Here is a 56185-nt window from a genome sequence, read left to right as displayed (position 1 = left end):
TTTGCAGAAAAAAGAAAAAGAAGCTTATGAACTGATGATTCGTAAGCTTCTTTTTTGTTTTATACGATTATCTTATTTATAAACGCTGGACGGGATTTTAAACGTATGAATGCCGTTAGAATAAGGGCCGTACTCATACTCACCAAATATAATGGCAATGCCGCTACTTGTGTAGTAAAACTGATCTTCTTTTAAGTTTACAGACTTAAATTCATTAACCCAGAACTGAGCACCTTTTTTATTGCGAGCAATCATTTCATTACGAATATAGTTATTAACTTTATTCAACTTAGTGTTGTTGTTAATAATATCTTTTAAGCTAATTTGTCGAGCTTTCAACAAATCGTAATTATAAGTATCAATCCAAGCGTTGCCGTGAGCGCCGCCAGCGTACGCATCATTCGTAATAGCAACACTTAAAATATTATCTTGGTTGTAAGGTACAGAGTATGTCATATTACGAGAATAAGGACCTGGTGCCCAGCCGTTTTTGCGGTCTTCCTTTTCTTGTTCTTTTAGCTCGTTGTGTTCTTTTTGTGCTTCTTTCGCGATGTTTAAAAACTTTCGATTATAGCTAGCCTCAAATGGTTTATTGATAAGGCCGGATACCTGCGGATAGCTAATGTTGCTTGCTAAAGATTTCTTCGTAACCGTTACTCCTAGTGCTTGAATTTTGTCACTAGGTGCTTTTTCATACTTAATACTTGATGACTTCTGAGCATAGGTACCCTTTGATACCCCATACAGACCACCAAATTTGCTGAACTCAGAATACACGCGGAATACTTGCCCTTTTGTCACTTTTCTAGCCGCTACTAACTTGTTGTTTTTAATGTTGTAAAGATTCGTGTTCTTTAAAACGGTAACGCGTCCTATTTGCCCTTTAACCAGTTCCTGATTCCCCCACACGACTTTTGCTTCTGCAACTGTTTGCGGAGCAAGCGGTGAGAATAACAAAGCCAAACCTAAAACAACTGCGCTAACTCTTTTGAACCTTTTCATAAAAGCCCCCTAAAGTGATTTTTTGAGGTTTTAAAGCTAATCAATACTTTATTTTCAAAAAAACCCATTCACTAGTATAGCATATTTTTACAGTTTTTTACTTTTGTTAATTTGTGTTTACTAAATTATTTTTCGACTTGATTCCTCTTATTAAATGATTAAATAAAATAGCGGGCGCACTTTATGTCTTCAGTAGAAATAAGAAAAAACACAGTATTTTACCCTAGACTAAAAAAGTTTCCTGTGGTAAACTTTCGGTATCATGACAAGTAAAAACTGAAAATTTTAAATAAATGATGCTGACATGTTCATTTTTTTGCACCAGGAGAATACCCTATTAAAAATCAACGAGCATATTTTTTTTACCTTAAAAGTTGGTCTGATGAAAAAAACATAACCTTAGGTAAAAAATGAGAAGGGACGAAAAATAGATGGCTAGTGTAAATAATTATCCATTGTCTACATTTACGACAGGTGAAACGGTACAGCTAGAGCGAATCGAAATCGAAGGTGCGTTAAAGCGACGCTTGTTAGATTTAGGATTTATTCCAGGAGCAATTATCAAAGTGCTTCAAAAAAGCCCGTTAGGAGATCCTGTTGCTTATCAAGTCAGTCATACAACGATTGGTCTCAGAAAAGAAGAAAGTTCAAAAATTTATGTAAAAAAAGTAGGTGACGACGGTGAGTGAGTATCGTATTGCACTAGCAGGAAATCCGAACACTGGAAAAAGTACGTTATTTAATAGCTTGACCGGTCTTAAGCAGCATACGGGAAACTGGACGGGAAAAACCGTAGCTAAAGCAGAAGGGACATTTGAATATCACCAGCAGCTCTATACAATCGTTGATTTACCTGGAACGTATTCACTTTATTCAAACTCAGCGGACGAAGAAGTAGCGCGTGACTATATTTTATTTGAAAGACCTGACGTTACGGTTGTTGTGGTGGATGCAACGGCGATGGAGCGAAATCTTAATTTAGCGCTGCAGGTAATGGAAATGACGGAAAACGTCGTGATTTGCGTGAACTTAATGGATGAAGCAAAGAAAAAAGGAATTGTAATTAACGAAAAAAAGCTCGCTGAATCGTTAGGCGTACCGGTTGTGACTATATCAGCTCGCAATAAAAAAGGAATTACGAATTTGCTGGATGCGATTGAGCAAGTCGTGCGAGGGCAAGTAAATCTTAATCCTTACCAGGTGCAGTACACAAAAGAAATTGAAGCATCACTAAAGGAGCTAGAACCTCAAGTCGCTTCTATTGTGGGAAATCAATTTCCTCTACGCTGGATTGCTTTACGGGTTCTTGATGGAGACACGTCATTTTTAGAAACCATTCAGCAGCGTCAGCAGCAAGATATCAGTCACACAGAAAGGAGGAACAGCGCATATGGGAAATCCGTTAACTCCTGAAAACTCATTAGCCATGGAACAGCTAACGCGCTATGCCCAGCAGGCAAAAGAAAAAGATCATCGTTCTAATATGGTCGCAAGCATTTACAAGTCATCGCAGCAAATATGTAAAAAATCAGTTGTGTACGAAGACCGCTCAAAGCTTCAGCGCACAGAAAAGCTAGATAAAGTCTTTACCTCGCCAATTTGGGGCTTTCCAATTATGCTTGGCATTTTATCGGTCATCTTTTATATCACCATAGCCGGCGCAAACGTTCCTTCTGGATTAATCGCACAAGGTTTTGGCTGGGCGGAAGGGTACTTAACAGCTTTCTTTCAAGCGATGCATGCACCAGAATGGCTGCACGGAATTCTTGTACTAGGACTGTTTCGAGGTACGGGATGGGTTATTAGCGTGATGCTGCCTCCAATGGCCATCTTTTTCCCGGTGTTTGCGCTTTTAGAAAACTACGGCTACTTGCCTCGCGTCGCGTTTAATATGGATCGTCTGTTCAAACGAGCAGGCGCACACGGCAAGCAGTCACTAACCATGGCGATGGGGTTTGGATGTAACGCCGCAGCGATTATGTCGACTCGTATTATTGAATCGCCGCGTGAACGTATGATGGCGATTTTAACAAATAACTTTGTTCCGTGTAACGGCAGATGGCCTACGCTGATTTTGTTAGCTTCTTTATTTATGGCGACCGGTTTTACAGGAAGTGCTAAAACTTTCGTAACGGCTCTTGTTGTAGTGGGAACGGTGTTATTTGGAATTGTGGTGACGCTGTTCGTATCGTGGGCACTGTCTAAAACGGCACTGCGCGGAGTACCAACACACTATACGCTAGAGCTCCCGCCTTACCGCAAGCCGAAATTTGTTGATACGATTGTGCGCGCGACGCTGGATAAATCGCTGTTTGTGTTAAAACGCGCGATTATTGTTGCAGCACCCGCAGCGGTGTTAACGTGGGTATTGGCTAATATCTATATCGGTGACACAAGTATTTTAATGCACTTCGTTCAGTTTCTTGATCCGTTTGCCAAGACGCTGGGGCTAGACGGGTATATACTAGCTGCTTTTATTATTGGCTTGCCGGCTAATGAAATTGTTGTACCGGTTCTACTGATGGCGTATTTATCAACGGGTTCATTAATTGAAATTGAAGATGCAACAAGACTCAAACAAATTTTCCTTGATCACCACTGGACGTGGCTAACGGCTCTTAATATGATGCTGTTTTCGCTCCTGCATTTTCCATGCGGAACGACGCTTGTGAATATTTATAAAGAAACCAAAAATGTCAAGTGGACGTTTCTTGCCTTTGCGATTCCAACAGTGATTGCGATTGGGGTTACGTTTGCGGTTGCTCAAGTGGTAAAAGCATTTAACCTTATTTAAATATGAAATAAAAGTGCAGGGCTTTGAAAAGAGCCCTGCTTTTTTTATGAGTTGTTAATTAACTAGATATTCAGTTTTATAATGTAAGATTAATTGATATTTTTTAGGATAAATGGTAATTTGTATGATGTGTATTTGTTTTATGATACGCACACATGTAACTTCTGGGGGAGAACAACTATGGCGAAAAACAAGGCAGCAGAAACCATCTGCTGGCTGGCAATCCTTGCTCTCCTTGCTCTCCTTATTCTCAGTATCGTAAATGTCGTTTATAAAGGTACAAAACAAACGCTTCTATTTACGAGAGATGAGCTGAAGTCTGGAGAAGTAAGCAAAAGCTGGGAATCATTTCGAAAAGAACAGCAGCTGTCACAGAACAATGCAAAAATAGAAAGTTTTCGTTTAACGCTCGATAGGAATCAAAACATATCTTCTATGCGGTTTACATTAATAGATCCTTCTGATCATAACTCCTATAAAATGCTGGATTACAGCTCTTGTTTTTTATGTGAAGACAAAGGAGAGGATCGGTTGACGGTTACAAGTGACAAAGTTGATGGAAAGCCTGCTCAATATGACCGATTAATGACCGCAGATGAGTTTTTTTCGAAGGTAGAGGTTCTTAATAACCAGCATTTCTTTACAACTAGTCGCTATGCGTACACGCACCTTTATTCTTCCGGTGAGTACGAGAATACGAGTTATGACGGCCCTTACTTTATTTTAGAGGGAACGGAGTTAAAACAGCTACAAACCTCTCATGTTTCGGACGAAGATTATCGTAATTACGGCAGCATACAAGTGATTGGCAGCAACAGTTCAGGAGGCTATCAGACAAGCGAGGGTACGACCAAAAGCGTCATCGTCAGGTAAAAAGAAGCTGCAGTTTACACTAAGAGAGATTAGTAGAAAAAAGCGCGGATAACGTGCTAAAAGGGGACTGACTGTGGGGATATTTTCTAATAAAATAGATTCAAAAAAAGCTAATAAGTATCAAACAAGGCTATACTCTTGTTTCACCATTCTCATCGTAGTGAATGTGATTAACAGCTGGTTTCTCGATTGGCTTTGGCTTTATATCACCACAAGCAGCGTTCTTGTTATACTCGTGATATTCCTGCTCAAAACACCTAAACGTGATTTAGATGAAGAGTGGAAGCAGCTAGAAATAGAGAAAGACGAGGCTTTTGAAAACAGAGTCAATTTGATGATGATGAATGGCCGAAGTGATGTGCAGGCTATTAAATACATACGAAAAGAAAAAAATCTTGGTCTGCTTCATGCGAAGCAGTATCTTGACCGTATTAAAGAATCAAAAAGAGACCTCTGACAAGCAGAGGTCTCTTTTTGATAGGAATTTTACTTTTTCTCGCCAACCATTACTTTTTTCTTCTGACTTTTGCTCATTTCCTTTTGAACAGCCGACCACGGCAATGACTAAAACGAGCAGCAGCATGCTAAGCTTTTGCATAAATGTCTCCATAAAACTTTATCACTAAAGTCACAAAATAAAATCATCTCAATGAGTGATTTGTACGATTGTGACGGCAAGGAAATTGAACATTTTGTTACAAAAAACAGTTTACTATCACAATACGACGAGAGGTGCTTTACAGCATTGTCCTATGAGCTTAGGATTAAACATAATAAGCTAGGAAAAGGAGAGAAGGATATGCTCATACTTTATGATGAGCTGTACGGCAAATTTGAAATGGACGGCGTTCTTTTAGAACTCATTCAAAGTGATCCTGTACAGCGTTTAAAAGGAATTTACCAAGGCGGAGCGAGTCGGTTTGTAAATGAAAACTGGAATACTACTCGATATGATCATTCCGTTGGTGCGATGATGCTTGTAAATAGACTCGGAGGCTCTTTGGAAGAGCAAATAGCGGCTTTATTACATGACGTTTCACATACGGCATTTTCTCATGTGATTGACTATGTTTTGGAACAAAAAGAAGAAAATTATCATGAAATGATTTACGAACAAATTGTGACCGGGTCGTCTATTCCTCCTATTTTAAAGAGCTCCGGTTTAAACTGGCGAGATATCTTGCTTGATGAAAGCCAGTGGACGCTGCTCGAACAGAACGCTCCGCACTTATGCGCTGACCGCGTGGATTATACGCTGCGGGATTTGTACGTATGCGGGGAGATTACTTTACAAGAAGTGCATGCGTTTTTGGATCAACTTGTCGTATTCAATGGGCAAATGGCGTGCAGTAATTTAGCAGCGGCAGAGTGGTTTGTGGATGCTTACTACAAAGAAGTGATTGGCTTTTTTATGAATCCGCTTAATATGTTTGGGAATTATCAGCTGACGGAAATTATCAAGTTCGCTTTGCAAAAAGATATTTTATCTATAGAAGATTTTTTAAAGCAGGATGACGATGTGGTTGGGTTGCTGGAAAACGCTGGAGATAGCAGCGTTGAAGGGATGTTATCCGCTCTTTTTAACAGCAAAGTAGAAACAGGCACTGCGTCTTGTCATGACGTTCACCAAACGACAAAAATGCGCTGGGTTGATCCTCTTGTTATTGGCTCAGATGGGGCGAATCCTGTATCTCAGTTATCACTTACCGCTAAAAGAGTAATAGAAGAAGCAAAACAAAAGATAGAACAAGGAGTATATCTCAACATTCAGGCTCCGTTATAAAGGGAATCAGTACATAAAGAAAGGGATGCATAATAACGTGCATCCCTTTCTCTCATAAAAAATTTTATAGACCTCTAAGGAAGTCTTCTTTTAACGAACTTCATCACGCTTCGCATTTAACTCTTTAATCGTTTCACCTTCAACTAACACAGGCTGATAGTAGGTTTCGTTTGGCAAGTCTTTTTTGCCCTGCAGCTTTTTAATAATCCAATCCGCCGCGTCGTGTCCCATTTGTTCCTGCGGATGGGTTAACGTTGTTAAATTAATCGTTGCATTTTTAGCGATGTATGAATTGTCTTGACCAATAATTGACAACTTGTCCGGAATGGAAATGCCGAGCTGTCTGCATACATTTACGACTTCTAATCCCACTTCATCGTTATAGCAGACAAGAGCGGTCATTTCGTCTTGATTTTCAGTAAGAAACGTCTTCAAATTAGCGTACAAATCAAGCTTTGTTTCCGTGTTAAAAGACAAAATATGCTCAGGCTGAAAGCGGAGTTTTGCATCACCGAGCGCTTTTATGTAGCCTTTCATTCGGTACTTCCCCTGCAGGTCATCCATTTTTGCGATAAGCCCAATTTGCGTATGTCCTTTTGAAATTAATTCGTTTGTGGCAAGGTAGCTTGACTGAACGTCGTCTAGACAAAAAAACGGAACGTCCAATTCTTCGTAGTAGGCGTTAATCATTGTAAACGGAACGTCTTGTTCTTTGAATGATAAATAATACGAGATGTTTGGATTGTACAAATTGCTTTTTGTAGGCTCAACAATTAGACCGTCTACTCCGTAGGAAAGCATCATTTCCAACGCTTTTTTTTCTTGTTCCACATCGTTATTCGTGCTCGCCAGCAGCAGCGAATAATTATCTTTATTTAATCTGCTTTCAATTCCGCGAATAATAGAAGGGAAAATATAGTCGGAAATATACGTGGTAATTACACCGATTGTTTTGTTGGCAGAAGCCCCGCTAGATTTGGATTGATACTGATTGCTTACATAGGTGCCAGATCCTTTTTCGCTTCTTAAAAATCCTTCATTCGACAGCTCTAAAATGGCTTTTCGAACCGTATGTCTGCTGACACCATACGTTTCTTGCATGACCGATTCAGTCGGGATTTGTTCGCCCATGCTGTAATCGCCTGAAAGAATTTTGCTTTTTATATCCTCAATAATCACCTGATATTTTGGCTTCATGTTTTCACTTCTTTCGTAGTTGTATACATTCAACTTTTTTTATGCGTAAAATTTGTATGGACATATTTTATCATGAACGTGAATAAATGAAAAGATTTCCTTGGTTTTTAATCGAAAGGGAAATGATTTAAGGGCTGGATACCGACTTTTTAAAAGTTTAAGAAGGGAAGAGTAGGGTGTTTTGAATATTTGTGTGCATATATAATTTTTATATTGACAAATGTACGTACAAATAAATATACTTAGGTTGTTAACAAATTCAAACAGCGTTACATAAAACGGAAAGCGCTTCCTTACTGCTATAGGTATATTTATAGCTATCAGAAAGGAGAATAAACGTGAAAACAACTCAAGAAAGCATCAAACAAGCAATTGCTAAAGGGAAAACGTCCCTTGGAATTGAACTTGGATCTACTCGTATTAAAGCGGTGCTGATTAATGAAAACTTTGAAACGATCGCATCGGGCAGTTATGAATGGGAAAATCTCTTAGAAGACGGTTTTTGGACGTACAACTTACTCGATATTATTACAGGTCTGCAAAGTGCTTACCGTGAAATGAAGCAAGAAGTGGAACGAAGCTACGGAATCACCATTCGAACAGTTGGCTCCATCGGCGTTTCAGCTATGATGCACGGATATATGGCGTTTGATAAAACGGGTGAGCTGCTTGTTCCGTTTCGAACGTGGCGTAATGCAACAACAAGCGCAGCAGCAAAAGAATTAACTGAACATTTCCAATTTAATATCCCTGAACGATGGAGCATTGCGCATCTCTATCAGGCAATCATCAATCAAGAAAAACATCTGCCGCGCATTGATTACATGACAACGCTAGCCGGCTATATTCACTGGCTGCTGACGGGCAGTAAGGCGCTTGGCATTGGAGACGCTTCGGGGATGTTTCCAATTGATGAACGCACGCAAAATTACAGTGAAGATATGATGAAGCAGTTTGATGAGCTTATTTCTTACAAAGGATATCTGTGGCAACTATCAGATATTCTGCCTACAGTTTATACTTCAGGTGAGCAAGCAGGTACGTTAACAGCCATTGGGGCTAGTATTTTAGATCAGTCTAAAAATTTGCAGCCGGGCATTCCATTTTGTCCTCCAGAAGGAGATGCGGGAACGGGAATGGTGGCGACAAACAGCGTAAGAAAACGCACGGGAAATGTTTCAGTAGGAACGTCCGTTTTTGCAATGATTGTACTAGATAAAAAGCTTTCAAACGTTTATCCGGAAATTGATTTGGTTACCACGCCAAACGGCAGTCCAGTTGGAATGGTTCATGCGAATAACTGCTCAAGCGACTTAAACGCCTGGCTCGGATTGTTTCGCGAATTTTCGGAGGCGATGGGGCAAAAAGTAGAGTCGGATAAATTATTCGAAGTGATGTTAAATAAAGCGTTAGAAGCTGATCCTGATGGAGGGGGCTTGCTTAGCTACGGCTATTTCTCAGGTGAAAATATTACCGGAGTAGAAAGTGGCCGTCCGCTATTTGTCCGTTCAGCAAAAAGCAATTTTAATCTAGCAAACTTTATGCGTACACATCTTTTTACAGCTTTTGGCGCTTTAAAAATAGGAATGGATCTTTTAGTCAAAGAAGAAAACGTAAAGATTCACAGTATTTTAGCGCACGGAGGATTATTTAAAACGCCGGTAGTTGGTCAAAAAATGATGGCAGCGGCAATTAATACCCCGGTTTCCGTCATGGCCACAGCAGGAGAAGGAGGCGCGTGGGGAATGGCTATTCTTTCTTCTTATATGCTCAATAAAAGTGAGAATGAAAGTTTAGAAGATTTCTTGGATAATAGAGTCTTTAAAGAAGTGACCGCACAAGAAATTTATCCTGACGAACTGGACGTAAAAGGGTTTGAAGCATTTATTAAAAGATATAAAAAAGGGCTAGTGATTGAAAAAGCAGCTGCAGAGCACCACAGCGAAGAACGGGAGGAGTTAGTGTGCTAGATAAATTAAAAGAAGAAGTATTTCAAGCAAACGTCGATTTGCCAAAACACGGACTGGTCAAGTATACGTGGGGAAATGTAAGTGCCATTGATCGAGACAGCGGTTTGTTTGTAATTAAACCAAGCGGCGTGACGTATGAAAAAATGACGGCTAAAGACATGGTAGTCGTTGATCTAGATGGTCACGTGGTAGAAGGTGAGCTTAATCCGTCATCTGATACGCTGACACATGCCGTACTCTATAAACATTACCCGCAAATTGGCGGTATTGCCCATACGCATTCAACGTGGGCGACCATTTGGGCTCAAGCAGGACTTGATGTCCAGGCAATGGGAACGACACATGCCGATACCTTTTATGGTTCCGTACCATGCGCGCGCTTTTTGACAGAAAAAGAAGTGAATGACGGATATGAAGTGGAAACGGGCAAGGTGATTATCGAAACGTTTGAAGAGCGCGGCTTAGATGTATTAGCGGTTCCTGGCATTTTACTTCAAGGGCACGGGCCGTTTACGTGGGGAAAAGATGCCAAAACGGCGGTAATGAACAGCGTCGTATTAGACGAAGTATCCAAAATGAACTTCTTTACACAAAAATTAAACGGGCTGGCTGAAGAGCTGCCGCAGCGTATATTAGACAAACATTATTTACGAAAACACGGAAAAAACGCGTATTACGGGCAAGGACAATAAAAGACTTACATACAGAAAAGGGGATTATCATGTTAAAAACAGCTCAAAAAGAATTTTGGTTTATTGTTGGTTCACAGCATCTTTACGGAAAAGAAGCGCTAGCAGAAGTAAAAGCACACGCGCAAACAATGACTGATGCTTTAAATGAAAGCGGTGTCTTGCCTTATCCGATTGTTCTGCAAGATTTAGCTGTGAATGCTGACACGATTACAAAGGTGATGAAAGAAGTGAATTACCGAGATGAAGTTGCCGGCGTAATCACGTGGATGCATACGTTCTCGCCTGCAAAAATGTGGATTCGCGGTACCAAGCTACTGCAAAAACCGCTGCTTCATTTAGCAACACAATTTAACGAAAGCATTCCTTGGGAAACCATTGATATGGACTTTATGAACTTGAATCAGTCCGCTCACGGTGATCGTGAATACGGCTTTATCAACGCGCGTTTGAACAAGCAAAATAAGATCGTAGTAGGCTACTGGGAGCGCCCCGAAGTACAGCAGCAAATTGCACAGTGGATGGACGTAGCCGTTGCTTATAACGAAAGCTTCAACATTAAAGTTGCGCGTTTCGGTGACAATATGCGCAACGTCGGCGTAACGGAAGGAGATAAAATTGAAGCGCAAATTCAATTTGGCTGGACGGTTGACTACTTTGGAATCGGCGACCTTGTTCAATATGTAAATGCCGTTACGGAAGAAGAAATCAATGATTTATTTAATGAATATGCCGACGCGTATGAGTTTGTTTACGGCGATTATTCTGCAGAAGATTGGGAATCTAGCGTAAAAGTACAGGCAAGCTATGAAATTGCGATTAAACGTTTTCTAGACGAAGGCGGCTACAGCGCCTTTACCACTAACTTTGAAGATCTATACGGTATGAAACAGCTTCCTGGTCTAGCCGTACAGCGCTTGATGGCACAGGGCTACGGATTTGCCGGCGAAGGAGACTGGAAAACAGCGGCGCTTGACCGTTTGCTTAAAGTAATGAGTCATAATCAGTCAACTGGCTTTATGGAAGACTACACGTATGAATTAGCACCCGGACGTGAGTCTGTGCTTCAATCACACATGCTTGAAGTAGACCCGACGCTAGCGGTAAACAAGCCAAAACTAATCGTTTCTTCGCTAGGTATCGGTAACCGCGAAGACCCGGCTCGCTTAGTGTTTGACGGTAAACAAGGAGAAGGCGTAGTGGTTTCCATGGCTGACTTAGGTACGCATTACAAGCTGTTAATTAACGAAGTATCGGCATTTGAGCCGGAAGTTCCAGCTCCAAATCTTCCGGTAGCGCGCGTGCTTTGGAACATTAAGCCGAACTTCCAAGACGGCGTTAAAGCGTGGATTGAAAACGGAGGAGGCCATCATACGGTTCTTTCACTAAATTTAACGACGGATCAAATCGTGAGCTATGCAAAGCTTGTGGATCTAGAGTACGTCATTATTAAGTAAGCATTCACATTTCCGAGGGAGCGCTGCTTCCTTGGAAGTGAAAATATAGCCTCAGTAAAAGAACGCTGTTTTTAAGAATAAATGAAAGCGTTTTAAATAAGTGTGGTAGGAAGCAAAATTAAGACAATACAAAGGGGATCTATAATCATGAGTAAAGTATCAAGTAAGTTTATCTTCTTTTTCGGCTCATTTGCCGGTATTTTATTCGGTTATGATATTGGGATTATTGCTGGTGCAGAAGGTCATATCCGTGAAGCGTTTCATTTGAGTCCGCTGTGGCTGGGAATTGTGGTTTCATCGCTAATGGGCGGAGCAATTATCGGTTCCATTTTAAGCGGATTGTTAGGGGATAAGTTTGGACGAAGAAAGTTAATTTTAATTTCGTCGATCATCTTTCTTTTAGGCTCCATCGGTTCAGCGATTGCACCAGAGGAAATTACGTTAACGATTGCGCGCGTCTTTTTAGGTACAGCAGTAGGAACGGCTTCTTCGTTAGTTCCTGCCTATATGTCAGAAATCGCACCTGCTCATATTCGCGGGAAGCTTTCAGGTTTAAATCAGCTAATGATTGTAATTGGATTATTATTAAGCTATATCGTAGCCTTTATTTTTGAGCCGGTTCCAAACAGCTGGCGATTAATGCTCGGCAGCGCCGGTATTTTTGCAATTGTATTATGCATCGGTATGATCAAGCTTCCAGAGTCGCCTCGCTACTTAATTAAAAATGGAATGCCAGATAAAGCGCGTGAAGTGCTGCGTACGCTTCGCCGGTCAACAGCTGAAGTGGAAGCTGAAGTGTCTGAAATTGAAAGCGTAGCTGTTCATGAACAATCAGGAATTAAACAGCTGTTTCATAAAAAGTTTCGTCTAGCTTTAATTATCGGTGTCGGAATGGCAACTTTTCAGCAGGTTCAAGGCTCAAACTCAATTGTTTATTATGCAACAAGCATTGCTCGTCAAGTTGGTTTAGCGCCGCAGGTAGCTGCTGGTTTTACGGTTATTGTTGGGGTAATCTTCGTCGTGACAACACTTATTTTTCTGCAGTTTGTCGATAGATTCAACCGCCGTACCATTCTTACGATTGGCGGCGCGGGTATGGCTCTTTCATTTTTCACACCGGCTATTCTAGGAGCGTTAGGCGTTAATGAAGTCGTTGTTAACTGGGTTACGTTAATTGCTCTTTGCTGCTTTATCCTTTGCTATGCGTTTTCTTGGGCGCCGCTTACGTGGATCATTGTAGGAGAAATTTTCCCGCTTTCTGTACGCGGAATCGGTGCTGGGATTTCATCTGCTTTTAACTGGACGGGATCGCTGGCAGTAGGGCTTGTGTTCCCAATTTTAGCTGATCAGTTTAGTTTGGGCGTTATCTTTTCAACGTTCGGGATCATTTGTATTCTCGGATTATTCTTCATACGTTTTGTAGTTGTTGAAACAAAAGGACGCAGCCTAGAGCAAATTGAAACGGACATGGCAGCTCGGTCTGCAAGGAAGTCTTTAAGTCCGGTTGAGCGTAATAAGTACGTTTGATTATGGTGAACGCTCAACTTGTAAGAACCCTTTGCTATCTCAGCAAGGGGTTCTTTTTTAGATTAGTAGGATTCTAGCTTTTATGTTGTCCTATCAGTGCTTAACAAAATAAAAGGATAGATAGGCTATGGAAACTAATTTAAATGTGCGTTCTGCTTACAAGAAGGTAGTGACCTTCATCAACAATTTCTCATATAAATAAGTAAGCTTGTTTACTTTTAACTAAATTTATTTATTAATAGGGGGATTAACTAGTTGATGAATTTGACGCTTCATGAACGTTCTGAAAAGTTATTAAAGCAAAGAATTAAACAATTAAACCCGAGAGATCCATTTAACTTTGTTTTTATGGGCGACAGCAGAGGTGACGGACCAAACGATAATTGTTACACGATGAGCGGTGAATTTGAGCTTGTGTTAAAAAAGGCGGTAGAATTGAACCCGCTGTTTATTATTCATGGGGGAGACACCGTCTATACAGGGAAAAAAGAGTATTTGGAGCATTTTGTTAAAGTTGTTGAAAAAATCGCACCAAACATTCCTATGTTTGTATGCGTAGGGAATCATGATGAATTAAACCTTGAGGAAAGCAACCTAGAAAACTTCAGAGCTACTATCGGAAAAGTACACTGGGTCATCGATATTCCTGTCTTCAACTTCCGATGCATCGCACTAAATAATATTATCAGTCCCAAGAATAAAATATATGGATTTACAGATAGAGAGCTGAATTATTTAGAGCAGCAGCTGGAGGATGCTCCTCGTAATACCGTTTTAGCTATGCATGCCCAGCCAAATATTGGCCGGTGGACAAACCTTGAAGGGTTTCCTGTAACGACTACTCAAAGTCAAGAATTTTTTGATTTAATTCAAGAACACCGCGTGAAAAAAGTGTTAGTCAGCCACGTGCATGCGTATGACGAGCAGTTTATTAGAAAAAACAGAAACGGGTCGTTTACGCTTGGAAGAGGCACTGATTTTGTATTGTCAGGAGGCGCCGGTGCCCCCCTTGATTTTGAGCCGCCTTTAATTTTAAACAATTATAATTTTACGGAGTTTTTTGTAAGCAGGTACGACATTTTAGGACCTCTTCTTTGGAAGGATTTTGGACGACCTCGAAGAAATTGTTTGTAAAAACAAGAAAGTAGAAAGCTAGGTTCAAAAAAAGAGGCTGGAACAAAAGGGTTTTAGACGAAGTGAAACGAATCATCGATCAAGATGTGTGATTAGTGGTTCGTTTTTTGGTTAGGGTAAACGTAGGTTTCATGTGTATAGGTCTTTCTAGCAGGTGATTGGAGGACAAGACGAAGACTCCCGCAAAAATCGAAATCTCGTACGGAAATCAACTGCGTTGTCACAAGGGATTCAGCTCATGTATCCCATTTGCCTTTAGATTGAATTCATTTCGTTATGTCTCAACCTCTTTTGGAAAAATGTGCATAACTCTTAACGAAACCTTGTAGCAGAAGGCTAAGTCAAACGTTATAATAGATAATGAATGATGATATATTCTCTATATTTGTCATATATTTGTATTACATATGTAATTAAAGAAAAACATTCACTTGATATACTGTTTAATGACTTAACTTTATCTTAACATTTACAGTGAAATGCCTGCTTATAGAGGCTTAGAACATACACAGCAAATGGAGGAGCAATCATGGCAAACGAAAAGATGCAAGAAGGACTTGATCGTTTTATCAAGGAAGATTTAAATGACCTTTTAGGTAGACTGTTCCCCTTAATGGACCGGGAGTGTGCCGAAGAAAAAAGAAAGCTTATCGAAACAGCGGTAGAGTATATCTATTCGTCAGGATATCACCAGGGAGCAAAAGATTTAATTGAAACACATCGAAAAGATGATTACAAATTGTTAAGGCAAAAATTAGCGTCAGCACCTCCTGAAAACTGATTTTTTAAAAATTTTTTTGACAACATAAATCTAAGGTGTTAAAATGACTCTACATTCAAAATATTATAAACAATTAAAACTCTTATTGAGAGAGGCGGAGGGACTGGCCCTGTGAAGCCCGGCAACCATTTAACATTCTTGTTGAAAAGGTGCTACATCCTGCAAAGCGTACAGCTTTGAAAGATAAGAGAGGATTTCATAGATACTATGCCTCTCTATTCGTGATAGAGAGGCTTTTTATTTTATGTGAATATGTTTTGAATGAACAATTTTATAAAAATGCATCAGGTGCTGTGTAACGAATGTACGCAGCTTAAAAGGGAAGACCGGTGAAAAGCCGGCGCGGTCCCGCCACTGTAATGGGGAGCAACTTATTAACCACTGTTTCATGTTGAAATGGGAAGGGATAAGAAGCGATGAACCTAAGTCAGGAGACCTGCCTGTTGTATGCACTTAAGCTCTACGGGATATAGAGAGGAGTGAGGAATACGTGTTGAGAAAAACAGGCTATCTCAACTTTAGTTAAGTATGCGTATCATCTCTCTTTTCATTTCGAAAAGAGAGATTTTTTAGTTTACCGATAAAAAATATACAGGGAGTGGAAAAAATGAGCAGTGTAAAAAGTTCAAACTTAGGTTATCCAAGAATTGGTGAAAAACGAGAATGGAAAAAAGCGCTTGAGCAGTTTTGGGCAGGAAAACTAGAGAAAGATATCTTTCTGCAGGAAATTGAATCTCTTCGTCTAGGGCATCTGAAAAAACAGCGTGATGCAGAAATTGAATTGATTCCAGTCGGCGATTTCAGTTTATACGATCACGTGCTAGATACAGCGACTATGTTTGGTCTAGTGCCAAAGCGCTTTGATTATGACGGAGGACCGGTATCGCTTGAAACGTATTTTGACATCGCCCGAGGAACAAAAGGTGCGGTAGCCTCTACGATGACAAAATGGTTTAACACAAATTATCACTACATCGTACCAGAGCTTGAGGAATGTACGCCGTCTCTTGTAGAAAATCGCCCGCTTCAGTTTTACAAAGAAGCAAAACAGAAGCTGAATATTGAAGGCAAGCCCGTGATTTTAGGTCCAGTAACATTTGTGAAACTGTCAAAAGGATATAAAAAAAATGAGTTTAAAGAAATAGTTGAACAATTTGTTCCTCTGTATGCGACTATTTTAGCTGAGCTTCAGGCAGAAGGAGTAGAGTGGGTACAGATAGATGAGCCGATTTTATCTACAACGCTATCAAAAGAAGACCTGGCACTTTACACAGAAGTCTATCAAACTTTGAAGGAAGCGGCACCGAATGTAAAAATCATTTTGCAAACGTATTTTGACAGCGTTGATCACTACAAAGAAGTTGTGTCTCTTCCTGTTGAAGGAATCGGTTTAGACTTTGTGCATGACCGAGGCGAAAATCTCACGGCTCTTAATAAATATGGTTTTCCGAGTGATAAAGTGCTGGCAGCAGGAGTGATTGACGGACGAAACATTTGGCGTGAAAATTTGGACGAGCAGCTTTTAACGATCAGTGAAATTGAAGAAGCCGTATCAAAAGATCGTTTGATCCTGCAGCCTTCATCAAGTCTACTACATGTTCCTGTCACGGTGAAAAATGAAGAGACGATTGATCCAGTATTGAAAAATGCGCTCTCTTTTGCAGATGAAAAGCTGAAGGAAATTACGCTGTTAACAAAAGCGGCGCAGCAAGGAAAAGAAGCAATAGAAGAAGGAATAAGCGTAAGCAAGCAGGCAATTCAAGCATTAAATGGATCATCTTTTCGAAATCATCAAGACGTGCAAAAAGAGCTGAAGCAGCTGCACAGCTATAAAGCAGAGCGACAAGCGCCGTTTGACGTGCGTCAGCGCGTTCAGCAAGAAGCGTTTCAACTGCCGCTTCTTCCAACGACAACGATTGGAAGCTTTCCGCAAACAAAAGAAGTGCGAAAAGAGCGTCTAAAATGGCGTAAAGGCGAGTTAAGCGATGAAGCATATGAAGCGTACATTAACGAGGAAATAAAAAAATGGATTGAAATTCAAGAAGACATCGGCTTAGATGTCCTTGTGCACGGAGAGTTTGAGCGTACGGATATGGTCGAATACTTCGGTGAGAAATTAGGAGGCTTTCAGTTTACGAAGTTTGGCTGGGTGCAATCTTACGGTTCTCGCTGCGTGAAGCCGCCGCTTATTTACGGAGATGTATCGTATGAGCAGGCGATGACGATCAAAGAAACGGTCTACGCACAGTCTCTAACCAATAAGCCGGTTAAAGGAATGCTGACGGGTCCGATTACGATTTTAAACTGGTCGTTTGTGCGTGATGATATCCCGCGCTACGACGTGGCAAATCAAATTGCGCTTGCTCTTAGAAAAGAAGTAGAAGCACTTGAAAGTCAGGGCATTTCAATGATTCAAGTAGATGAACCGGCGCTGCGTGAAGGATTGCCGTTAAAACGAGAAAACTGGAACAGTTACTTAAATGCTGCGGTGTATGCATTTAAACTAGCGACGGTATCGGTGCAAAACGAGACGCAAATTCACACGCATATGTGCTATTCGGAATTCGAAGAAATTATTGATGCGATTAAAGCGCTGGATGCCGACGTGATTTCTATTGAAACATCTAAAAGCCACGGCGAATTAATTTATGCGTTTGAAAAACATACGTATAATCAAGGAATTGGACTTGGCGTATATGATATCCACAGCCCGCGTGTACCGAAGCTTGAAGAGCTTCAGCGAAACATTGACCGTGCTCTAAAGGTGCTTGATCCTGCATTATTTTGGATTAATCCCGACTGCGGCCTTAAAACAAGAGGAATCAGCGAGACGGTTGAAGCTTTAAAAGTGATGGTTGAGTCTGCAAAACAAACCAGAAAAAATTTATTACAAAACGTTTAATAATAAGAAATTAAAGGACAAGCAGTGTAACCGCTACACTGCTTGGTCTTATGGGATTTTAAAAGGCCAAAAATATCCATTGACACTTCCCGTACATTTTTGTATCTTTTTAAAGGTGTTTTTAAAATCAGGGAGGTACAACATGAGTAACAACAGCACGCAGCACGTTAAAATTGTAACAGCGGATCCATCAGCGCTAGGTCTATTCGGACTTGCCATGGTAACACTTGTTGCATCGTTTCAAAAGCTTGGGGTAACCGATGGTGTTTCATTGGTATTGCCATGGGCGATTTTTTTAGGCGGAATAGGACAGTTAATCGCGTCTATGCAAGATTTCAAACATAATAATACCTTCGGCGCAACTGCTTTTGGTGCCTTCGGATTATTTTGGCTAGGTGTAGCTATGACATGGCTTATTCAGCTTGGAGCATTTGGGGAAGCGCTCGCAAAAGAAGCGGATCCGAAGCAGCTCGCATTTGCTTTTGTCGGCTACTTGATTTTCAGCGTTTTTATGACAGTTGGAGCAATGGGCACTCATAAAGTATTATTTATTATTTTTGTGTTAATTGATTTCTTATTCATTGGATTATCGCTAAGTACATTTGGTGTGGCATATGAATACACGCACTTACTAGCAGCAGTGTCAGAGCTATTGATTGCTCTGTTTTCATTCTATGGATCTGCAGCGGCTGTATTAAATACTCACTACGGTCGAGTTGTGCTTCCGGTGGGCAAGCCGTTTGGAGCATTTATCAAATAATCAAGATGTTAATTAAAAAGCGAACTAGGGTTGAATTCTGTATGATGCAGAGGTCAATCCTTTTTTGTTTGGGCATTTTTATATATAGTAGAAAGAGATAGTTATATGTAATAGAAGCTTTTAGAGAAAAAAGAGAAATACATAATGAGAGGAAACGTTTCAATGATTATAAGACAAGTGGATGAAAAAGATTTAAACCAATTAATTACGTTAGAAAACAAAGGCTTTACACCTGAAGAAGCTGCCTCAGAACATGCATTTATCACGCGGATCAACACCATTCCTGATACGTTTATCATCGCCCAAGAAAATGAAGAAATAATCGGATATGTGAACGGTCCCGTCATTTCAGCTCCGTTTATTACGGATGATTTGTTTGAAAAAACGATTTCGAACCCTGAGACAGGCGGTTATCAAAGCATTTTAGGAATTGTCGTAAATCCCAAGCATCATCACAAAGGAATTGCCAGTATGTTGCTAAGAGAGTTTGAAAAACAAGCGCGGAACAAACAGCGTTTAACGGTTACTTTAACATGTAAAGAAGAATTGATTCCGTTTTACGAAAAAAACGGATATATCAATCAAGGCGTTGCCGAATCTCAGCATGCAGGCGTGCAGTGGTTTAATATGAGTAAGAAGCTTTAACAAACAACGAAATAAAAAAGCACAAGCTTCCTTTAAGGAGTTTGTGCTTTTTTATATTAATTTCTGTGTAGTTATTATAAATATGTAAAAGTAAAGGTGGTATTGACATGAATAAGTACGGCTTTTTTATTGAGAGGGTGAACAGGTGTTTAATCTATTTCGTTGCTTCTAGCGGTTGATTGAAGGGCAAGGCGAAGACTCCTGCGGGAAAAGCGGCACAGGTGAGACCCCGCAGGAGCGAAAGCGACGAGGAGGCTCAGCGGCCGCCCGCGGAAAGCGAAGCCTTGCACGGAAATCAACGGCGGTGTAACAAGGGATTTATACTCAATCATTTTTCTCATTTTTTCGTCTTTAGACTGGATCAATCTCGTTATGTTTCAATCTCTTTTTTAGGTAGGTAAGAGACATTGACTTGTCAAACATATTTGACAGTAACAAGAAAAATAATATAAGATATGGATGTAAAAAGTTTTTTACATTTTAGAGATGAGTGATGAATGGTGGAAAATCGAATTAAAGAACTGCGTAAAAGCAAACGGATGTCTCAAGACGAACTGGCAAAAGTATGCGGCGTATCGAGACAAACGATTAATGCAATTGAAAACAATAAGTATGATCCAAGCTTAACGCTAGCTTTTCAACTTGCTACAGAGCTTGGAGCAACAGTAGATGAGCTGTTTTTATTTCATAAATCATGATGAGTTAGTTAAAAAGAGAAGGTAATGTGAAGTAGTGATCTTACTAGTAGAAGTTTTAACATTGCTGTAAGCTAAAAGCACCTAAGTAAACAGTAGATCAATATTACTTCTATCACTTTATAAAAAAGAGATTTACAGAGCAACGGTGGTGAAAGGAATGAAAAATCGAGCTGCCGGAGTAGCTCTTACAAGTACGGGCATGTTACTGTTGATGGTAACGTTAGTACTTCCTGTTCCGGGATTAACGTATAGTTTACTTGTAGGAAGCAGCATTGTACTAAAAGGCTGCGGAACAGGAGGAATAAAAAGGTGTATCACGTGAATGCAGCGTGATGTAGAAAAGGAGGTTCCTTTTGAAAAAAAGAACGATTATTATAGCTGCACTTTTATTTATTGTCGTATTTTATTTTACATATACCGGGAAAGCCTATCAGTTAAAAGACGTCATAAAAGTAGATGAAGCAAACGTTACGCGTATTGAAATAGATACGGACGAAGGAAAGCGTGTAGTAGACGATAAAAAGAATACGAAAGAGATCGTACACTCTTTGTCACAGATAGAAGTAAAAAAAAGCAAGGAGCTCGACCCAAAGTTTGACCGAGCTTACTGGGTAAAAATCGTTGAAAACGGAAAAGATGCGTACGGTTTAACGATTTACGATGATGATTACATAAAAGCGTTTAGCTTTAAAGATAAAAAACAGGCGACATATACGATTGTTAAAGATCAAAAAATAGATGTTAAAAAGCTGTTTTCAACTAAATAAACGTGTAAACCTACTAAAAAAGACAGCCTGCGCTGTCTTTTTTTATAAAAATAATAGATTGAAAATTTAGATTATTTTAAGCGGAATTAATCCTTGCCTATATAATTAATAAATGATTGAATTAGGTCAATATCAGGGTTAACTAATAGTGCTGGAAGAAGGCCAAATGTTAATAATACAAGGACGTTTGCTCCAATAAAGATGCGAAGTGCTTTTTTGATTTTCATGATATTTCCTCCCTTTTTTATATTTTCGTATAAAAAGAGAAAAAAATCAATAGAAATGTGACGAAATTGTGAACTTTTTGTCTGATAGTCCCTGATAGATGATAAAAATTCCCTCTCTATACTAGATAAAGAGGGGATATAGCACGTCATAAAATATGTAGAAACATTAAAAGTACATGCGCAGATTCCCAATAAATCGGTAAAGAAAATAGCATGAAAAACCGATTAAGATACATCCTGCGGCAATAGAAACCCATTTAATATAAAACTGATTCAGTACTTTTCTAGTTCCAGAGACAATCGTCATTAAGCCTAGGTCATGAATTAAAATCCCTGTTAATATTCCGGCAGCAATCAGCAGGAAATGAAAAGAATGAGAGGATTGAAGCGAATTGGTCAGCACCGTTCCAAACACGCTGAGCCAAAAAATGAGATTGCTAGGAGAAATCGCAACAAAGATCCCGTTCACATAAGAAGAGGCAAACGACTTTTTTACGTGTTCTCCAGGAGCTGTTATATCATGGTCGGCATGTTTAATGCTGTCATAGCCAATATAAAGTAAGAAAAGCGCTCCTATAAGCCACATGATAAGCTGTATAAAAGGAGCCGATAAAACAGAAGCCAGTCCAGAGTAAAGAAGCACAATTAATAATAAATCAACCGTCATCCCTCCAAGTCCGACAACCCATCCGTGAAGAAACCCGTTTTTTAAACCTTGTTTTGTCATTTCAATTGTCACCGTACCAACGGGAAGGGCAATCGAAAGACCGAGCAGCACATTTGTTAAAAATAACGTCACCAAAAACAAAACCTCTTTCAATCTTGTATCTGCTATCGTTTTCCGTTTAAGTGGTCTTTCATTATATAAAAATATGTAATAAAATTCAATATTATGTATAAAAAAACATATGATGAATATAAGAGGAGGAAAAAGTAAATGAAATTAATTTGTGAATCGTTGGAAAAAGAGGACTACACGCAAGAACTTCCAGAAGTGAACTTTACACATCCTTTGATTCAGCAAAAGGTTCGCGAACTCAAAAACGGCTTGCCTCATTCTTCCCTAGCGTACATAAAAAAAGCATATGAGTTTGTGAGAGATGAAGTATCTCATTCCTGGGATATTCAAAGCAAAATCATCACGAAAACCGCTTCAGAGGCTTTAAAAGAAAAGGAAGGAATTTGTTACAGCAAGTGTAATCTATTAGCCGCTTTGCTGCGTGCAGAAGGGATTCCAGCAGGCTTTTGTTATCAAAGGCTGATACTTGGAGATACGATAGACACAGGCTACTGTATTCATGCCTTAAATGCAGTTTACATTAAATGTGAAGAGAGATGGATTCGATTAGATGCGAGAGGAAATAAAGAAGGAGTGCAGGCCGACTTTTCGCTAAAAAAAGAAAAACTGGCTTTTCCAGCGAATTCTATACGGGGTGAAATTGACTACCCAGTTATTTATACAAAACCTCATAAAAAAACAATGGACGTGTTGTCGCAGTACGAAGACTGCTTAGATATGTATTTACACTACTTGCCTACCGAGCTATAAAAAGAGGTTGTGACAAAAGTATGTTAGTTGAAGCAAAATTAGAACGATGAATTGAGATTCTTGGTAGAGAATCCAACTCGTTGGAATTTTTTATTGGAAGGTTTCATGTATATGGCTGCTTCTATCTGATGATTGGAGGGCAAGACGAAGACTCCTGCGGGGAAAGCGGAACAGGTGAGACCCCGCAGAAGCGGAAGCTACGAGGAGGCTCACCTGCCGCCCGCGGAAAGCGAAGTCTTGCACGGAATCAAAAGCGGTGTAACAAGCGGTTCAGCTCATCTCTCCAATTTGTTCGTATTTAGGCAAAATGGACTTAGATGCCTCAACCTCTTCATCATTTTAAACGCTTTCCTGCACGGTGGCTGACGGTCTTTTAAACGCAGCAACAAACCACACAATATTCGTGATCAGCAAGCCTAAACAAGAAATCATTATTCCTATAATTGAAGATAAGCTTCCTGAAAAATCTTCTAATCCGAATAAAAACAGAGCCGGCATCAGTAATAGAGTACTAGCAGCGATTAAAAGGCCAATGCTGCAAAAAGCGGCCATCACAAATTTTAAGAAATGCATTCCCAACATATAAAAAGCTAAGGGCAATAGGTATAAAAATAGAACCATGCCAAGAGATAACCACAGCCCAGTTGAGCCGAACGTATTAACGTTGGGACCTGAATCTGCTAGAGGAGAAAGCGAACCAAGAACCAAAATGAAGCAGAAAAATAGGGCGGAAAGCAAAGTGGTGACTATCACACTATTTTTTGCTGTAGAATTACGCACTGTTTTTAACCTCCTTTCCAAAAAACAAGTATATGGATTAATTTTACAATAAAAAAGTTTATAAATCACCAATTTTTTACAAAAATAGTTTAGTAGGTTTGATAATAATGAAGAGAAGCCGGGTTAAGATAATACACGTGTACATATTTTTTGTGTGGACCTGGATAGTGGGTTTCATGCCAGTATTGTTTGAATAGGATGCGAATGAGGGGCTTCGCCGTAATGTCCGTAGTAGAGGCCGCTGCCTGAATAAGGAGAATACATAAAATCACCTGCCTGTTTAAATGAATGTTTTACACGGTATGTTTTTGTATTGAATAACGTTCTTGTAGAATGTAAAAAGGGCACAAATAGGTCGTTTGCTGTATAAATGCCTCATTTCAGTAAAAAAGACCTCTAAAAGCAAGAGGTCATAACCTAGGCATCTGTATGGTCTTCACTTGGATGTCTTTGAAAATCCAAAAAACGAGTTCCTTGAAACGTCAGCATTCCTTCATCGCCTTCTGCTAGCATGCCGTATTCGCGGCCTGAAACAGTAAATTCAGAGCGGTCGGTGCTTTCAAACTGAAAGGTTACGTAGTAAGTTGTAGACGTGTGAGAGTGATGATGTTCGTGAGCGTGACCCCCATGGCGATGAACGTTTGTACGTTTGCCCGTAATTTTTGCTTTTACGGAAAGACGGGGAGACTGCTCATTTTTACTCCATGTGCCGATCCCTTTAAAAATAGAAAATAGAAAAATACCAATAACAATAACAAAAAATAGCATCACAAATGCAGGCATTCCGTTAAATAACGCGTCGTCTGGAAAAAAAGCGCCTCCGCTTACGTCATCGGGCACATCACCTTCAAAAACAATGTCATCTCCGGACGGATCATCTTCAAATATCATTTCATCTTCAAACATTCGTATTCCCCCTTACTATAAATACGCTTACTGAATGGAAAAAGTTTCATCTTTATAGTAGGCTTATGATAGGATAGCTAGTTACTATTCATACATATGAGTGAACAAGGAAAAGGAGAGATACACATGGGGAAATACAAAGTTGTTATGTCTGGAAAAACGTGGCCAAACGCTTATGAGAAGCTAGCGGAGTACTGCGATATTCAAATGTGGGAAGGAGAAGGAAAGATTCCACAAGAAACGCTGCGCGACTGGCTTCGTGATGCCGACGGCTTTTTTAATATCGGCCACATCACAGTGGACGAAGAGCTGTTAGAAGCAGCGCCGAATCTGCGCGTTATTTCTCAATCGGGCGTCGGGTATGACAGTGTAGATGTCGAAGCATGCACCAAAAAAGGGGTGCCGTTTAGCAATACGCCAGGCGTGCTAGTAGAAGCAACGGCAGACTTAACGTTTGGTCTCTTGCTGTCAGCAGCTCGCCGCATTCATGAAGGCTATGAAAAAGTGAAACAAGGAAACTGGGAAACGGTATTTGGCGTTGATTTATTTGGAAAAACGCTTGGTATTGTTGGAATGGGCGATATCGGAAGCGCCGTTGCCAGACGAGCAAAGGCATCGGGTATGAACATCGTTTACCACAACCGAAGCCGCAAGCATGAAGCCGAAAAAGAACTTGATGCCGTATACCTTTCATTTGAAGAGCTGCTTCAAACAGCTGACTGTATCGTATGCTTAGTGCCGCTTTCAAATGAAAGCAAAGGCATGTTCGGAGAAGCTGAATTTAAAGCCATGAAAAACAGCGCGTATTTTGTGAACGCAGCGCGCGGAGGATTAGTGGATACTGAAGCACTGTACGAAGCGCTGAAAAATGAAGAAATTGCGTATGCCGCACTGGACGTAACAGACCCAGAGCCGCTTCCCGCAGATCATAAACTGCTGCAGCTTTCAAACGTACTGGTGACGCCGCATATCGGAAGTGCTACGTACGAAACGCGCAATCGCATGGCAGATTTAGCCGTCCAGAACCTGCTTTTAGGTCTTGAAAAAAAGCCTTTAGTGACGTGTGTGAATGAAGACGTGAATTACAAGTAAGGAGAGATTTTTTGTTAAAAGCATTACAGCTTATTCTTTCAATTATTACTGTTGGACTGGCTCTTTATATTATGCTCACTCACAGCTACCAGTTCCTTTCATTTTTAAATATACTGCTCGGTTTTACCATGCTAGTTTTAGGAGCAATCGAGTGGCAAAAAAGAAAGAAAACCAGCGCATGGCTATTGTTTCTAGTTGCGCTGTTTAGCTGGTTTGTTGGTATTTATGGCATGATGATTTAAAAACGCTTGGCAAATGCCAAGCGTTTTTTTTTAATGTGCTTCCAGCTGTGCTTCTAACACTTTTTCAATAACGGAAGCTACTCCGTTTTCATCGTTTGTTAATGTAACGTCATCAGCTAGTGCTTTAATTTCCGCGTGCGCATTTGCCATAGCGATTCCTTTTCCAGCCGTTTGCAGCATGGATACGTCGTTAAAGCTGTCTCCAATAGCAATAGTATCAGGAAGAGAACCCCCAAGCTCTTTTACCACGTATGTTAATGCGTTTCCTTTTGACGCGTCTTTGTGTTCAAGTTCGAAGTTATGATCAGCCGAAGAGACAAGCGTCATATCATGCTGCTTGCTAAAGTGATCCCAGCCTTTTTTTCGTTTTTCATCATCAAATGAAAAAGCTAGTACGTTATAAAGCTCAGCGTTTGTATTTAAAATATCTTCATACGATGCAACAAAGGCAAACCCCGTTTGGCTGTATTGCTTAGCCGCTGCGTGATGAAGTCTTTCTTCATCCACGTTTTTATTGGCGCTTTTTACTCGGTCAATTTCAATAGCCAGCAGCTCACGGCCTGAGTTTGGCGTATAAATCGCATGTTCAGCAAACACTTCATAGTAAAATTCGTTTGCATCCAGCCACTGAAGCGCTTCTTTTACGTGATGTGCATCAATCGGAACAGAATGTCTGAGCTGTCCGTTTGGGTCATGAATAGTCGCTCCGTTTGCGGCAATCACCCAAAGGTTTGAAAGCTCAGCTTTGTTTAAAATTTCCTGCACGTCGAAATAAGCGCGCCCCGTAGCAACCACGACTTCAACTCCGTGCTTTTGCGCTTTTTTAATTGCTTCTGCATTAATTGTGCTAATTTCACTGCTGCTATTTAAAAGAGTTCCATCTAAATCTGTAAAAATCATCTTCATAAACTTATCTCTCCCTTTGACTATTATTACTTGTTTTTACGTGTTTTATCTTGTTTATCCTACAATAAACGAAAAAACACTGATAATCAAGCGTTTTTACATTGTTTTTAGAAAAGAAACAAGTATAATAAAGTAAAAAGCAGAAAGAAAACAGGTGAACAAGCAATGTTAAAACAAGAAAGACGCAAACAAATTATGAATTTGCTTGAAAAAGAAGGGCGAATTGTGGCTACCACGCTTAGCCAAACGCTGAATGTTTCAGAAGATACAATCCGCAGAGATCTGCGGGAAATGGACGCGCTTGGTCTGCTGCAGCGCGTACACGGAGGAGCGCTTCCGCGTTCTACGTCTGCGGTTGATTACAAAGAGCGAAAACGTGAATTGATGGATGTTAAGCATTCACTTGCCGTTGCGGCGCTTCCGTTAATTAAAGACGGGCAGGTGCTCTTGATGGACGGAAGTACAACAAATATTCAGCTCGTCAAAGCTTTTCCAAAGAATTTGAAGGTTACCGTCATTACAAACAGTCCGTTAATTACTGTTGCACTAGCGGAGCATGACTTTGTAGAAGTTGTTTCTCTTGGAGGAACGTTTCGAAAAGAATCGATGGTCACGGTAGGACAAAGCGTGGTTGATACGCTTAAACAAATTCGAGCGGATCTTTGTTTTTTAGGCGTATACGCAATCGATCCTAAAATCGGCATGAGCATTCCTTTGCTTGAAGAAATGCACATTAAAAGCCAAATGATTAAAAGTGCGAGTGAAGTAGCGGCTATTGTAACAGCTAAAAAACTCAATACATCGTCAACGTACACCTTCAGTTCAGCAAACTCATTAGATTGGCTCATTACAGAAGAACATGTGAACGAAACCGTGTTAAATGCTTACCGCGAAATCGGCATTGAAGTAATCACAAATAAATAGTAGTTTTAGTAAGGAAGTATATGGTAATGTAGAGTAAAAAGGAGCTTGAGCGATGAGCGAACAAATAGATGTTACGCAGGAATTAGCGAAGCTTCAGCAAAGAGTCGAACACCTAGAAGAAAGAGTGGAAAAAGCAGAGTCTAAGCAAGGTCCTTTGCGGTTATTATGGGAAGCCATGCGATCAATTTTAATTGGACTATTCATTGTAGGGCCTGTAGCAGCAATCATTTTTGGCGTTTTAGCGGCACTAGCGGGAAAATGAAAAAGGTGGAGACATAACTAAATCAATATAATCTCAAGGTGAACAAATTGGATAAATGATCTAGTATGTTTGCTTTTTACACCGCTGTTGATTTCCGTGCAAGACTTTGCTTGCCGCGGGGGCTGGTGAGCCTCCTCGTTGCTTTTGCTCCTGCGGGATCTCACTTAGCCCGCTTTTCCCGCAGGAGTCTTCGTCTTGCCCTCCAATCAACAGCTAGAAGCCGCTACATATATGAACGTTCACTATACTAATAAAAATCCGAACAAATTTGATTTTCAATCAAGAATCAAACTCGTTCGGATTTTCCTTTGACTAAAATACTTTTATCCCAGCCTCGTTTTATTATTTTTTTTCTGAATCAGAGTGAAACTTCGTGCTGACAAAAATGATAATGGCTAACAAAATCACAATGGGCAGCCAAATAATTTCAAATTTATAAGCAGGCTCTGCAAGCGCGGCGATAACAGCGCCAAAGCAGTAAAGCACAAGAGACAGCGCGCGAAGAATAGCATCGGTGTTAAACGTTTTGCGGTAGCGAGAACTGCGAAAACGTGCCGTTACGTCTTCAAAAAAGTTAGCAAGCGTCCCTGTCAATACAGTTGTGGAAATGCCGGCTACGCCAAGCTTTCGAGCAGCCGTTGTTTGAAGTCCCATCGCTGAGCTTAATAAGAAAATAAACAAGTAAGTTAAGTGTAAAGAAGGAGAAAACGAAGATAAAAGTGCAAAAACAAGCAAAAGTAATCCTTCTATTCCAAGTGCGATCGTTACGGCTTTAGGCCAAAACGTTTTTTCTTTATTTCCAACTAAAATTGCAGCTCCTACAACTCCTATAATGAAGCCTCCTAAAGCTGTCAGAGAGTGAAAAACAGTTGTTTCAAGCGAGTTTCCGATTGCTAACCCGAGCAGCACGATATTTCCGGTCATGTTTGCGGTAAAGATATGGCCAAGGCTTAAGTAGCCAATCACATCGACGATACCCGCTGTGACACAAAGAACCAGCAAAATAATGTTTCGATAAGTAGAATTCGTCACGGTAAGTCATCCTTTCTTTTTATACCAACTAAACAGTTTACCGTGAAGAAAAAAATCTGTCCAGAGAGTTGTCTTACAAATTTTTAAGCGTGTCCCATCCAAAAGCCACCTCAGATAGGGATGTCCCCTCGATAACAACCTCAGCACGATCGATTCTTTTTCCGCCAAGCCCTTCGTAAAACTGACAGGCGCCGTTTTGTTCAAAAGCCCATGTGAGCATCGTATGTATATGTTGGTTTGCCAACTCTTGCGCTATTTTATGCATAAGCGCTTTTCCGATTCCTTTTCGCTGATGCTCTGCGAGTAAATACATGGCATACAGTTCTCCTTTATAGAAAGGATGCTTGCTGGTTCTTTCTTTGCCATAAGAAGCAAAGCCTACGATTTGACCGTTTTCTTCTGCAACAAAAATAGAATTTGACTCCAGCTGCTTTTTCCACACGGGCTTTCGCTTTTCAGTGCTCAAAGAATCTAAAAAAGAATCCGGAACAAGTCCTTTATAAGTTGATTTCCAGCTTACTACGTGTACATTCGCGATGCCTGCTTCATCGCCAATTCTGCCTGGACGTATCATATGCTCACCTCATTTTTTCTATATTTTAACATAATTTCAAAACGGGCATCCCCGTTTTTTCATTTTCTTTGTATATATATAGTAGCTATTTTACATAACAAAGGAGATGATATAATGAGTAAATTATTATTAAAAGATCAGCCGTTAATTGTACTGCCGGCGCTGGCAGTCAAAGTAGGAGTGAATGGAGCCCTGTTTCTTCAGCAGCTTCACTACTGGCTTGAAAAAAGCGTAAACGTACAGGACGGATATACGTGGGTATACAACACCAATCAGCAGTGGCTGCAGCAGTTTCCATTTTGGTCGCTTTCAACGATTCAACGCATCATTTCAAAGCTTGAAAAAGAAGGCCTGATTGTAAAAGGAAAGTACAACCGCTCTAAATTTAACAACACGGTCTGGTACCGGATTGATTATCAGAAACTAGAAGAGCTTATGCCAAGCGATGAATTTGAAGAGCTCGAAGATGTCAATTTGACAGAAGGGGAGAGTCAAATTGAAGCAGCGGGTTCACTCACTGTGACGGCTTCATTAACAGAGACTACAGCAGAAAATACAAATCAAATAAAAAGAGAAGAAGACGCGCATGACGCTTACGTACAAACGTTAGAAGCCGCTTTTATTGCTAGAAGAAACCGAGGAGTGTATCCTTCAGCTAGTGACTTGAAGCATATGTACGAAGTCGCCAAAAGCGAAATACCTATAAAAGAGGCGCTCTCTGGACTGCATGAAGCATTTGATCACTACACACCTAAATACAGCGGCGATACCATTCGGGCATTTGCCTATATCAAACAGCATCTTTTTCATAAGCATTATGTAACGTTACAGCGCGCGCTAGCGAGTCAACAGGCTGCAAAGCCGCTTTCCTACGCTACTAAAAAGCGCGTCATTCGCAAGGAATTGACGCCGGATTGGCTAAGAGAAAATGAAGAGCTAGAACCTTCAGCTCCTGCCTTTAAAAACGATGCCCACTTCGAAGAAGAAAAGAAAAAGCTTGCTGAAAGTCTTCGTGAGCTGGAGCAGGAATTAAAAAATAATTGAAAATACCCCCGGACTTTTATAAGATAAAAGATAGTAAACCTTTTGAATACGAAAGGTTTACTAGGTAAAAGAAAAGCGGCTCTTAAAGAAGGTGCGCCATAAACGTGATAAAATTTTTGTTTTTGCTGTTTATGCCTACAATCTTTGTTTTTTTCGGTTTGTGGCTTATCCAAAATGTGTTGGTAACATTTGTTTGCTTTTACGGCTGGATGTTTATGATTTTATATGCGAATAATAAAATTAACTTTAAGGTAGCGCTTACAAAAAAATCTCTGTATGTGGGAACTCTGAGTGGAGTTCTATGTGCCGCTGTGATAATTGGAAGCAGCCTGTTTTTTTCTGGTAAAATCTTTCATGTAGAAGATATGCAAGCGGTTTTGCAAATATGGGGATTTAGCGGGTGGAAAGTTAGCATTTTAGCCGTCATTTTGATTTTTATTAACCCTTATTTAGAAGAAATGTATTGGCGAGTATATATACAGAATAAAGTGAAGAAGCATCTGTCCTTACCCGCTTCAACCATTGTTACATCAAGCTTTTATACGCTTTATCATCTGTTTATTATTCTGCCCGTTTTTGCGTTTCCTTTTAATTGGATCTCGGCTGCAGGCGTTTTTTTAGCAGGTATAACGTGGGCGTGTATAAAGGAGCGATATGGTGCCGAAGCGGCAATTATTAGTCATGCGTTAGCGGACGCGGCGATTATGATTGTATACGGATTATATGTAAGATAGTGGTATTATGTCAAAAAACCATGAATCGTTATTCATTTATAACTTGTTTTCATGGTATAATAACAATAATAGTAAAATTTTATCAACACATTTGAATTGAAATAATGTATACTTGTAATACAAAGATTGAAGCGTTTACATAAATCGGAATACACATAGTTAATCTGGGTCCGATGAAAACTAAAAAAAAAGAGAGAGATAATTACTTGGAGGAGGAATAGAAGTATGTTTGTACCTATTGAGCGTAAAAAAGTATCTAGTCAAGTGCTTGATCAATTAAAAAAGATGATTAAAGAGAAAACGTTCCCGCCAGAGTCTCGTTTGCCGTCGGAACATGAGTTATCCAAAATGTTTGGAGTGAGCCGCGCACCAATTCGTGAAGCGCTAAGCGTTCTTTCTGCCAGCGGATTAATTGAATCACGACAAGGCGGAGGAAGCTACGTAAAACGTGTAAACTTAGTGGGTATGCTTGATCCAATGACGTTTGAAATGGTTGAAGCAGATCAGGTTCTTGAACTAATTGAAATGCGTATTATCATCGAGTCGCAGGCAGCAAGCTTAGCCGCGCTGCGCCGTACGGATGAAGAACTGATTGAAATTAAAGAATCGTTAGAAGCATTTAAAAAGACGGTTCACAACAGTGAAGAAATTGGACATGAAGCGGACTATCGCTTTCACCATGATATCGTGAAAGCAGCTCATAATTCATTCCTTCTTCATGCTGTAGAAGATTTAGGTCATTTGTATCGAAAAGCGCTTGCTTATTCGTTAAATAAAAGCCAAAAAGAAAATCGCAAGCAGACGGATGCCGACCATGAGCGTATTTTTGAAGCGATTAAAAATGGTGAGCCAGAAGAAGCAGCAGAAGCGGTTCGTGATCACTTAGAGCACGTTCGCCAAAAAGTAATGGTATCTCAATAATAAAAAAACGATAGCCCTTGTGGCTATCGTTTTTTATTGCTTACTTATATGGGTTTAGAACTGCTCTCCAACTTACACACCCACCGGTAATACTGCACCACCATCCAAAACAGCAGCGGATTTAGCAGAAGCGAATACCACCATGTCCACCATCCGTAGTGAAAATAACCCCAGGGAGCAGGGAGAAGGGCCACTACTTCATAAAGTAAAACAGCAACCGACCAAAGTAAAATATAGGCGGCTTTTTTTGTGAGCTTTCCGGCAAAAGGATAGTAGGTAAGAAAAAGCATGTTCACAGGCGGAATGAGAACAGTATAGGCAAAAATACCTTGCCAGTCTGTCTCTTGTGTAAAATACCAGTAGCCGTGAAATTTGAAATTAATGAAGACGTCAAAGATATGCTGAGCAGCAATGGTGAACATCCAAATGTGAACAATTTGATTTGCTGTGAAGCGCTTGTTTGTTTTAAAAGCAAGAATGTTAAATATTAAAATAGAAAGAATTAATCCAATCATATTGGTTCTCCTTTTTGCTTCTTACCTATATTGTATAATTTTAGGAGATTAAATCCAATAGAGAAATGGACATACTACGAACTTTCTGCAGTATTTTTCACAGTGACGGACTGTATTTTTTTCGATTTCTTAAAAATGCGATCACGAGTAAAAGAGCAGGAATAACAATTTGAAACGGAAGATGTAAAGTGAACGGAATGATTTTTAACCCTTCATATACGTGTTCGAAATAGTTTTGAGCAAGAGACAATGAATAAAACAAAACGACTAAGCCGATTGGAAATACAAGCGGTGACGGGTTTTTAAGCTTGAACACGTGGGAAAGGCCCAGCACAGTGGCATAGAAAAACAGACCGATTTTAAAGAAGCCGCCCGTGATTAAAGCCACCATAAAAAACACATCAAGCCGTTCTAAAAAACCTGCGAATTGAATGCTTTGAACCGTGCTTAAAAGCGGAAAAGCAGACCTCGATGTTAAGGTAACGCCCAGCACACCTATATTCACGATCATTGTAATCATAAGGTTAATACCGTTTAACGTAACTGCGCTGAAGACAATCAGAGCGGTCTTTTTCACATTTTTTGTGTATGGAAAGATCATTGCAAATACAATCACTTCACCAAAAGGAAAATAGAGCGTTTGGCTGTACGCAACGCGCAGAACCGGAGCGATGCCTTTTTCAAGAATCGGCCGCAGGTTTGTAAAATCAATAAGGCCGGAAACAAAGATAAGAATAAAGCCGGCAACGGCGAGAACATAGATGAAAATAAAGAGCAGTTCTGCTGAACGTGCCATCACTTCAATTCCTTGACGAACGGTATAAATAATCCCAAGCATAAGCAAAGCGTTCACCATAAAAAGCGGCGTATCAGGATAGACGAAGGTGAGAAGCATTGCTCCGAAATCACGCAGCACCCGCGCGGCTCCGTTAGCAAAATATAAGACATAAAGAAAAGCAAGTATGCGTCCTGGCACTTTTCCAATAATTTTTTCAATATACTCCGTCAGCGCTAAATGCGGATAATAGCGGTGCAAGCGATAATACATAAAAATAAGTGCATAGCTGCTGATCATACCAACTAAAATAGCAATCCAAGCATCTTGCTTAGCGTCCATCGCTAAGCCGACTAAAAAGGCGCTGCCAATCTCAAAGAGCGTAATTAACACAAACAGCTGCCATCCGCTAATTCGAGCATTTTCCACTGCTTATCCGCCTCCTTTTCTACAGCTAGTATGCGCTTTTTAACGTGCAGCATATGCATCATGTAAGTAAAGAGTTGGAAAAGAAATAGGGATATTTTGTTAAAAAATAAGTGCGCTAGCCGAAGATATAAGAGAAAAGTACGTAAAAGGAGAGAGCGCGTTGGATTTATTTGAAGTTATACTAAGTATCCATATTGGACTCGGCATGATTTGTTTGCTTTCAGGAATGGTGTCTATGCTAGCGGCTAAAAAAAAAGGCGGGCATACCAAATGGGGAGAAGTGTATCACGGTGCTTATGCAGCACTAGCTGCCACAGCTATCATCTTAGCGATTTGGAAATGGAGTGAAATTGCTTATTTATTTTATATTGCGGTGTTTTCATATGGATTAGCGATTTATGGCTATGCAGCACGCAAGCAAAAATGGAAGAGCTGGCTTCAGCATCATATTCGCGGTATGCTGGGGTCTTATATCGGAGCTGTTACCGCACTGCTTGTGAATATTGGAGACAGTGTTCCGCTGTTAAACAAGCTTCCGGCACTTTCTTATTGGTTTTTGCCGACGATTATTGGCAGTCCGCTTATTTACATAGTCGCAAGACGCTATAGAAAAAATGCTTCTGTTTCTAAAAAAATATCATACTAAGCAAAAAAGCCTTTTACCGAAAAGGCTTTTTTCTGTTGCGAACATTTGTGCTATGATAGAGGAGCAAGGAGGATGCAGCATGAAAGAAAATCATCAGTTTACCATACATACGAATAAAGAAAAGCTTGATATAGATGTCATCTACTCGTACCTTCATCATGAATCATACTGGGCAAAAGGAATTCCGCTTCACCTTGTTCAAACGTCCATTGAACACTCCGTTTGTTTTGGCGTGTATGATGAGTGTGATAAACAAGTAGGATTTGGACGGATTATTTCTGATTTTGCGACGTTTGCTTATTTGGCGGATGTATTTATTCTTCCGCACGCACGAGGCAACGGGCTTGGAAAAGCGCTGGTACAAGAAATGATTCGCTATCAGCCGATTCAACACGTGCGAAAAATTTTATTGGCAACAAAAGATGCTCACGGTTTGTACAGTCAGTACGGATTTAAAGAAGTTAAAAATAAGCAGCTGTTCATGCAAATTTTTAAAAAAGGGATGTACGAGCGGGCACTTTATTCAAAAGAAAATAAAATACTGCCTGGAAAAGAGGGATAAGTATGGCTGAAGAATTACGTAAAAGCGTATTTAATGAAGAGTTGATTACGCACTTAAGCGACGCTTTTTCACGTGAAATGAGTTCATTTGATAAACAAGCATTTCATGAGCTGGTTTTTCAACAAGACTGGGAAGACTTAGGACTGAAAGAGCGCATGAGAAGAATTACGCTTTCCATGCATGAAGTGCTGCCGGGGGATTATAAAGAAGCGCTTTATATCCTCTATAAAGTGGCTCCAACGGTAGGAGGACTTCAAGGCACGATTTTTCCAGATTACGTTGAACTGTACGGATTGAACGATTGGGAAGCTTCAATAAAAGCACTCGCGTTTTTTACGCCGTTTTCCACATCAGAATTTGGAGTGCGTCCATTTTTAATTCAAGATAAAGATCGAATGCTCCAGCAAATGATTGAGTGGGCGGGAGATGAAAACCATCATATTCGCAGATTAGCAAGCGAAGGGAGCCGGCCTAGACTTCCGTGGGGACAATCAGTACCTGAGTTAAAGCAAGATCCAAAACAAACGCTGCCGATTTTAGAGCAGTTAAAACGAGATGAATCGCTTTATGTCCGCAAAAGCGTAGCCAATCATTTAAATGATATTTCTTACATAGAAAAAGACTGGATGCTTGATGTGATGAAAAAATGGCACGGTGAAGACGTTAAAACCGACTGGATTGTTAAACATGCGTGCCGTTCACTGCTGAAAAAAGGAGACCCTGAAGCTCTGTCTCTTTTTGGCTATGGAGATGACCCAGGAGTGAGTGTCACAGAGCTTAGCTTACAGCCGCATACTATTACAATCGGTGATAGCATTGACTTTTCATTTGAACTATCCGTGAAAAAAAACATGCCCCTTCGCATAGAGTATGGAATTCATTACGTAAAAGCAAAAGGAAACCGCAGTCAAAAAGTGTTTATGCTAAAAAATGTTCAAGCAAAAGCAGGCCAAACGCTGACAGTCACAAAAAAGCATGCGTTTAAAGATTTAAGTACAAGAAAACATTACAGCGGTACGCATACGCTTTCTGTTATTGTAAACGGAGTGGTAAAAGCAGAAGCGGACTTTGTGATAGAGTAGCTCTTTCCTCAAGGAGAGAGCTTTTTATGTTTTTATAGAGCTGGTGAGGAAACTTAAGTCAATAGGTTGGTTGCTGCCTCTGTACTTATTTACAAAATCGACTGATAAACATCCATTTAAATTCCTTTTATGGTATATTAATCCTTGAGGAGTGGTGAAGTGAAGAAATTTATGGTGGGCACATTGAGTGCTTTTTTGGCAATGTCATTGGTAGCGTGCTCAAACTCTGCTAGTAAAGAAGAGAGCGGCTATAGCATTCAAAAAGTGAAAGTCAAGATAACGGATGCTGCTGATTTAATTGGAAAAGTTGGTATACAAGATAGCAAAGGAAAAATGGTGGACGTAAAACCAAAAGCGCTGTATTACGAGTTTAAAATGAAGCAGCAAGGCAAGCGTAAATTCTATCAAAATGATAAAGACGAAATAGAAGCTAAAATTATACCGAATGAAGATTTAAAGAAAGCATCTATCAATACAGTAGGTGTTAATGTATTTGATGAAGGGCATGAGCAGTTCGGTACAGGTATGGGAATTGAAGAGTTTAACTATATGAAAAAAGGAAAAGTCGATGTGCACTACGATCTGGGCGCGACTGTTAAAAACAAAGAAATGCCTATGGCTCCGTCCGATCAGGAATTAAAAAAACTCCAAAAGGTGGCGAGGCATGGAACACTCGTCATTACGAGAAATAACAAAGAAATTGGCCGATATGATTTAGAAACGCTAGAATCCGTAAAGAAATGAACATAGGAGAGATAGCTGCATGGACTATGAAACAGCTAGACTAGCGCAATACAAGCTCAAGGGAATCCTGATTTTTATAGCAGTTCATACATAAAAAAGAGGCTGGAACAAACGTATGTTAGCTGAAATGAAAAATGAACCATTGATCAAAGGGGAAGGATCCTGCGGGAAAAGCGGTTTAGATCATTTACCTTGATTGGTCGTCTTCATATTGAGTTGGTTTTGCTATGTCCTAATCTCTTTGTTATAAAATCGCACTCGTCTCCTACATTAAAATAGTCAAAAAGGTTCAGCTCCCTTATCTTGAAGTTATTTCCTTAAACGGTATAATTAATTATGTAACATTTCAAATATTTAAAATATTTAAAATGTCTAACCAAGGGGATGGGGAGGAGTAAATGAATGAAAAAAACTGTAAAACGAACGGCCGTGCCGGCTCTTTTGTCGATTGGATTATTGCTGTCGCCGCTTGCGGTACAAGCTGAGATGCCTTATTACGGAAAAGACTATAGCCAGCCGGAAAAAATTAAAGCGCTTTATCCGGAAATAAAGGTGAATGAAGCCACGCCGGCGTTTCTGAAAGGACAAGACGCCTTTACGACTCAAGAAGAAATGATGAGCTATGTTCAAAAGCTTGCTCATAAAAGTCCGTACGTAAAGCTGAAGATTATCGGAAAGTCACAGCAAGGGCGTGACATTCCAGCTCTGTATTTTTCAAAGGAAAAGAAATTTGCGGATGGAAAAACATCGAAAAAGCCAACGATTTGGCTTCAAAGTCAAATTCATGGTAATGAACCGGCAAGCGGTGAATCCGTACTCGCCGTTGCGACGCGTTTGACAGAAGACTTTGGAAAAGATGTGCTAAATAAAGTCAACATCGTTATTGTGCCGCGCATTAATCCAGACGGATCTTATGCATTCAAGCGTCAGCTAGCAAATAATTTAGATGGAAACCGTGACTACATAAAGCTTGAAAGCCCTGAAGTACAGAGCGTACGAGCTGAATTTAACCGTTTTTCACCGGAAGTCGTCATTGACGCTCATGAATATACGCCTTACAGCAGCGGATTTAAAAATATCGGTAAAGAAGGCGTGTGGAAGTATCACGACATTTTACTGCAGTCCGGTCGAAACTTAAATATTCCGCAGCGCATTCGAGACGTGTCTGATGAGCTGTTTGTGAACAGTACGCTTACAGCCATTGAAAAGCAAGGATATTCTGGAGAAGTATACTATACGTCTCAAGTGAATAAACAAGGGCAGCTTGAAGTAGAAGAAGGCTCAGTTGAACCGCGAATCGGCCGAAACTCATTAGGTTTGTATCCATCGTTTTCATTTTTAGTCGAAAGCAGGGGAATCGGTATTGGCCGAGAAGATTTTCCGCGGCGAGTGAGTGCCCAAATTGCTACGCAAGAAAAGCTGATTACGCAAACAGCCGCTCATGCCAAACAAATTAAAGCGCTGATTGCAAAAGAAAAAGCGGCGCTTGTCAAAAAAGGAAAAAATGCAAATGATCATGATCTAATTGTTGTGAACAGTGAAAATAAAAAAATACCAAACTCTACGTTAGAAATGGTTGATGTGGAAAGCGCGTCTGTTAAAGAAATTCCTGTGACGTATTATAGTGCCAAAGCGGCAACGCCGACGCTTGTACGTGAACGTCCGACTGCTTATCTTTTAAAGCCAGGACATGAAGAGTTAGCAGCAAAACTGCAGGGACAAGGAGTAAAAGGTTTCAAGTTAACGAAAGAAACGGCTCTTTCAGTAGAAGCGTATAGTGTTAGCAGCCGGATTGAAAATGAAGCCTACGAAAACAAACCAAATGTAGACGTGCAAACAATCGTGAAACCAAAAACGGTCACGTTCCCAAAAGGAAGCTACGTCTTTTTAACATCTCAGCCGCAAAACAATTTATTGTCTCTATCACTTGAGCCAGAATCAGTGGACAGCTTCACCACGTTTGGGTATTTGCCTTCAGAGGTAGGACAAGAGCTTGATGTTTACCGGTTTACGCGTTCCATTGAAAAATCGCCTTTGCAAAAAGAATCCCGTAAATAATGAAAAAGCGTGGAGCTTGGCTTCACGCTTTTTATATTGAGATTTTTAAGAAGAAACCCACTCTCCGCCGTTTACATGCAGCGTTTGCCCCGTGACAAACGGTGAGTCGTCGCTTGCGAGGTACACGTAGGTTGGAGCAAGTTCAAACGTCTGCCCTTGGCGCTTCCTCGGATTGTCCACTTGCGTTACTTGATCAGCTGAAAAGCTTGCTGGAATGAGCGGTGTCCAAATGCGTCCCGGCGCTACGGCGTTTACGCGAATGCTGTCTTTAATCACGCTATTGGAAAGCGCACGAGTAAAGCCAACAATGGTTCCTTTAGTTGCCGTATAGTCAATTAACTGTTCATAGCCTTTATACGTCAAAATTGAAGCGGTATTAATAATGGAGCTGCCGCTTTTAGGACCTCGTCCTCCTTTTTATGTAAACCCTCGCTATGAAAAGTATCTGCCTGTTTTATAGTACAAAGAGCCCTTCTGCGTGAAGGGCTTTTAAATTGGCATTCTCTTTTATTTTCCTCGTGATTGCTCACGTGATTCATGACGGTTTTTTCTTCTTCTAGAGAGGAAATAAATAAAAAAGCCGATTAATACAAGAAACGTGATAAGCAAAATACTAGTAGGAAAGTAAAGAGAGCCTATCTGAATTCCCAAATAATTTAACATCGTTATAACTTCCTTTCTTGATAGACAATGGTTTATTTTACTAAATACCCTTATAAGCTGATGAAAAACGTTTCCGCTATTTTAGTAGGGAATGGATTGACTCTGTGTGCCAATAACCACGATATGTCCTTGTTTCATTTCTTCTTTATACCGGTTTGCTTCTTGATTGGATAAGCCGAGCGAAGCCATCTTTGAAAGAAGCTCATCTTCTCTTGAAAGAAGTTTATTTACCGCCGTTTCAAACATACCTTGCTCTGCCATTCTGTACTTTTTTGTATGTGTTGCCTCCGTTAAATTCTGAGCCCATTCTTTATCGTAGGCCAGCAGATAAATATCTTTGCTTGTAAATCCTTTCTTTAAAAAAGAACGGATGACGCAGGCTGCCTCCTCTTGGTTTTCTGCTACTTGAATGTGTTTCATACACGAACCAAACCTCCTGATAAAAGATATTTCTGAAATACATCTTCTACTCATTCTGTAGCCTTTGTTTCCAACTTTAAACTTGTTTTCTATGAATTTTCTCAGATAGTAAAAGAGAATAGAAACATCATAAATTTTAAAAAAAAGATGTTTGAACTTCAAAACAGAAGGCTAAACCTAGACTATACTAAAAAGTTCCATCAAAAATAGGAGGAGATTAAAATGAATTTACAAGATCAACAAACACAAGGCCAGCCCCAACAAACGCAAGACCGCCAGCCGGGTATCGAAAGTGAGATGAATCCTCTCCCTATTTATGAGGATGACAATTACATTGGTACAGGAAAATTAAAAGGAAAGGTAGCGCTAGTTACCGGGGGAGACAGCGGAATTGGACGAGCTGTATCCATTGCTTATGCGAAAGAAGGAGCGGACGTAGCCATCGTTTACTTAAACGAACATAGCGACGCCGAGGAAACAAAAGCCCGCATTGAAGAAGAAGGTGTAAGATGCTTGCTGATTGCAGGAGACGTAGGAGACGAATCGTTCTGTAACGAAGCGGTAGAAAAAACAGTAAGTGAGCTTGGAAAGCTTGATATCCTTGTGAACAATGCAGGAGAGCAGCATCCAAAAGAAAGCATTAAAGAAATTACAAGTGAACAGCTTGAACGAACGTTCAAAACGAACTTTTATTCATACTTTTATTTTACGAAAAAAGCGCTTGATTATTTAGGAAAAGGCAGTGCGATTATTAATACAACGTCAATTAATCCTTACCGCGGAAATCCTCAGCTGATTGATTATACGGCGACAAAAGGTGCAATCAATGGCTTTACGCGCAGTATGGCGCAAGCGCTTGTCAAAGATGGCATTCGCGTTAACGCTGTAGCGCCGGGCCCGATCTGGACACCGCTTATCCCGTCTACTTTCTCAGGTGATAAAGTAGGAGAATTCGGTACAGACACGCCGATGGGCAGACCTGGGCATCCTGTGGAGCACGTGGGCTGCTATGTGCTGCTAGCTTCAAATGATTCATCTTATATGACGGGTCAAACGCTTCATGTCAACGGCGGAGATTTCATGAACACATAATTGCTTCACCTATAGTAGAGGAGGAGAAAAAGATGGGAGAACGTCAGAAAAGATCTATTTCAAATACACCAAAAAAAAGAGATGAAACGGAACAGCGTGTAACAGATCAAGACGAAACGTTATTTGAACGTTTCAAAGAAGAAGAAACGGTCGATCCTATGCCGTTGGAAGATATAAGACTTGAACAAAAAGAAGAGAAAAATAAAACGAAAACGAAAGATGAATCAGGTTCTGAAAACATTCATCATAGAAAATAAAAAACAGCCTTTCGGGGCTGTTTTTTGTTTGTATCCCTATATTAATGAGTGCTAGAAGCAATTACAATTTTTGAATCATCTTCTAATGCCTGAGCAAGGTTCGATTTAATTCGTATATGCTCAAAATTTAAACCAAGCTGCATCGCAGTAGTGGCTAATTCAGGACGAATGCCCGATAAAATCGATTTAACGCCGATTAAATCAAGCGCATTTATCAGCTGAAACAGCTCGTGGGCGACCATTGTATCGATCATCACAACTCCTGACAAATCAATATACAAATGAGCGATTTGTTTTTCTGCACACTGTTTTAACGTGCTTTCTAGGATCATTTTGGCTCTTGCCGTATCAATATCGCCGACTAACGGTAAAAGAGCAACGTCTTTTTTAATCACAATAACAGGTGAACTTAATTCATGAATCATTTCCTGCTGAGAGCGGAGGCGGTTTGAGGCATATTCCTGCGCTTCTGTGATGAATTTCAAAATAATAATATCAAATACCCTTATTACTTTTTCATTCCATACATCGAGGTGCTGCTGAGTAATGTCATCATGAAGTTCTGCAAACCGGCGAATATACTCGCAGTATTGTTTGCGGACGTTCATAAATTCTTTAATAATACTTTGAATGGGGGTTCTGAGATGCTGTTGGTCTTTGGCAACTTTATTTAGCCACGTGTTAAAAGATTCAAAAAAGCTTTTTTCATCTTCTATAAAGACGTTGCTAATATATAAATGAAATTCATAGTTTTGTGCTTTTAAGCGTTGAATGACGTCAGGGTCATTAGAGGTATATACGCCTTCAGAAGATTTTTTGTCCAAAGATTCATACCATTCTTCCGTCATAGTTGGTGCACTTTCTAGCAGATAAGAACGTAAAGCGATATCTTTCTTCACTGTTATTCTCCTCTCAAACTGATAAAGCATGGCGCAGGTGCGCAACGTATTTATTATAGCACCTTTTTTATAAAGATGGATATGAAATGTATGTTTATTTTGTGTGTTAGGTTTTAGATGATTGTATATAGGGAAAAATTCTAATAAAAGGGGAAAGAGGGAAAGTATGAATACCGTGACGAACGATCAGTGGAAATGGTATCAGTTTGATTTAGAAGAAGCAGACGGAATAGCTGATATAATCAAAGAATATCAGTATCCAAGAGATGAATGGTTTTGTCAGCAGCTTCAAAAGAAAAATTCTAATCATATTCAAGTAGATGTAATAGGAGAAAGTGAGCTCATTTATGGTTCACTGATTTATCATAAGGAGTCGTTTGATCAAAAAAATTACGATTCGTTTCATTTTTATATTACCGAGGAGTTTATTATAACGGCAGGAATCGATTTGAAAATCCTCGAGAACACCAATCATGAACGAATGATTGAACGCATGAAGCAGTCTGCTAACACGGCGGAAAGTTTTTTTATTCTTTTAGGTGAAATTATGAAAAAACATTTAAATGGGTTTGATCAGTTTGAAAGTCATTTCAGAGAGCTTCTGTGGGAAGTGCGCCATAATAATAACATCGACGTGTTAGATGAAATTCACAAAGCGCGGTATGACCTGCTTATATGGACAAATTTAATCAGTTCTGTTCGAGAAGTCACCATGGGAATAGAAGAAGCGTTTCATAAAAAAATTAACCAAACGGTCGAATATCAGCGAATGTGTAAAAAAATTGAAATTGGCTTAACGTTGATTGAACAATATCAAAAAGAATTTGATGCGTTAATTAAATTAGAAGAAGTTGTGTCTACTCATCGAGGAAATGAGATTATGAAAGCTTTAACGCTGCTGACAGCAATCAGTACGCCTTTAACGGCTTTTGGAGCTCTTTGGGGAATGAACTTTAAAGGGATGCCGGAGCTTGATTTGAAGTTTGGCTATATCTATGCACTCATTTTAATTGTCCTTTCGACCGTTGCCATTTATCTCTATTTACGAATGAAAGGGTGGACGGGCGATCTGTTAAAAGGAAGAAAAAAGAATTCATTTTTTAAATAAGCTTTAATAAAAGCAGCCGCTTAATAAGCGGCTGCTTTGTTGTCTGTTATCCTCGCCTCCACGTCGTAGGCTCACCTGAACGAAGGCATCTTGGAAATAGATCGTTTTCTTTTAGCTTTACTTGATTGCCGTTTTCGTCGGTATAGCGACCGGTTTGCGGAACCAATTCTCCGGTTGAAAAGGCGTCATCTACAGGCTTCCACGTCGTTGATTCACGTGTGTGCGGGCAAGGTGTAAAAAGATCATCTTTTTGAAAGAGTTTAATTTCACCTTCTGCACAAACGTAAGCGCCCGATTCTGGTACAGCTTCACTCGTTCGATAAATGTTCTGTACGGTCTTCACACGCATCCAACCTTTCTTTTTGATTAGTTGTATTTTAGTGTTCCGGTCGTGGCATCCATGTACGTACGGTCTTCTATAATATCTGAGTCGTCTAGCTTTCTAAAAGGAGCGCAGTAGCATACAACACCCGTCTCGATTTCAATTTCTTGAAATCCGTACGCACGGCAAAGGTATTCACCAACAGCGCTTGGAGATGGATGCGTATCCAACTCATCTAATGCTTCATTAAACATTTCTAAAAATTCTTTTTTCGAAAATTGCTTCTCATGGTGCAGTGTTACTGGATCTCCAGAATCTGTTCCTTGTGCTAACGCGTAAAAATACATCGTCCTCACTCCTTGCATATATATAGTCGAGCTTTTTCTAAAATGTGTAAACATTGATTGTTAGTAAGTAAATTCCCTTAAATAAAAGAAATAAACGCATTTGGAAGAAAACGGTTTCTTTATGAGCGTTCTCTCAAAGAGAATTCAGTGCTATCAGCGTTTGATAGCACGCTGCCACAGGGTGATAATCGGCTTTAGGAGCCGGGCTTTTTTTCGAGCTGTAGCGTTCGTTTTGCTGATTTAACAGCTGATACCAGCCTCCATGTGTGTGATCGATAAAGTGTTTCTGACAGTAGGAGAACAGGGCATCGTATGCTTTCCAATATCCGCTGTCTCCGGTTTTTACCCCGAGCAGTGAAGCCGCAGAAATGGCTTCAGCCATCACCCAGTAGTTTTTGTCCCGGTCAATGACCTCTTCTTGAGGCGACAGCGCAAAGTAAAGACCTCCGTACTTAGCATCCCAGCCTCGGTTCCAGCCCTTATCAAACAAATCTTTTGCACGTTCTGTCATCCAGTTTTCCGAACGGTGCCGATCAAGCCATAAAAGCAGCTTGCTCCATTCAAACTGATGTCCTGGTATAAAGCCGTACGGACGAAATTCATCTTTTGTATTGTTTTTATTGTAGTCCCAATCCGGCTGCCAGTCTGTATCATAGTGCTCCCAAACCATGCCGCCGGATCGTTCAGCAAGCTGCTGCGTAACGCCTTTTGCAAGCGTGTACGCTCGGTCCAAGTATTTTTTATCTCTTGTTGCTTCAAAGGCAGAAAGCATCGCTTCACACATGTGCATATTTGCATTTTGGCCGCGATATAAAGAAGAAGCCGACCACGATGCGTCCCATTCGTCTCGATAAAAGCCGTGCGCATCTTCCCAAAAGTACTTTTCCATCACGTCATATACCTGTTCAATTGTTTCTTTTGCTTCTGAAATGCCGGCTTGATATGCGACGGAGGAAGCTAAAAGAGCAAAAGCGTGCCCATATGCTTGTTTAGAATCATCTTTTACTTCTCCGTCATCGGCTATTTCAAAAAAATATCCGCCGTGCTCTCTATCATAATGGTTGTTTTGTAGAAAACGAATGCCGTGCTGAGCTGCTTCTTTGCACCAATCCGGTCCGTCTAAAAGAGCCCCTACACTGAAGATATAAATAAAGCGGGCCGTACTTACCAAATGCTTTGAATGCGTGTTGTTGACGGTGCCGTCGTCGTAGTATTCATGGATATACCCGCCGTTTTTGTTGTCAATACAAGCGGGATAGTAGAAATGAAGCGTATCAAAAATATGCTGTTTTAATGTGTGAGGTTCTCGAAACGCAGTTGGGGAAAAATCCGTTGCCGTGTTCATTTTATCACCATCTCAATCTTTGTTTTTAGTTGTTTTTACCCTAAGCAGTTGGGAGTAAACGTAAGGGTTTTTTTGCTGTTTCTGCTCTATTATTCTATTTTTGTTGAAAATGTATCAGTTTGGAAACAAGTTTGAAATATTTTGATATACTTTTGACACGATTATCCGGTATTCTAAAAGTACGTGCTAGCTGGAACGAAGTAAGTGTAAGCCTCTAGACGTCGAATAATTTTACTTAATGCTGTTTAGTTAAGGTTGAGCTTAAACATCGGATCCTGTTTTCACTTAACCTATTAAACTAGCAGCATATATTTCTATTATATTTTGCAAATGAGGTATAAAAAATGACAGAAGTGAACAAACAAAGATTTTACAAAAAATTAGCGGTAACAGGTCTTGCTTTTACACTTGTAGGGGCAGGAACTCTAGGTCTTCATTCTTTACATTTTACGGGTGAGCCGACTGTCGCAAGCGCAGCGGCGGAAACATATACAACAACGGCGAATTTAAATATTCGAAGCGGCCCATCGACGTCCAACGCGATTATTGCAACGGTGAAACAAGGCACGCAGCTAACGGTAGTTGGACAAGCAGCAAGCGGCTGGCTGAAAGTAAGCTATCAAGGCAAAACGGGTTACGTAAGCAGTGAGTATGTGAAAAAGTCAGCGAGTTCAACGACCAAAACCTATGTAACAACAGCAAATTTAAATATTCGAAGCGCTCCCTCAACGTCAAGCGCGATTGTGGTAACGGTCAAACAAGGCACGCAGCTAACGTCGACAGCACAAGCAGCGAACGGCTGGCTAAAAGTAAGCTATCAAGGCAAAACGGGCTATGTGAGCACGCAGTACGTAAAAGAATCAACGGGTTCTTCTGAACCGGCTCCAGCTCCAGCTCCGGAGGCTTCTGTCTATGTGGCAACGGCGAATTTAAATGTTCGAACAACTGCTTCAACTTCTGGTGCAGTTATCGCAACACTTAAAGCCGGCACACAGATAGACGTAACGGCTAAAGCAGCAAACGGCTGGCTGAAAATTACGTATCAAGGTAAAGTTGGCTATGTAAGCGGTCAATACGTACGAGCATTAGCTGGCATGAAAGTGGTCTCGAACCCTGAAAGCATCCAAGTTGTTGTGAATAAACAAAACAAGCTTCCGGAAAACTATGTTCCGAAAGATTTAGTATATACAACGATTCCATTTACATTCAAAGAACAAACGGAAAAGAAAAAAATGCGAAGTGAAGCAGCCGCTGCTATTGCACAGCTGTTTGCGGGTGCGAAAAAACAAGGCGTTACGCTTCTTGGCGTATCGGCTTACCGTTCACATGCAACGCAAAGCGCTCTTTTTAGTTCGTATGTTCAAAGAGACGGTTATGATAAAGCGGCAACTTATAGCGCATTGCCAGGCACGAGTGAACATGAAACGGGTCTTGGAATTGATGTAACAAAAGGAGACGGCACATGTGCTGCTCAAGACTGCTTTGGCGGAACAAAAGAAGCAGCTTGGCTCGATGCCCACGCAGCAGAATATGGATTTATTATTCGTTATCCAAAAGGGAAAGACGCGGTAACCGGCTATAAATATGAGCCGTGGCATTTGCGATATGTAGGCAAACCAGTGGCGCAAGCGATTAAGAGTAAAGGAATTACGCTTGAAGAATATTACGGAATTAAGTAGTTTAAAAAAGAAGCTAGAATAAAAGCAGATTAGTTGAAGGAAAATCCGAACGCGTTTGATTCTTGATAGAGAATCAAACGCGTTCGGATTTTTTATTGTTTTGATGAAGGTAGGTTTCATATATGCAGGGACTTCTAAATGCTGAATAGAGGGCAAGGCTCATCGGCCGCCAGCAAAAAAATTAACAGCGTTGGAACAAGTGATTCATACTAGCTGCTTTATCCCATTTGTTCGTTTTTAGATTGGATGGATGTAGGTATGCTTCAATCTCTTTTATTTTTGTTCATCATGTTTACCCTTCTTGTGAAGGAGGGTAGGTAATGATACAAAAGAACTACTGTTTGTACATTTAAAGTTGTGTTTGTGTGTGAAAAGATCTAGTGTATATTTCATACAGAAGTGTAAAGTACAGGGGGCGTTCATCTGTGAAAAAACGAAGGAGATGCATCCTACCATGTTGAAAGATCATATGTTTGAATTTTATTTTGATCAAATGAATGAGCTGGTTTTTTTAGCGGAAGTAAAGAACCAACACCTTTATTATAAAAAAATGAATAAAGCGGCTGCTAAGCTTGTACGGTGCCAAGGAGAAGCGGGCATGCGGCTAGAAAGCGTACTCTCTGAGCGGGCGTATCGCTCCCTTTACCCTTACTATATGAAAGCGATGGAAACAAAAAAGTCAGTTACCTACCATGACATAAATACCTTCTCAGATGAAGCTGAAGCGTTTGAAACAACGCTTACTCCAATTTTTGATGATGCCGACAATAGTACGCACCTATTAGTCATGAGTAAAAATATCCAGAAGTTTAAAAAAGAATTAGCCCAAAGTATGGAGCAGTATAAGTCGCTTTTTATGAACCATGAAAACGCCATATGTATGATGGATTTAAGCGGTAAAATTGTTCAAGCAAATCCTGCCTGTGAGCAAATGTTCGGGTACGATGCGCATGAGATCATCAACAGTTCTTATAGGGAGCTTCTAGAAGAATTGAAGATCGATGCCCGTGCTTTGCCTTTTCATCACATCATATACGACCAAAGCTACAGCAAAGAAATCCAAGCGTGGCACAAAGAAAAAGGAAAGATTTATTTATATGTTACAAACGTGCCCATCATAGTGGAAAATGAATGGATTGGTATTTACTTGATTGCTCAGGACGTGACAAAGGAAAAGACAGCTGAAATAAAGTTGGAAAACACGGTGAAAGATTTAGCAAACATGAAGTATGCCCTTGATGAGTCCGCTATCGTAAGCGTCCTGGATCCGTATGGAACGATTAGGTATGTCAATGATATGTTCTGTACGATATTTGGCTATGAAAAAGAAGAGCTAATTGGGCAATCATATGAGTTATTCGATGTAAGCTATGACCTTCGGGTTCTTGAAAGTATTGGACAAGGAAAGGTTTGGAGAGGGCAAGTCAAAAGCATAACCAAAGAAGGCGTCATCGTCTGGAGCCATAAGACTATTGTTCCGCTGACAGATATTCATCATCGAATCTCAAGCTACGTGCTGATTCAAACCGATATTACTGCGCAAAAAAACCTAGAAAATCAGCTGAAGTTTAAGGCATTTCATGACAGTTTGACGGGGGTGCCGAATCGAATGATGCTGCAAAAACAAGTACAGGCTGACATCGAGCAAAACGAAAGGTTTGGCCTGCTGTTTTTAGACTGTGATAATTTTAAAGAAGTGAACGATCAATTTGGTCATGATATTGGCGATGCATTTTTAATTCAGTACGCGCATCGTTTAACGTCTTGCATTCGCGCATGTGACGAAGTTTATCGCCTTGGAGGTGATGAATTTGTTATCTTGCTTCGGCAGATTGAAAGGCGCGAGGAAATACAGCAAATTATGGAACGAATTCACCGAGAGCTTCAAAAAGAATGGAGTATTGAATCCTGCATCTTTACAGCTACATCGACCATTGGAGCCGCTTATTATCCAGAAAACGGAGAATCGTTTCAAGAGCTGTTAAAACAGGCGGATCAAGCGCTGTACGAAGGAAAACGACAGGGGAAAAATAACGTGAATTTTTATAAAAAAAACCAATCTGCAGCCGATTCTATAGATAAAGAAAGTTTTGTCTAATATAGAAAGGGATAAATATGAATAAACATAAATTAATGGTTGTTTTATCAAGCGGAGCAGTGATGCTTTCTCTGCTCGTACATATCATTCATCGTATTTGGCCGATGGGCATGTCCGGCATGTCCATGGAACATAATTCAACGCCAGGCGAAGTGTCATTGATCTTTTTGATGCTTCCTATTCTTTTTCTTGGCGTGCTGCTTGTGCTGTACGTTAAAAAATATGACCTAGTACCTGCATTTGTGACGCTAACGCTGACGTTTTCAAGTATCGGCACGGTTGTAGGCGGAGGAGGAATGGTCGAGTATCATTTTTCAATTTTTATGGTGATAGCTATTCTTTCCTACTATGAAAATGTAAAGCTGTTATTGTTAATGACGGGTATTTTTGTCATCGAGCATCTAGCTGGATTTTTCGTACCATTTTTTACGCCGATTATTTTCGGAACGTCTTCTTATTCTTTTTCGATGCTTTGCCTTCACGCTGCTTATCTGCTTTTTACATCAGGGGCAACTGCTTGGCAAATTATTTCAAAGAAAAAATACACAGAACAGCTTCAGCGGGAAAATGAACAAAAGCAGCATATCATTTATGACATGATGAAAAAACTGCATGGAACGAATGGGGAGGTAAGACAAACGGTTCACGACTTAAAGGGAAATTTAGAAGAATCACAAACGGCTAGTCATCATACGTCTGCTTCAATGCAAGAGCTAGCGGCAGGAGCTGACCAGCAGGTAATAATGGCTCAAAAAAGCAGCGAGTTTCTAGAAGAGATGGCGCAAGGCGTAACCAAAATAGCCGAGGCCTCAGCGGCAGTCAGCGAAGCTTCTGATCAAACAGCAAATGAAGCCGTGCAGGGAAAAGAAAAAATTCAAGAAGCAATTCAGCAAATTCATACAATCGATTCTTCTGTTCAGCATGCAGCTAGCGTTATTCATCAGTTAAAAGAACGTTCTGCGGAAATCAACGATATTATGAGTGTGATTTCAGGCATTGCTGCACAAACAAATCTACTGGCGCTAAATGCTGCAATTGAAGCAGCGCGCGCAGGCGAACATGGGAAAGGGTTTGCGGTCGTAGCATCGGAAGTTCGCAAACTTGCCGAACAATCCAATCAGTCAGCCGAACAAGTAGCAAGGCTCATTCAGCATATTCAGCAAGAAACGTCTCAAGCCGTAGCCTTCATTCAATCAGGAACAGCCGATGTAAAAAACGGTATTTTACTAGCCAACGAAGCGGAAAATGTTTTTAATCGAATCGCCGACGCATCTGCGTACGTTCACGAACAAATTCAGCAAACGGCTGCTTCTGCTCAGCAAATAGCAGCCGGATCTACGCAGGTGCTCCATGCCGTCAGCGATATGACCGCTTTTGCTAGCCAATCGGCTGCAAGCAGCAGCAACATTTCTTCTGCTTCCGTGCGTCAGCTGCAATCGCTGCAGATCATTGACCAGACGGCGGAATTTTTAAGTGGATTAGTTGAAGAGCTTGGCAGCGTAACGGAAAAGTTAGCGAAGCAAGCGTGAGTGAGGCAGCAAACTACATAGAAGTACATGATTTGATACACTGGATTAATGCTATAAATCTACTAAAGAATTATGTACATACAAACGCTTAAAAAGTTCCTATGGACCTTTAGACCACTAATGTTCATATCAATCCCCTCCTTTAGAAAAATGAAGCGATCTAAAAAGAGGGGATTGATGCTTTTGTCTAAAAGCTAGCGTTAGTTATTTGTTGGAGAAGGAAATCTCGCTGCTTCAAAATGTGAGCCATCTTCGGATGTGACGATTGTACCAGCTATGCTGCTTTGAACAAAAACTTCAACACGATCTCCAGCTTCTAAATTGTAAATAGTAGACACGGATACCGCATTAACAAACGGTGTGTTCCCGCCAAAGAAATCGTTATCGATAGCGATAGCAGTTGTCCCATTTACACGTATTTCTATACGAGTTCTATAATCTAGCATCTGGTCGTTAGGAGAGAATCCAATTGTAGCAATGATGGAATATACGCCATCTTTTTTGGGGCGGAAGGTAGAAGTAATCGGGTTATATTCATTTGCTAAATCAAATTGTTCAGTTGGGAAAACTGCTTTTACAAACGTATTGGCAGGAACATTTTGAGGCATCGTTAAATTGAGCGCTCTAAATGCTGACTCCCGCGTGCTGCCTTTTTTGCCTTTATCTTCTTTATATCTAGAAGCCAAATCATGTGATTCCTCATAGAAATCTTCTTCGCGTTCATAAATCCAAACTTGTGATTCTTCAGAGCTATCTTCTTCACGTCCATAAGCCCAGCCGCGTGTTTCCTCAGGGGCATCTTCTTGAAGTTGCTCTTTCTTATTGTTAAGGGAAGCCTCGCGAGATTTCTTCTTGTAAGGATAAGATTTTTCTACATAATATTTGTCATCTTTATCATTGTAATTGAAATAATACTTTTTTATAATAATCACCCTTTCTTTGCAGTACTCTATACTATATTCACTCATAGAGGAAATGTTTGGATACTTGTCCGATAACTTTAGAACTGTTTTTTTAATAGCTAATAGTAACTAATTTTGAATGTAGAATTAGTTGCAGCATATAAAAAAACACCTTTTTCGAACAAAAGTCGAAGAGGTGTTTTTGGATTCGAAGAGTATATGATTCGATAGTCTACCCATAACCTGTATGTAAATGTCACTCTATCAGTCAACTGGGTGTACTTTTATAGCGCTGGGTCCTTTAGCTCCTTCTTGGATTTCAAACTCTACTTTTTGTCCTTCTGCCAGGTTTTTATATTCCTCACGGTCAATCGCATTGGAGTGAACGAACACTTCTTTTGATCCGTCTTCGGGTGTAATAAATCCAGATCCTTTTGATTCGTTGAAAGATTTAACGGTTCCTTTATGTTTGTTCATTGAAAAAGCCCCCTTATAAGTATAGAAATAAATTCATAGTAGTTTTTTACCCAAACGCTGAAATTTCAATCCTATTATGGCAGGTATACTGATTAGAAGAAGAGGGGTAAAAGTAAATAGGGAGGGCCTAACAATTTTTTTATTTCGGTTATATTTTTATATTGTATGTGATATAACTATTGTTATAAAATGTAATCGTTAATTCTGCTAACTAAAGGAGATAAAGAAAAAAATGAGGGATGAGTTATTATATATAGGGAAGAAAATTATCGATAATAAGCAGGAATTAGCGATACAATTTTCTGATCTGATGGACTCTGAATATAAGCGGAAGCTGGTTTACCACGAAGAAAGCGAAGTTTTAAAATGGAGAGCGGAACTCATTGAGTATTTAGGCGAGTCGTTATTCGAGGAGCGCTCAGTCGTTTTAAAGAAAATCGTTCAGTGGGGTACAGATATAGGAAAAGTGGCTGTGGAAAACGGACTTTCTTTGAGTCAAGCGTTAAAATCGCTTGCGCTGTTTCGAACAGTGATATGGGGTGTTTTTACAGAAGAACTGCAGCAGAAGCAGTTTGCTCCTATTACGATGCTTGATGTAAGTAAAAAAATTGATCCGATGCTTGATGAGCTTAATCATATATTTGTCGAAATCTATGAAGAACATAATACGGACACCATAAAACGCGCGTATGCAGCGCTAGAAGAATTATCAGTTCCCATCGTTCCTCTTTCTGAAGGAATCGCTGTGATGCCAATCGTTGGACAAATTGATACGCATCGTTCGCAGCTTATTATGGAAACGGCTTTAGAAAAAAGCGCTCAGCTGCAGCTGAGTTATTTAATATTTGATATTTCAGGTGTTCTTATCGTCGATACGATAGTAGCGGACAATATTTTTCAAATTGTAAAAGCCTTACAGCTTATCGGAACTAAAACGATGATTACCGGAATACGTCCGGAAATCGCGCAAACCGTTGTGGATTTAGGCGTGGATTTTGGAACAATCAAAACAAGAGCGACGTTAGAAAAAGGCCTTGAAGAAATAGGCTTTAGCAAACTGCCAGAAAATCCGCAAAGAAAAAAAGACAAATGGCGTTATTAATAAATAAAAAAGCCCAGAGGCTGGGACAAAAATATTTTAGTTGACGTTAAATCCGAACTATTAATCTGATTGATGGTTCGGATTTTTTTGTTGTTATGGTGAACGCAGGTTTCATGTATGTGGCTGCTTCTAGCTGATGATTGGAGGGCTTATATTGCAAAAAAATGAAGGGGAAGTCACAGCGTCACATGTTATATTCCTTGTAAAAAGGGGTACTGGTAAAAAGAAGCATTTCAAGTGCTTTTCAATTACGTTAGCTGTCTAAAATTAATTAATTTTCAATTTCGAATAACATAAATTATTTAAATACTTAGACAAACAAATGAGGAAAATATATACTTATTAGTGTTGTCACGAAAAGATAAAGGGGAGAAACAAGGATGGATATCAAACGTCAAAACGTTGATTTTGGTAACTCAATTTTTCAAACGCTAGTGGATGGTTATTACTATGAAATTCCTACAAACGTAGTAGAAATCACAAAAGATCAGGCAGAGGGTCATTTTCCTTCAAGCGTAAATGAACCGGAATTACTTCTTCAAAATTTACTGATTTCTACAACAATTGAAGGAGTAGAAAAGTATTATTTAGTAGGAGACGCAGCAGAGAAACATGTGCTAGGCAATATCCATATTAATAAGTTACATAATAAAACTGAATCTGATATTCCTTATGTGATGTTTTTAGCTTCAGTTGCTTATTACAACATACTTAAAGGAAAAGACAAAGAGGATAATCATGTGACGATTAATTATTTCTCGACTATGCTTCCGATTTGGCTGCTTAAGAAAACAAATAAATTCAGTGAAATGCAGCAGAAGATGGCCGAACGTTTTCAAGGAGAGCACACGGTTACGGTATTGACTCCTGGGTTAGAAAAAACGCTCACTGTGAACATTGAAACGAGCAAATGCCGTATTGAAAGCGAAGTAGCTCGCTGGGCGATCAAAAAAGATTTTGAATTACAAGATAGAGAAGAAGCAAATGCATTCAAACATTTTGAAACGCTAATTGTAGATTTGGGCGGAGGCACAGTTGACCTTGCGCTGCTTCCTGCAGGACTTCAAGCTCCTAAAAGCAGAAATTCGCTGAAGTGTCTTACGGATATTTCATATTTGAAGCATATTGAAAAGCTAAGAAATGAAAAACTGCTTGAGTATTTTGATGATGTTCGTTCATTAGAAGAGTTTATTATTGCCAATATCCATAAAGCAAAAATGGAGCAAAGAGACGGCAATAGCGGGAAAAAAGTAGATCTCACGGAGCCTATTCACGCTTCGCTTAGAGAATACACGCAAATTTTATTAACGAAAATTGAAAATCTATTTCCATCGCCAAAAGATAAAGTCTATAAATATATTTATATTGGAGGACTGGCTCCTATCCTTCAACAGTTTATTGCAGAGCAGATTGATAACATGTATGGGGAAGAAATCAGAGAAGAAAATCATCTTTTCTTGCCGGAGACGCGCAAATTAAACTTATACGGTCTTGAAATTTTAAGCAGACATGAAACAAACGCAGCGGTTCATGCTTAAAAAGGGGGAGCATATATGAGTCATCAACACACTCGCCTTAAGGAAGCGCTAGATGATTGGTACGGTCAGTTAAGCTCCCAAATGGCTGCACCGTTTTACTTACTATCAAATGCGTTTCTGACAGCTGGCAATCTATCAGCAGATATGATGGGAGCAAGGGAAAAGACCGTAAGTAATAGAGATGAAGGTGCAAATTTCACAATCGACACTGCTGACATTCCGCCAGAAGTGTCATCATTTCTGAAAGAAAAACAGCAGGCAAGCGAGCTGCAGGACTATATAGTAAGACTCATACAGCAAGACTTGCAAAAAAAGAGCAAAGAAAATGAAGTGGAGACGCTCGTTCATTCACTTCGAAAAGAGCTGTTGGGCGAAATTGACTTACTAAAAAAAGAAATGAATTCACGTCTTGCTGCAAATCGTGAGCAGTATGAGTCCTCGCAGGCAAAAGAACTTCAGGATTATGTAGCGAAGCTTGTGGAACAAAACGGGCAGAAAGACAGCCGGAAAGAAGATTTTCAATCGTTAGTTCATTCATTGAGAGCCGAGCTGTTAGGCGAAATTCATTTGCTTAAAAAAGAGCTTGGCTCTGCGTCAGCTCATTCCTATAAGCAGCTGAAACCCGTTAAAAATGAGGAAGAAGAAACATTTAAAGAAGGTCAATTAATTAAAAGTGAAAAAGTGACCGGAACCATTCAAGAAGATATCGATGTAGATTTCTAAACAGAAAGTAGAGGCGCAATATGCCTCTACTTTTATTATTTTTCTATTAAACATGAAGCCGGGGAAAAAGTATTTTAGGTGAAGGAAGGTCCGAATGAGTTTGATTCTTGATTGTGAATCCAACTTGTTCGGTTTTTATTGGTACGGTGAACGCAGGTTTCATGTGTTTAGATGCTTCTAGCTGTTGATTGGAGGGCAAGGCGAAGACTCCTGGGGGAAAAGCGGAGCAGGTGAGACCCCGCAGGGGCGCAAGCGACGAGGAAGCTCATCGACCGCCCGCGGAAAGCGAAGCCTTGCACGGAAATTAACAGCGGTCCAATGTAAAAGCTTTAGCGTATAAATCATAAAGCTCTTTTGTTTCTTTTTAGCATTTTTCGGACGTATAAGCAAAGATCGAATGTAACAATGGTGAAGATACTGCATTTTATCATAAACCAAAATAACGATTCGTTTATGCCAAATCCACCAATGGAAGCTTTTAGTTCATTTAGCTGCCTGAGAATTAAATTTATGTCGTTTTCATAGGCCACAGTAAAAGATTTAATTACAAGCATGGTCATAATGACTGCTTCTACAGATATATATATAGAATTTTTCTTGCTAGTTTAAGAGAAGGATGTACGTTTGATTTGGGAATTTTATAAAATAATTTCATCGCCTGTTTGCCTTTCAGTTATTTTAAGCGGTTTAAAAAGATTATT

At 40.0% G+C, this 56185-nt stretch carries 62 protein-coding genes, 2 pseudogenes and 2 riboswitches; of the genes and pseudogenes, 43 read left to right on the top strand and 21 right to left on the bottom strand.

What is annotated here, in order from left to right; all coding sequences use genetic code 11:
- Positions 1-72: 72 nt before the first annotated feature.
- On the bottom strand, positions 73-1002 hold the full coding sequence (locus tag ACFX4E_RS14630) for a DUF3298 and DUF4163 domain-containing protein (RefSeq protein WP_377238576.1): 930 nt from the start codon (positions 1000-1002) through the stop codon (positions 73-75).
- A 431-nt stretch (positions 1003-1433) separates the two neighbouring features.
- On the opposite strand from ACFX4E_RS14630, the gene ACFX4E_RS14625 reads away from it, so the two are divergent.
- The 5 genes from ACFX4E_RS14625 (at position 1434) to ACFX4E_RS14605 (ending at position 5126) form a co-directional block, all read left to right on the top strand.
- Positions 1434-1691 carry a FeoA family protein gene (locus ACFX4E_RS14625; RefSeq protein ID WP_013058246.1) on the top strand — a complete coding sequence of 86 codons (258 nt, stop codon included), beginning with the start codon at positions 1434-1436 and terminating at the stop codon, positions 1689-1691.
- Positions 1684-2415 carry a FeoB small GTPase domain-containing protein gene (locus tag ACFX4E_RS14620; protein WP_028409534.1) on the top strand — a complete coding sequence of 244 codons (732 nt, stop codon included), beginning with the start codon at positions 1684-1686 and terminating at the stop codon, positions 2413-2415. The genes ACFX4E_RS14625 and ACFX4E_RS14620 overlap by 8 nt, the downstream gene beginning before the upstream one ends.
- A gap of 13 nt (positions 2416-2428) precedes the next feature.
- Positions 2429-3796 carry a nucleoside recognition domain-containing protein gene (locus tag ACFX4E_RS14615; RefSeq protein WP_028409533.1) on the top strand — a complete coding sequence of 456 codons (1368 nt, stop codon included), beginning with the start codon at positions 2429-2431 and terminating at the stop codon, positions 3794-3796.
- Between the two features lie 180 nt (positions 3797-3976).
- Positions 3977-4669, top strand: a complete 693-nt coding sequence (locus ACFX4E_RS14610) for a hypothetical protein (protein ID WP_377259097.1) — start codon at positions 3977-3979, stop codon at positions 4667-4669.
- Positions 4670-4742: 73 nt separating this feature from the next.
- A complete protein-coding gene (locus tag ACFX4E_RS14605; protein WP_098247872.1) occupies positions 4743-5126 on the top strand; it encodes a hypothetical protein in 384 nt (127 codons plus the stop codon).
- Here ACFX4E_RS14605 and ACFX4E_RS14600 read toward each other — a convergent pair.
- Entirely contained in the window at positions 5109-5267 is a 159-nt protein-coding gene (locus ACFX4E_RS14600) for a hypothetical protein (protein ID WP_176536186.1), read from the bottom strand. The two genes, ACFX4E_RS14605 and ACFX4E_RS14600, sit on opposite strands and share 18 nt — an antisense overlap.
- Before the next feature lie 201 nt (positions 5268-5468).
- Between ACFX4E_RS14600 and ACFX4E_RS14595 the strand changes: the two genes are divergently transcribed.
- Entirely contained in the window at positions 5469-6452 is a 984-nt protein-coding gene (locus ACFX4E_RS14595; RefSeq protein WP_377259094.1) for an HD domain-containing protein, read from the top strand.
- A 90-nt stretch (positions 6453-6542) separates the two neighbouring features.
- On the opposite strand, the gene ACFX4E_RS14590 is transcribed toward ACFX4E_RS14595, so the two are convergent.
- Positions 6543-7649 carry a GntR family transcriptional regulator gene (locus tag ACFX4E_RS14590; protein WP_028409529.1) on the bottom strand — a complete coding sequence of 369 codons (1107 nt, stop codon included), beginning with the start codon at positions 7647-7649 and terminating at the stop codon, positions 6543-6545.
- Between the two features lie 338 nt (positions 7650-7987).
- Here ACFX4E_RS14590 and ACFX4E_RS14585 point away from each other — a divergent pair, with 338 nt between their 5' ends.
- The 13 genes from ACFX4E_RS14585 (at position 7988) to ACFX4E_RS14525 (ending at position 20979) form a co-directional block, all read left to right on the top strand.
- Complete coding sequence (locus tag ACFX4E_RS14585; protein WP_377238573.1) at positions 7988-9619, top strand: xylulokinase; 1632 nt, start codon at positions 7988-7990, stop codon at positions 9617-9619.
- Positions 9613-10311: an L-ribulose-5-phosphate 4-epimerase gene (locus ACFX4E_RS14580; protein ID WP_377238572.1), complete on the top strand. Its 699-nt coding sequence runs from the start codon at positions 9613-9615 to the stop codon at positions 10309-10311. Before ACFX4E_RS14585 ends, ACFX4E_RS14580 begins: the two co-directional genes overlap by 7 nt.
- A gap of 29 nt (positions 10312-10340) precedes the next feature.
- The gene (gene araA, locus ACFX4E_RS14575) at positions 10341-11765 is read left to right on the top strand and encodes an L-arabinose isomerase (protein WP_377259091.1); all 1425 of its coding nucleotides are present in this window, start codon (positions 10341-10343) and stop codon (positions 11763-11765) included.
- A 147-nt stretch (positions 11766-11912) separates the two neighbouring features.
- A complete protein-coding gene (locus ACFX4E_RS14570) occupies positions 11913-13292 on the top strand; it encodes a sugar porter family MFS transporter (protein ID WP_377238570.1) in 1380 nt (459 codons plus the stop codon).
- Between the two features lie 258 nt (positions 13293-13550).
- Positions 13551-14426, top strand: coding sequence for a metallophosphoesterase family protein (locus ACFX4E_RS14565; protein WP_337134309.1), 876 nt, complete (start codon positions 13551-13553; stop codon positions 14424-14426).
- 529 nt (positions 14427-14955) lie between these two features.
- Entirely contained in the window at positions 14956-15207 is a 252-nt protein-coding gene (locus tag ACFX4E_RS14560; protein WP_028409523.1) for a hypothetical protein, read from the top strand.
- Positions 15208-15286: 79 nt separating this feature from the next.
- Positions 15287-15397: riboswitch (SAM riboswitch) on the top strand.
- Positions 15398-15476: 79 nt separating this feature from the next.
- A riboswitch (cobalamin riboswitch) is annotated at positions 15477-15665 on the top strand.
- A 149-nt stretch (positions 15666-15814) separates the two neighbouring features.
- Positions 15815-18109, top strand: coding sequence for a 5-methyltetrahydropteroyltriglutamate--homocysteine S-methyltransferase (metE, locus tag ACFX4E_RS14555; RefSeq protein WP_377579757.1), 2295 nt, complete (start codon positions 15815-15817; stop codon positions 18107-18109).
- 142 nt (positions 18110-18251) lie between these two features.
- Entirely contained in the window at positions 18252-18869 is a 618-nt protein-coding gene (locus tag ACFX4E_RS14550) for an acetate uptake transporter (protein WP_013058231.1), read from the top strand.
- A 144-nt stretch (positions 18870-19013) separates the two neighbouring features.
- Positions 19014-19514 carry a GNAT family N-acetyltransferase gene (locus ACFX4E_RS14545; RefSeq protein ID WP_377238568.1) on the top strand — a complete coding sequence of 167 codons (501 nt, stop codon included), beginning with the start codon at positions 19014-19016 and terminating at the stop codon, positions 19512-19514.
- 175 nt (positions 19515-19689) lie between these two features.
- Complete coding sequence (locus ACFX4E_RS14540; RefSeq protein WP_255256547.1) at positions 19690-19824, top strand: hypothetical protein; 135 nt, start codon at positions 19690-19692, stop codon at positions 19822-19824.
- A 187-nt stretch (positions 19825-20011) separates the two neighbouring features.
- Entirely contained in the window at positions 20012-20212 is a 201-nt protein-coding gene (locus ACFX4E_RS14535) for a helix-turn-helix transcriptional regulator (protein ID WP_098247882.1), read from the top strand.
- Between the two features lie 157 nt (positions 20213-20369).
- On the top strand, positions 20370-20534 hold the full coding sequence (locus tag ACFX4E_RS14530) for a hypothetical protein (protein WP_013058228.1): 165 nt from the start codon (positions 20370-20372) through the stop codon (positions 20532-20534).
- A 31-nt stretch (positions 20535-20565) separates the two neighbouring features.
- A complete protein-coding gene (locus tag ACFX4E_RS14525) occupies positions 20566-20979 on the top strand; it encodes a DUF5301 domain-containing protein (RefSeq protein ID WP_377238567.1) in 414 nt (137 codons plus the stop codon).
- A gap of 86 nt (positions 20980-21065) precedes the next feature.
- On the opposite strand, the gene ACFX4E_RS14520 is transcribed toward ACFX4E_RS14525, so the two are convergent.
- Together ACFX4E_RS14520 and ACFX4E_RS14515 are read right to left on the bottom strand one after the other, a co-directional pair.
- Positions 21066-21206, bottom strand: coding sequence for a hypothetical protein (locus ACFX4E_RS14520; RefSeq protein WP_162871496.1), 141 nt, complete (start codon positions 21204-21206; stop codon positions 21066-21068).
- 166 nt (positions 21207-21372) lie between these two features.
- A complete protein-coding gene (locus ACFX4E_RS14515) occupies positions 21373-22005 on the bottom strand; it encodes a LysE family translocator (protein ID WP_377238618.1) in 633 nt (210 codons plus the stop codon).
- 138 nt (positions 22006-22143) lie between these two features.
- Between ACFX4E_RS14515 and ACFX4E_RS14510 the strand changes: the two genes are divergently transcribed.
- The gene (locus tag ACFX4E_RS14510; RefSeq protein ID WP_377238566.1) at positions 22144-22755 is read left to right on the top strand and encodes a transglutaminase-like domain-containing protein; all 612 of its coding nucleotides are present in this window, start codon (positions 22144-22146) and stop codon (positions 22753-22755) included.
- A gap of 128 nt (positions 22756-22883) precedes the next feature.
- On the top strand, positions 22884-23057 hold the full coding sequence (locus ACFX4E_RS14505) for a hypothetical protein (protein ID WP_169305193.1): 174 nt from the start codon (positions 22884-22886) through the stop codon (positions 23055-23057).
- A gap of 37 nt (positions 23058-23094) precedes the next feature.
- Here the strand turns inward: ACFX4E_RS14505 and ACFX4E_RS14500 are convergent, their stop codons facing one another.
- Positions 23095-23535 (bottom strand): DUF5391 family protein, encoded by a 441-nt coding sequence (locus ACFX4E_RS14500; protein WP_098791775.1) that lies wholly within the window; start codon positions 23533-23535, stop codon positions 23095-23097.
- Positions 23536-23952: 417 nt separating this feature from the next.
- On the bottom strand, positions 23953-24441 hold the full coding sequence (locus tag ACFX4E_RS14495) for a DUF2500 domain-containing protein (protein ID WP_377238565.1): 489 nt from the start codon (positions 24439-24441) through the stop codon (positions 23953-23955).
- Between the two features lie 126 nt (positions 24442-24567).
- Here ACFX4E_RS14495 and ACFX4E_RS14490 point away from each other — a divergent pair, with 126 nt between their 5' ends.
- Complete coding sequence (locus ACFX4E_RS14490) at positions 24568-25533, top strand: 2-hydroxyacid dehydrogenase (protein WP_098247890.1); 966 nt, start codon at positions 24568-24570, stop codon at positions 25531-25533.
- A gap of 11 nt (positions 25534-25544) precedes the next feature.
- Positions 25545-25775, top strand: coding sequence for a YczI family protein (locus ACFX4E_RS14485; RefSeq protein ID WP_028409514.1), 231 nt, complete (start codon positions 25545-25547; stop codon positions 25773-25775).
- Positions 25776-25805: 30 nt separating this feature from the next.
- On the opposite strand, the gene ACFX4E_RS14480 is transcribed toward ACFX4E_RS14485, so the two are convergent.
- Entirely contained in the window at positions 25806-26681 is an 876-nt protein-coding gene (locus tag ACFX4E_RS14480) for a Cof-type HAD-IIB family hydrolase (RefSeq protein WP_098432447.1), read from the bottom strand.
- 165 nt (positions 26682-26846) lie between these two features.
- On the opposite strand from ACFX4E_RS14480, the gene ACFX4E_RS14475 reads away from it, so the two are divergent.
- Both ACFX4E_RS14475 and ACFX4E_RS14470 read left to right on the top strand, forming a co-directional pair.
- Positions 26847-27605 (top strand): DeoR/GlpR family DNA-binding transcription regulator, encoded by a 759-nt coding sequence (locus tag ACFX4E_RS14475; protein ID WP_013084219.1) that lies wholly within the window; start codon positions 26847-26849, stop codon positions 27603-27605.
- Positions 27606-27657: 52 nt separating this feature from the next.
- Positions 27658-27867 carry a hypothetical protein gene (locus ACFX4E_RS14470; protein WP_377238564.1) on the top strand — a complete coding sequence of 70 codons (210 nt, stop codon included), beginning with the start codon at positions 27658-27660 and terminating at the stop codon, positions 27865-27867.
- A 60-nt stretch (positions 27868-27927) separates the two neighbouring features.
- Here the strand turns inward: ACFX4E_RS14470 and ACFX4E_RS14465 are convergent, their stop codons facing one another.
- The 3 genes from ACFX4E_RS14465 to ACFX4E_RS14455 all read right to left on the bottom strand — a co-directional run bounded on the left by ACFX4E_RS14465 (position 27928) and on the right by ACFX4E_RS14455 (position 29473).
- A complete protein-coding gene (locus ACFX4E_RS14465; protein WP_377238563.1) occupies positions 27928-28077 on the bottom strand; it encodes a hypothetical protein in 150 nt (49 codons plus the stop codon).
- 132 nt (positions 28078-28209) lie between these two features.
- Entirely contained in the window at positions 28210-28899 is a 690-nt protein-coding gene (locus ACFX4E_RS14460; RefSeq protein WP_050690386.1) for a YoaK family protein, read from the bottom strand.
- A 73-nt stretch (positions 28900-28972) separates the two neighbouring features.
- Positions 28973-29473, bottom strand: a complete 501-nt coding sequence (locus ACFX4E_RS14455) for a GNAT family N-acetyltransferase (RefSeq protein ID WP_098432444.1) — start codon at positions 29471-29473, stop codon at positions 28973-28975.
- Positions 29474-29587: 114 nt separating this feature from the next.
- Between ACFX4E_RS14455 and ACFX4E_RS14450 the strand changes: the two genes are divergently transcribed.
- The 3 genes from ACFX4E_RS14450 (at position 29588) to ACFX4E_RS14440 (ending at position 32172) form a co-directional block, all read left to right on the top strand.
- Positions 29588-30517 (top strand): hypothetical protein, encoded by a 930-nt coding sequence (locus ACFX4E_RS14450; RefSeq protein ID WP_377238562.1) that lies wholly within the window; start codon positions 29588-29590, stop codon positions 30515-30517.
- A gap of 104 nt (positions 30518-30621) precedes the next feature.
- Positions 30622-31251 carry a CPBP family intramembrane glutamic endopeptidase gene (locus tag ACFX4E_RS14445; protein ID WP_377238561.1) on the top strand — a complete coding sequence of 210 codons (630 nt, stop codon included), beginning with the start codon at positions 30622-30624 and terminating at the stop codon, positions 31249-31251.
- 225 nt (positions 31252-31476) lie between these two features.
- Positions 31477-32172, top strand: a complete 696-nt coding sequence (locus tag ACFX4E_RS14440) for a FadR/GntR family transcriptional regulator (RefSeq protein WP_013058211.1) — start codon at positions 31477-31479, stop codon at positions 32170-32172.
- Between the two features lie 44 nt (positions 32173-32216).
- On the opposite strand, the gene ACFX4E_RS14435 is transcribed toward ACFX4E_RS14440, so the two are convergent.
- The gene (locus ACFX4E_RS14435; protein ID WP_098334243.1) at positions 32217-32687 is read right to left on the bottom strand and encodes a hypothetical protein; all 471 of its coding nucleotides are present in this window, start codon (positions 32685-32687) and stop codon (positions 32217-32219) included.
- Between the two features lie 97 nt (positions 32688-32784).
- Positions 32785-33891, bottom strand: a complete 1107-nt coding sequence (locus ACFX4E_RS14430; RefSeq protein ID WP_377238560.1) for a GerAB/ArcD/ProY family transporter — start codon at positions 33889-33891, stop codon at positions 32785-32787.
- A 160-nt stretch (positions 33892-34051) separates the two neighbouring features.
- Here ACFX4E_RS14430 and ACFX4E_RS14425 point away from each other — a divergent pair, with 160 nt between their 5' ends.
- The 5 genes from ACFX4E_RS14425 (at position 34052) to ACFX4E_RS14405 (ending at position 38983) form a co-directional block, all read left to right on the top strand.
- A complete protein-coding gene (locus tag ACFX4E_RS14425) occupies positions 34052-34537 on the top strand; it encodes a hypothetical protein (RefSeq protein WP_028409506.1) in 486 nt (161 codons plus the stop codon).
- A 79-nt stretch (positions 34538-34616) separates the two neighbouring features.
- The gene (locus tag ACFX4E_RS14420) at positions 34617-35099 is read left to right on the top strand and encodes a GNAT family N-acetyltransferase (RefSeq protein ID WP_028409505.1); all 483 of its coding nucleotides are present in this window, start codon (positions 34617-34619) and stop codon (positions 35097-35099) included.
- 2 nt (positions 35100-35101) lie between these two features.
- Positions 35102-36181, top strand: coding sequence for a DNA alkylation repair protein (locus ACFX4E_RS14415; RefSeq protein ID WP_377238559.1), 1080 nt, complete (start codon positions 35102-35104; stop codon positions 36179-36181).
- A gap of 159 nt (positions 36182-36340) precedes the next feature.
- Entirely contained in the window at positions 36341-36925 is a 585-nt protein-coding gene (locus ACFX4E_RS14410; RefSeq protein ID WP_323618056.1) for a hypothetical protein, read from the top strand.
- Positions 36926-37327: 402 nt separating this feature from the next.
- Positions 37328-38983 (top strand): M14 family metallopeptidase, encoded by a 1656-nt coding sequence (locus tag ACFX4E_RS14405; RefSeq protein ID WP_377259085.1) that lies wholly within the window; start codon positions 37328-37330, stop codon positions 38981-38983.
- A gap of 45 nt (positions 38984-39028) precedes the next feature.
- Here the strand turns inward: ACFX4E_RS14405 and ACFX4E_RS14400 are convergent.
- Positions 39029-39382, bottom strand: a pseudogene (locus tag ACFX4E_RS14400) (SDR family oxidoreductase); the annotation flags it as partial.
- A gap of 345 nt (positions 39383-39727) precedes the next feature.
- Positions 39728-40066 carry a YflT domain-containing protein gene (locus ACFX4E_RS14395; RefSeq protein ID WP_028409499.1) on the bottom strand — a complete coding sequence of 113 codons (339 nt, stop codon included), beginning with the start codon at positions 40064-40066 and terminating at the stop codon, positions 39728-39730.
- 222 nt (positions 40067-40288) lie between these two features.
- Here ACFX4E_RS14395 and ACFX4E_RS14390 point away from each other — a divergent pair, with 222 nt between their 5' ends.
- Together ACFX4E_RS14390 and ACFX4E_RS14385 are read left to right on the top strand one after the other, a co-directional pair.
- Positions 40289-41158: an SDR family oxidoreductase gene (locus ACFX4E_RS14390; protein ID WP_013058194.1), complete on the top strand. Its 870-nt coding sequence runs from the start codon at positions 40289-40291 to the stop codon at positions 41156-41158.
- A 32-nt stretch (positions 41159-41190) separates the two neighbouring features.
- Positions 41191-41415, top strand: coding sequence for a hypothetical protein (locus ACFX4E_RS14385; RefSeq protein WP_028409498.1), 225 nt, complete (start codon positions 41191-41193; stop codon positions 41413-41415).
- Between the two features lie 41 nt (positions 41416-41456).
- Here ACFX4E_RS14385 and ACFX4E_RS14380 read toward each other — a convergent pair whose 3' ends face one another.
- Positions 41457-42314: an STAS domain-containing protein gene (locus ACFX4E_RS14380; protein WP_098332678.1), complete on the bottom strand. Its 858-nt coding sequence runs from the start codon at positions 42312-42314 to the stop codon at positions 41457-41459.
- A 166-nt stretch (positions 42315-42480) separates the two neighbouring features.
- Between ACFX4E_RS14380 and ACFX4E_RS14375 the strand changes: the two genes are divergently transcribed.
- A complete protein-coding gene (locus ACFX4E_RS14375) occupies positions 42481-43422 on the top strand; it encodes a magnesium transporter CorA family protein (RefSeq protein ID WP_025750842.1) in 942 nt (313 codons plus the stop codon).
- 46 nt (positions 43423-43468) lie between these two features.
- On the opposite strand, the gene ACFX4E_RS14370 is transcribed toward ACFX4E_RS14375, so the two are convergent.
- The 3 genes from ACFX4E_RS14370 to ACFX4E_RS14360 form a co-directional block, all read right to left on the bottom strand.
- Complete coding sequence (locus ACFX4E_RS14370; RefSeq protein ID WP_155660409.1) at positions 43469-43771, bottom strand: hypothetical protein; 303 nt, start codon at positions 43769-43771, stop codon at positions 43469-43471.
- A gap of 17 nt (positions 43772-43788) precedes the next feature.
- Entirely contained in the window at positions 43789-44091 is a 303-nt protein-coding gene (locus tag ACFX4E_RS14365) for a hypothetical protein (RefSeq protein ID WP_028409496.1), read from the bottom strand.
- 133 nt (positions 44092-44224) lie between these two features.
- The gene (locus tag ACFX4E_RS14360) at positions 44225-45436 is read right to left on the bottom strand and encodes an AGE family epimerase/isomerase (protein WP_098332680.1); all 1212 of its coding nucleotides are present in this window, start codon (positions 45434-45436) and stop codon (positions 44225-44227) included.
- A gap of 344 nt (positions 45437-45780) precedes the next feature.
- Here ACFX4E_RS14360 and ACFX4E_RS14355 point away from each other — a divergent pair, with 344 nt between their 5' ends.
- The 3 genes from ACFX4E_RS14355 to ACFX4E_RS14345 all read left to right on the top strand — a co-directional run bounded on the left by ACFX4E_RS14355 (position 45781) and on the right by ACFX4E_RS14345 (position 50742).
- The gene (locus ACFX4E_RS14355; RefSeq protein ID WP_098334249.1) at positions 45781-47115 is read left to right on the top strand and encodes an SH3 domain-containing protein; all 1335 of its coding nucleotides are present in this window, start codon (positions 45781-45783) and stop codon (positions 47113-47115) included.
- 454 nt (positions 47116-47569) lie between these two features.
- Positions 47570-49213, top strand: coding sequence for a sensor domain-containing diguanylate cyclase (locus tag ACFX4E_RS14350; RefSeq protein WP_169305195.1), 1644 nt, complete (start codon positions 47570-47572; stop codon positions 49211-49213).
- Positions 49214-49230: 17 nt separating this feature from the next.
- Entirely contained in the window at positions 49231-50742 is a 1512-nt protein-coding gene (locus tag ACFX4E_RS14345) for a methyl-accepting chemotaxis protein (protein ID WP_377259082.1), read from the top strand.
- Between the two features lie 200 nt (positions 50743-50942).
- Here ACFX4E_RS14345 and ACFX4E_RS14340 read toward each other — a convergent pair.
- Positions 50943-51383, bottom strand: a pseudogene (locus ACFX4E_RS14340) (hypothetical protein); the annotation flags it as partial.
- A gap of 525 nt (positions 51384-51908) precedes the next feature.
- On the bottom strand, positions 51909-52121 hold the full coding sequence (locus ACFX4E_RS14335; protein ID WP_034650169.1) for a cold-shock protein: 213 nt from the start codon (positions 52119-52121) through the stop codon (positions 51909-51911).
- A 232-nt stretch (positions 52122-52353) separates the two neighbouring features.
- Here ACFX4E_RS14335 and ACFX4E_RS14330 point away from each other — a divergent pair, with 232 nt between their 5' ends.
- From ACFX4E_RS14330 to ACFX4E_RS14315, 4 genes are all read left to right on the top strand, one after another.
- Positions 52354-53223, top strand: a complete 870-nt coding sequence (locus tag ACFX4E_RS14330; protein ID WP_377259079.1) for an STAS domain-containing protein — start codon at positions 52354-52356, stop codon at positions 53221-53223.
- 380 nt (positions 53224-53603) lie between these two features.
- Positions 53604-54761 carry a ParM/StbA family protein gene (locus ACFX4E_RS14325; RefSeq protein WP_028409489.1) on the top strand — a complete coding sequence of 386 codons (1158 nt, stop codon included), beginning with the start codon at positions 53604-53606 and terminating at the stop codon, positions 54759-54761.
- Between the two features lie 15 nt (positions 54762-54776).
- On the top strand, positions 54777-55484 hold the full coding sequence (locus tag ACFX4E_RS14320) for a hypothetical protein (protein ID WP_377259076.1): 708 nt from the start codon (positions 54777-54779) through the stop codon (positions 55482-55484).
- 184 nt (positions 55485-55668) lie between these two features.
- The gene (locus ACFX4E_RS14315; protein ID WP_377259073.1) at positions 55669-55824 is read left to right on the top strand and encodes a hypothetical protein; all 156 of its coding nucleotides are present in this window, start codon (positions 55669-55671) and stop codon (positions 55822-55824) included.
- Positions 55825-56185: the final 361 nt, after the last annotated feature.

The organism is Priestia sp. YIM B13491 (genome assembly GCF_042787605.1).
GTDB classification, from domain to species: Bacteria; Bacillota; Bacilli; order Bacillales; family Bacillaceae_H; genus Priestia; species Priestia megaterium_E.
Note: the sequence above shows the minus strand (reverse complement) of the source record. Positions and strands in the feature narration are given on the sequence as shown.

What these genes read in the sequence shown, in the direction of transcription:
- ACFX4E_RS14630 (WP_377238576.1), bottom strand. Translation starts at nt 1,002, where the DNA reads ATGAAAAGGTTCAAAAGAGTTAGCGCAGTTGTTTTAGGTTTGGCTTTG.
- ACFX4E_RS14625 (WP_013058246.1), top strand. Translation starts at nt 1,434, where the DNA reads ATGGCTAGTGTAAATAATTATCCATTGTCTACATTTACGACAGGTGAA.
- ACFX4E_RS14615 (WP_028409533.1), top strand. Translation starts at nt 2,429, where the DNA reads ATGGAACAGCTAACGCGCTATGCCCAGCAGGCAAAAGAAAAAGATCAT.
- ACFX4E_RS14610 (WP_377259097.1), top strand. Translation starts at nt 3,977, where the DNA reads ATGGCGAAAAACAAGGCAGCAGAAACCATCTGCTGGCTGGCAATCCTT.
- ACFX4E_RS14600 (WP_176536186.1), bottom strand. Translation starts at nt 5,267, where the DNA reads ATGCAAAAGCTTAGCATGCTGCTGCTCGTTTTAGTCATTGCCGTGGTC.
- ACFX4E_RS14595 (WP_377259094.1), top strand. Translation starts at nt 5,469, where the DNA reads ATGCTCATACTTTATGATGAGCTGTACGGCAAATTTGAAATGGACGGC.
- ACFX4E_RS14590 (WP_028409529.1), bottom strand. Translation starts at nt 7,649, where the DNA reads ATGAAGCCAAAATATCAGGTGATTATTGAGGATATAAAAAGCAAAATT.
- araA (WP_377259091.1), top strand. Translation starts at nt 10,341, where the DNA reads ATGTTAAAAACAGCTCAAAAAGAATTTTGGTTTATTGTTGGTTCACAG.
- ACFX4E_RS14570 (WP_377238570.1), top strand. Translation starts at nt 11,913, where the DNA reads ATGAGTAAAGTATCAAGTAAGTTTATCTTCTTTTTCGGCTCATTTGCC.
- ACFX4E_RS14565 (WP_337134309.1), top strand. Translation starts at nt 13,551, where the DNA reads ATGAATTTGACGCTTCATGAACGTTCTGAAAAGTTATTAAAGCAAAGA.
- ACFX4E_RS14560 (WP_028409523.1), top strand. Translation starts at nt 14,956, where the DNA reads ATGGCAAACGAAAAGATGCAAGAAGGACTTGATCGTTTTATCAAGGAA.
- metE (WP_377579757.1), top strand. Translation starts at nt 15,815, where the DNA reads ATGAGCAGTGTAAAAAGTTCAAACTTAGGTTATCCAAGAATTGGTGAA.
- ACFX4E_RS14550 (WP_013058231.1), top strand. Translation starts at nt 18,252, where the DNA reads ATGAGTAACAACAGCACGCAGCACGTTAAAATTGTAACAGCGGATCCA.
- ACFX4E_RS14545 (WP_377238568.1), top strand. Translation starts at nt 19,014, where the DNA reads ATGAGAGGAAACGTTTCAATGATTATAAGACAAGTGGATGAAAAAGAT.
- ACFX4E_RS14535 (WP_098247882.1), top strand. Translation starts at nt 20,012, where the DNA reads ATGGTGGAAAATCGAATTAAAGAACTGCGTAAAAGCAAACGGATGTCT.
- ACFX4E_RS14530 (WP_013058228.1), top strand. Translation starts at nt 20,370, where the DNA reads ATGAAAAATCGAGCTGCCGGAGTAGCTCTTACAAGTACGGGCATGTTA.
- ACFX4E_RS14520 (WP_162871496.1), bottom strand. Translation starts at nt 21,206, where the DNA reads ATGAAAATCAAAAAAGCACTTCGCATCTTTATTGGAGCAAACGTCCTT.
- ACFX4E_RS14510 (WP_377238566.1), top strand. Translation starts at nt 22,144, where the DNA reads ATGAAATTAATTTGTGAATCGTTGGAAAAAGAGGACTACACGCAAGAA.
- ACFX4E_RS14505 (WP_169305193.1), top strand. Translation starts at nt 22,884, where the DNA reads ATGATTGGAGGGCAAGACGAAGACTCCTGCGGGGAAAGCGGAACAGGT.
- ACFX4E_RS14495 (WP_377238565.1), bottom strand. Translation starts at nt 24,441, where the DNA reads ATGTTTGAAGATGAAATGATATTTGAAGATGATCCGTCCGGAGATGAC.
- ACFX4E_RS14490 (WP_098247890.1), top strand. Translation starts at nt 24,568, where the DNA reads ATGGGGAAATACAAAGTTGTTATGTCTGGAAAAACGTGGCCAAACGCT.
- ACFX4E_RS14480 (WP_098432447.1), bottom strand. Translation starts at nt 26,681, where the DNA reads ATGAAGATGATTTTTACAGATTTAGATGGAACTCTTTTAAATAGCAGC.
- ACFX4E_RS14475 (WP_013084219.1), top strand. Translation starts at nt 26,847, where the DNA reads ATGTTAAAACAAGAAAGACGCAAACAAATTATGAATTTGCTTGAAAAA.
- ACFX4E_RS14470 (WP_377238564.1), top strand. Translation starts at nt 27,658, where the DNA reads ATGAGCGAACAAATAGATGTTACGCAGGAATTAGCGAAGCTTCAGCAA.
- ACFX4E_RS14455 (WP_098432444.1), bottom strand. Translation starts at nt 29,473, where the DNA reads ATGATACGTCCAGGCAGAATTGGCGATGAAGCAGGCATCGCGAATGTA.
- ACFX4E_RS14450 (WP_377238562.1), top strand. Translation starts at nt 29,588, where the DNA reads ATGAGTAAATTATTATTAAAAGATCAGCCGTTAATTGTACTGCCGGCG.
- ACFX4E_RS14440 (WP_013058211.1), top strand. Translation starts at nt 31,477, where the DNA reads ATGTTTGTACCTATTGAGCGTAAAAAAGTATCTAGTCAAGTGCTTGAT.
- ACFX4E_RS14435 (WP_098334243.1), bottom strand. Translation starts at nt 32,687, where the DNA reads ATGATTGGATTAATTCTTTCTATTTTAATATTTAACATTCTTGCTTTT.
- ACFX4E_RS14420 (WP_028409505.1), top strand. Translation starts at nt 34,617, where the DNA reads ATGAAAGAAAATCATCAGTTTACCATACATACGAATAAAGAAAAGCTT.
- ACFX4E_RS14415 (WP_377238559.1), top strand. Translation starts at nt 35,102, where the DNA reads ATGGCTGAAGAATTACGTAAAAGCGTATTTAATGAAGAGTTGATTACG.
- ACFX4E_RS14405 (WP_377259085.1), top strand. Translation starts at nt 37,328, where the DNA reads ATGAAAAAAACTGTAAAACGAACGGCCGTGCCGGCTCTTTTGTCGATT.
- ACFX4E_RS14395 (WP_028409499.1), bottom strand. Translation starts at nt 40,066, where the DNA reads ATGAAACACATTCAAGTAGCAGAAAACCAAGAGGAGGCAGCCTGCGTC.
- ACFX4E_RS14390 (WP_013058194.1), top strand. Translation starts at nt 40,289, where the DNA reads ATGAATTTACAAGATCAACAAACACAAGGCCAGCCCCAACAAACGCAA.
- ACFX4E_RS14385 (WP_028409498.1), top strand. Translation starts at nt 41,191, where the DNA reads ATGGGAGAACGTCAGAAAAGATCTATTTCAAATACACCAAAAAAAAGA.
- ACFX4E_RS14375 (WP_025750842.1), top strand. Translation starts at nt 42,481, where the DNA reads ATGAATACCGTGACGAACGATCAGTGGAAATGGTATCAGTTTGATTTA.
- ACFX4E_RS14370 (WP_155660409.1), bottom strand. Translation starts at nt 43,771, where the DNA reads ATGCGTGTGAAGACCGTACAGAACATTTATCGAACGAGTGAAGCTGTA.
- ACFX4E_RS14365 (WP_028409496.1), bottom strand. Translation starts at nt 44,091, where the DNA reads ATGTATTTTTACGCGTTAGCACAAGGAACAGATTCTGGAGATCCAGTA.
- ACFX4E_RS14360 (WP_098332680.1), bottom strand. Translation starts at nt 45,436, where the DNA reads ATGAACACGGCAACGGATTTTTCCCCAACTGCGTTTCGAGAACCTCAC.
- ACFX4E_RS14355 (WP_098334249.1), top strand. Translation starts at nt 45,781, where the DNA reads ATGACAGAAGTGAACAAACAAAGATTTTACAAAAAATTAGCGGTAACA.
- ACFX4E_RS14350 (WP_169305195.1), top strand. Translation starts at nt 47,570, where the DNA reads ATGTTGAAAGATCATATGTTTGAATTTTATTTTGATCAAATGAATGAG.
- ACFX4E_RS14345 (WP_377259082.1), top strand. Translation starts at nt 49,231, where the DNA reads ATGAATAAACATAAATTAATGGTTGTTTTATCAAGCGGAGCAGTGATG.
- ACFX4E_RS14335 (WP_034650169.1), bottom strand. Translation starts at nt 52,121, where the DNA reads ATGAACAAACATAAAGGAACCGTTAAATCTTTCAACGAATCAAAAGGA.
- ACFX4E_RS14330 (WP_377259079.1), top strand. Translation starts at nt 52,354, where the DNA reads ATGAGGGATGAGTTATTATATATAGGGAAGAAAATTATCGATAATAAG.
- ACFX4E_RS14325 (WP_028409489.1), top strand. Translation starts at nt 53,604, where the DNA reads ATGGATATCAAACGTCAAAACGTTGATTTTGGTAACTCAATTTTTCAA.
- ACFX4E_RS14320 (WP_377259076.1), top strand. Translation starts at nt 54,777, where the DNA reads ATGAGTCATCAACACACTCGCCTTAAGGAAGCGCTAGATGATTGGTAC.